This is a genomic window from Hahella sp. CR1, from assembly GCF_029813005.1.
In the GTDB taxonomy this organism is placed as follows: Bacteria; Pseudomonadota; Gammaproteobacteria; order Pseudomonadales; family Oleiphilaceae; genus Hahella.
The window spans coordinates 1,033,803-1,091,473 of record NZ_JAPELK010000001.1 but is presented as its reverse complement, the minus strand read 5'-3'; the positions used below and the strand labels follow the sequence as shown (position 1 = coordinate 1,091,473).

Sequence of the window (57,671 nt, the reverse complement as noted above, 5' to 3'; positions counted from 1 at the left end):
ATACAACCCTCTGTATCTCCCTCCATACAAACCAGTCAGCTTAATATCATTGAAACAGAGATGGGAGTTGCGATCCCTCAAGGTTCAAAGATTAAAGCTCATTCTGTGCTTGCAAAAGTAAACTTTGGTGCGACAAATGGGAACAATAACGCTCAAGCCGTACAGTGGTTTGCTACAGGTACTGCCGCTGAAGAGCTAGCTAGAAGCGATACAATTAGCGAAGCTCTAACAGGAGAAAATCTAGCTGAAAGGAAAAGGGTAAAATTAGATAACGCAGTAAATAGTAAGATATCTAACTTAGCTGTTCCTACTCAGCTCATAACAATATACAAACTATTAGAGGATCGTGCTAATAATGGCGGCAATAATGTAGAGGAAGCGCTAGAGATTAAAGAAAGTGTTGACAAAATAGACAGCGGAATATTTAAAACCCAATTCACAATATATGCATTTAGCATTGACTCACCGAATTCTCTCAAAGAAGAAAAAATGAAGTTAAATGTAGGAAATTATTTCCCTAACTCAATACGATTTATAACAAATCTAGAGAATTCATATAGAAATGCTGAACAAGCATTGACGACAAATGGAATTTTATTCAACAACGAGCCATTAACGCAAGAAAAGCGTATAGAGATTATGGAGTTTATGAAAAAATATCCCGCAATGCATAGCAAGGCAAAAAGTGAAATTGAGAATAATAAATCTCTAGCAGAAATGATACGCTTCGTATACAGCAACATACTAACATCAACAATGGAGATGTAATCATGTTCTATCCAGATGACAATATATATACCACTAACGAAGAAAAAAATATAAGATTATCCGAAATACTAACTGGAATTATTGGGGATGCTGCAGTACACGAAATTCGCAGAGTTGAGGATGGAACTCGCAATGGTTGGGAAGTCAGCTAACGAAGAGAGATTATGGTGATCAATTAGTAAATTATATCAACCATTTATTGAAATGGTTGATATAACCATATCTTTCCCATAAGTAAAACCATTTCACCCCTTAACCTTTAATACATAGATTTTAGATTGCATCACTTTGTGCATTATCTTCAACCCTACAAATTATATAGACAAAAATTTCTAACATCTGCAGAAAAACTCTAAATTCGCTATTTTTTTGCATAAAAATAACTACCAGAGTACGTACTGATAAACTCCAAAAAACCATGTAATAGAACTGAAAAAGACTACTGCTATTACTTCTCAGTGTTCTTCTGGATAATGAACAAGGAGATGGATATGAGCGGATATGATGACAATTTTCTTACAGGCATTAACTTGCCATTACCAACCTATAGTGTCTACCTAAGCAGTCATGTACTGGGTAACCAGCCATCACTAAGAAATGGGCAGATTGCGGACTATATTCACTACTCACTAGTCATAAACAGCGAGACGAATAAACGCTCGCCACTATTTGTGGCCCTCAACATAGATCAGAACTTATATAAAAAAACTGGTCGTAGTAACAAATGGAGGATCGATCCACGCATAGGCTTTGAAAACCAGTTAGATAATGCATACTACCGTTCGAACCCTTGGGATCGCGGACATATGGCCCGGCGAACCAGCGCAGCATGGGGAGTTAATAAACAGGAAGCTCAACACGCGTCTGATGAGACATTCTATTACTCAAATAGCTGTCTGCAACATGAGAACCTGAATCAGGACGAGTGGTTAGGTCTAGAAGATTGGGTATACGCCCTTAACCTAGACGATGACGGCAAAATTACCGTTTTCTCTGGTCCTTTCTATGCCGACTTCGATAGAAGTATCACCCCTAGCGGCAGAGACTTGGCTCTAATACCTGCTGGATTTTTCAAAGTTGTTTGCTTCAAAAATAAGGACTCAAAGGCTTTAGATGTGCGCGCTTTTGTTATGTACCAAGACACAGAGGCCTTACGGGATAAGGAGGGACGGACCCGGTACAACAACCAAACATACCAGTCCACCATAACAGAAATTGAGCGATTAACTGGCCTAGTATTTGACGCCAGTATCTACCACGCAAACCCTCTGTACTTTACCCCGGAAAACGCAGCCCCTTCCGAAAACGTAACCGAAACACCAGAGCGAATTGAAGTCGGACAACCTTCTGAAATCGTCAACACCGGAGACAGACGGCAAACTATCAAAGATGACATCGTAGACATCTTTATCTCAGCCGCAATGGTTGACCCTACAGGTGCGGATCAAGGAAATGAGTGGATTTCTCTGACTAATCTGGGAAATCAAGATATTAATATAGCGGACTGGGTTTTAAATGATAACGCTGCGTCACTGACCATTGGTACGGTACTAAGTGATACGTTAGTTAAACCTGGAGAATCTAGAGTTATTAAGCCTATAGACCCGATAAAGCTTGCCAACAATGGCGATATAATTAGATTATTTGATGGTGTAGGAAATAGAATTGACTGGGTAAACTATATAAAGCCAATGCTGAAAACTGGAGTCCCTGTGGTATTTCTTTCTCCAAGAGATACATTAGATCAGTAGACCATGCACCACCATATGAGCTTGCTAATTTCTGACTAGATATTAACAAGCTTTACTCTAACTTTTAATCATAAGGAAAAATTCTCGCGGATTACAATTTACGCCTTGACAACATATCAGCGCAAACACCACATATAATACATCCTCAAAAAAAGAAAAAACCCTATAAATAATATTCATATACAGCCCACCTATATGAGTAAAACAGCATCAAATAATTTTCAAGCTTTAAGCCGATTCAATCTCACCAACATAAAAACCAACCACCCCGAATACAATTACTTCGTTTGTGGAATAGCAGAGTTATCTTATATTTTGATAAATTCTTTTTTCGTATACTCATCTAAACATTTATCGATTATTAAATCTATCATTTCATCCAACTCTGAGAAATCAATATCATTGGTAGTCGAGTAGCTATTATCGATACAATATTTAGAATTCCGCAAGTCTCGACGACCACAGTATCTGGCAAGCCGCAGAATATCTGAATCAAAATTTAAAGCTAATTTTGATATAGTGCTGTTACTTACTTCTTTGGCCTCATTTTCAAGCAAATCTACCATCCAGTCATAAAGGTCACCTTTAGGTAGATTTTCCCTAATTGAGTCTGTATAGCGATTTACGTGAAAACCTATATCATCAAACTTATCTTTTCCTCGTAATTGATATGCTAGTACTGGATTTACCGCAGCCAATTCCATAAGCGCATTATCATATGGTGTAAGAAGCCTTTTCTCAATATCAACCTTCAACGAGTTCGACATATCAGTGAAATATTTAATAATAAGAGGCATAATTGATTTTTTAGCAACGTCAAGATCAAACTGTAGCCCTCTCTCTTCCATTCTCTTGGAGTAATGAATCATAAATTTTTCTGCCGAAGCGCTAGGACTAAACAGTGATATGTTGATAGCGTACCTAATTTCAAGAAGTAAATAGAGCACCTTACGTGCGCTTCTCTTACTCTCCGTCCAGTTCTTATAAAAGTATCCGGCGCTACTTATTATGGCAGCAAGCAATATTCCAACCAAGCTAACCAATGCAGCAATGAACTTCACATCAGAAAAAACGTCCATTTACTTACCCTTTATTTCGAATGATTTTTATCTTGTATTAAACTCTGGCCTTTGACTACCGTTGACAAATTTTTTATAGATTGAGAAGGCCTCATACTCCATATAACAGACGCCCCCCATTAAGCGTAAGTCTTTTTCAGTAGGTGCTAGCACGTTGCATACAACAGGCATAGCACATACGTATAGATCTAGCCCTCCCTTCCATGTTTGGTAATTGCCTAGTTTTTTAAATATTGAATTTCCTCCACTATGTCCAGCTTTCCCATGAATGGATCTATTTAATTGTTCCCACCTTCCTATCAAGCCAGCTTGGGCATTAGTCATACCGATATAGGAGACTTTATCGTAACTTACAGGTTTACCGGATAGATCAATAGGTGATATGGCCAACATGTATACGCCAGGATATCGTATATTACCTATCTCGGCTCTTCTTTCCCACCAACACCAATCGCTAAAAGTAAGTTCCGGTATTTCTACTTTCCTCATTAATATCACTCCTTCGTCCCTATCATTTTATATATTTAAGCTACATGCGTTTCACAGCGGGTGCCACCTATGTATTCATTTAGAATACCAAGCCTCCCCGTGGGGTCGATCAGGATTGAGAGCAAATCGATCATCAACAGCAATAACATTCCAATCAGGGAGCTGACGAAGCGTTTCGCTAATTAAGGTCTTGAATGCACGGTGGAGCCCGCCTTCTTTTATTTCCTTATAGACTAACGCTCGGTTAGCGTTACCAGATTTCCATTGACAATGCTGACCACAACCGCGCCGATGCTTAAAAAAGTAGAGATGTGAATTCATTGCGTACAGAGGTATGCCAGCTACACCATCCTGCTTCTTTAAGCGTGCGGTAAGCTGTACTGGCTCGTCACAAAAATAGCACCGGAAGCGATTGCGTGCGCTCACCCGCATTTGGGCAATTACATCAAGGCCATAATATTCAGTGATGAGTACTGCCGGCACCGCATCCAGTACTGGCCGTTCAAGATCTTTAACAAGGGGGATTTGGAGTTTTGATTCTGGAAAGTCAAATTGATCGAAGGAGTACATCTTCGTCACTACTGTACCTCGCTACAAATTCCGTTAGCTTAAACTCTCCATCGAACTTTAATATTCAGGCAAGCACAGCAATACTCGCGTATTTTTCTTACTAAATCAAACTTTATACGCTTGGCTCACTTACAGTTCTAAACAATGCACTTCATTATTCAAGATCTGACTTATTAAATCTGCCCATATCTTTTTCGTTTAATACGATGGCCACACTGTATTTCGCTCTAGTCAAAGCCACATATAGTTTTGATCGAGGAGCTTGGCCTAATGTAGAATCGAAATCCTTAAACCAGTTGATCATAGGTTTAGTCGGATATATAACAACTCTGTCAAATGTCAGCCCTTTAGATTTACCAAATGTAATAACATCAAATCTATCGTCTACCTCTTTAAGTACATTTTCGCGAAGCTGTATTATCCGACATTCACGATGCTCTTCAAGATATTCACCAACATATCCTTCTGACACTAAGAAGACTCCGTCATGCCCCGTTTTCTCGGTATTTCCTGAAGTGGTTGCTGACATTCCAGGATAAAGAGCATTCGATATAGCGCATATTTGTTCACAGCACCTGTAGTTTACTATCAAAGATGATGTATCAGTCTCTATGTCCAGCTTACTGTCTTCAAAAAAATTAACTATCTCAGATTTTTTATACTTCTTATGCTTACTTGAGTTAGCTGTAGAATAAGTAGCCTGTCTTGGGTCTCCCACCAAGATCACATCCGAGCTTGATTTAAATAGTAAGTCGAGAATTTCTAAATCATATCCAGCTAAATCTTGCACCTCATCAATATAAATACATTCAAAGCAATGAGATATTCGTTTTACAACCTTGCCCTCTACCGCCTTATTACATTGAAAGACTAGCTTTGCCAATTTATCTGAATAGATCCTCATATCGTTCGTAAAGTAGTACTTAAAAAAGTCTTTCTCTCCCCAGTAGACTGGAAATCCTGCCTTGCTCTTATAACGAAGCCCCGATTTTCCCTCAACTAGGATCATTCCATTTATATCATCTTCAAACAAAGATCCTTGATATGGTTTAACACCATGATTTATTAAAAAAGAAAACCAAGTAACAATAGTAATATTCGGTGGTATACAGCCATGCTCTTCAATTATTCTACTTGCAATTTCTTTCTCACAAGCTTCTGTGAAAGTTGTAATTAAGACACTGACGCCTCCTTCAGCCTTTTTGATAGCGTCACTCACCACAAAAGTTGTTTTTCCTGAACCAGCAGCCGCTATAATTAACTTATTCATTTTATAGCTTCCAAAATATATTCTGGATAGTTAACTTTCTCAGTGGTTGAATAAATTTTTAGAGCACAATCCGTCTTGTTTCTTCGCATATATTTATGCATATCATCAACATCTTTATAGTCAACTTCAAATATCTTATTAAACTTCTCCAAGCTATTGACTTTTAATATCTTTGGTTCAAGAGTGTTGTAGTTGAAGGATTTGGTTCCAATTAAAAGTTCACCTCCATCGACCTTTTCGTCAAAACATATGTCAATATGCTCTCTCTTATTCTCTCCAATATATCTCTCATATTTTTCATTAAGAGCATTTACATCGCCGTCATTATCAGTGAGTACACTTACGGCTTTACCAAGTTTTTCAGCAACCTCCAGAAAGCGTAGGAAAGAAGTTCCAACTGAAATAACCTCTACACAGTTTTCTATGGGTAATGCGCCTCCATTGTTATCCTTGTATGCTCTTTGAACTACAAGCTCATCAGAATCACCTTCAACCAGTATTGCCTTCTTACATAAAATAAGCCTGAGAGTGTCATACCCAGATATTTTTTCAAAAAATAACCTAGTATCATCGGATAGCTCATCCAACTTAAATGTCTTCTCATCATTCAGAAGTATTAAGTCATCTAACCCAAGCTTGTTAGCAACAAAGCTACTATGAGTGGTAACAATTACTTGTTTATCCGCATGATTATCTTTTATTATTTTTACTAGGGAGTTTAATTTAGTGTGTGACAAATGGTTTTCTGGCTCTTCAACAAGTATTACATTCGCTTCCTTCGCCTTATTGTGAGCTAATGCCAAATTAGTCTTAATAATACTCTGCTCACCCTTCCCTATAAAATGAAATGGAATATTATCTAGGCACGTAATCAAGCTATTTTCCCAGGCATTCCTCGTCGATAAGTCGACAGATAATTTTACAGATTTTTCTGTAATCTTAGCCGCCTCTGATATTTTTTTATTTATAGCCTCTATTGACTCATCCTCCATAAAGTATTCCCTCATCCCCCTATGGGATTGAGATATATTAACGATATCTCCTGGACTCAACATCCCTTTCACGATTCTTCCTATATAGACATCAGATCCGTTTTGATAGCGTGTGGAAGACGAGTCTATCAACGCGGATTTCAAAGGAATGCTTCTACTCGTAATAGAAGCTCTCGCAAAATTTTTCCAATCAACATGATAATATTCAATTGGAATTGTTTTCACATCTCCGCTCGAAATTAAAGCCTCATATTCAGACTTATATTCATCATTAAACTTTATTTTAAATGAAATTCCACTATAACTAACTTTGTCACTATTCCCATCGCCCTCTGACAACGCAGTTTCCGTAATATCCTCACCACTCAAAAATAACTCTATATGTATTTCCGGGGGTGGTAAAGCATGTCCTGTTCGTAAGCTGTCCAAGAACTCATTTACCGTAGATTCGTTAAATAAGTATTGTGACAGTTCCATACTGATATGCCGACCACAATAATACCCTGTCAATGCAAGATTGATAGCTTCAAGAATCGTCGACTTTCCAGCCTCATTATCGCCCACGATTATATTTACCCCGGCATTTAGCTCTAAAGAAAACCTACCCTTGAATCTTTTAAAATTCTTGATAACAACTTTATCTATTTTCATAAACATTATTATCCCAATAGTCCCGTTTAAATATCAGTTTACTACAATATCAAAATTTTGGAATTTAACGTGCATCAATTAGATTCTTTGTGGTAGGAATTAAACTGGATGAGGGGACGTGGGGACGTTGTATCACATCTCTCTATACTTCTCCTCTTCCCGCTCACACTCCTCCTTTCCCATCAGTACCGCACGAGCAACTGCGTGCGCACGCTCCTTTGACCAGATGATCTTTTCTGTATTGCTTTGAGGAATCTTGCAGTTACAACCGGACTCATGACTGGTGAATGTTCGACATTGGCCCTTGTGTGCCCCGCTGTAAAGGAAATTAGGGACTGAGAAGATAGTTCTCACAGGAAAATCCCAAGTAATTTCAATGCATTTACCGTACACGGAGATGTTCGAAATTGCCCGTTTTAGAAGATTCCGGATTTCATCTGGAATCTTCAAATTGGGCAGTTTTTTCAGACTCTCTATAAGCTGATAAAATTCTTGCGCTCTTTGATCATAGAGGGAGTTTTCCTGTATTCCTTGCATCTGTTCCTCAATTTCAATCTGCTCATTGAGTAATGACTCCTTGCGGGCCATATAGGTTTCTCGATCTATTACACGGTCGAGATATGCATCGGTTAATCGTTCCTCGCGGTCTTTTAACTTCTTGAGAGAAAACGTCAGACTCTTTGTCATATCTTCAACGCTTTGTTGCAAGTCAGTTTTCATAATCTCAAGCATTTCGGAAATGAGCTTTAAGATTGGGTTATCTATAGATGCTGTCTGGAAAAAGTTCACAACGGCTTGGAGGATCGTATCTTCTCGAAATGAAGTTCCATGGCATGAGCGAGAATGGCATCGGTAGTATTTTTTTCGCTTTTGGGTTTCTCCAGTGAGTACTCTCTCGCACCTCAAGCACCGCATCATTCGCTGAAGCACATATGAACATCGTTTAGCTGTCTTAACTTTTATTGGTTTCCTTCTAACTTCCTGGACACGTTCAAAAAGCGCTTTGGATACTAATGGGTCATGATTCCCCAGAAACGTCTCACCGGTCTTTTTTACGTGAATGAGCCCGTAATAAAAGGGATTATGCAACATAACAGCGACATTGCTTACCGTTATAGGTCTATCACTACGGGTTGATAATCCAAGTTCTGTTAAGGCATCTCTCAATGATTCTAGAGAGTAGTTACCAGTTGCATATAGTTCAAATGCCGTTCGAACTAACGGCCCTCGATATGGACAAATTGTCTTTCGTTGTCCTGGCCCGTTATCGAGGTATCCAAGCGGCGCACGTCGTGGATAAAAGCCCTGTTTAAGCCGTCCATATAATCCCTTAAGTACTTCTTCTCTAAGGTTTCGAATGTAATCAGCTGCAACAACTGCCTGGATATCCGCAGACAAACGTCCACCACGGGAATTGAGATCAAGATTTTCATTGGCAAAATGCATTTCTATACCTTGATCGATGAGCATCCCGAGATCTGACCAGTCGCGGAGATTACGGGCACCTCGGTCAATCTTGTGCATGATGACGCCATGGGCTCGACCTCTCTTAAGTGCGCGGAACATCTTCTGAAACAATGTTCGACCTTGTTTTGCAGCCGTCTCTCGCTCTTCAAACCATTCAACAATGTTCAGCTTCTCTCGCTTTGCAAACGTCTCAATAGCCGCTCGTTGTTCTTGGAGCGATGAACCTTTCTCTCCTTGCCTCTGGGTTGAAACCCGTATATATGCGTAGTATTTCCTCATAGATATGGTGGTTGTTATAGATACAGACTATCAAATTATGGGGTATTGTCATGCTTCCTCCCCACGTCCCCTTGTCCATCAAGATCTGCTCGCTCGTTTTCCAATACACGTGAATGTATGTGAATAAGCGCCTCTAAGAACACCCACAACTTCTCCTGCGCGGCTTGCTTATCTTCTAATGATGCGTTTGGCATCTGCATTTCGACCAACGGTGAAATGTATGTATCTCGTTTTCTTTGCATGGGGGCATGTTGCATGTGAATAGGTGGTCTCAAAAGCGGAATGTAGGTGCAGCACGCGCACCTTTACCCGTCTATTTGTTTTCGCCTCAAGCGATACCATCTGGCGCATGCGTGAAAATCAAAAGAAGAAGTCAGAGCCAACTGTCTCTCGTCGGCTAAGCGATGGGGGTATTGTTGAGATGGTGTACCGATCAAGCGAGCGACGCACCGAGCTTGCAATATGGGACGGCAACCAGGTTACCTATCAAGAATCTCTATCCCTGCCGAATGGCGAGACGCTGGTTCCGATCAAGGGAAGCAATAACCTTATCCGCCACAAGGCTATATTGCTGCCTGAGCGAGCAAAGGAGTACGGAACAACTAAACAGCTACTAGACGCAATCCGGTCATACATAGACCGATATGTGCATCTTTCTGATCAATTCCGCTCTATTGCACCTATCTACGTGCTTCTTTCGTGGGTGAGTGACGCATTCAATGAAGTCCCGTATCTGCGTTTTCGCGGTGACTTTGGAAGTGGGAAAACCCGAGCGCTTCAAGTCCTAGGAAGCATCCTATACAAACCTTTTTTCGCCAGCGGCGCTTCTACGCTTTCCCCGCTTTTTCACACTCTGGATCTCTTTCGCGGCTCGCTAGTTTTCGACGAAACAGACTTTCGCTATTCAGATGAGCGCAGCGATATAGTGAAGATATTTAACAACGGCACGTCACGTGGACTGCCAGTGCTGCGAACAATCGTGAACAAGGATAATGAATACAATCCCCGTGCGTTCTCTGTCTTTGGTCCGAAAATCGTAGCTATGCGGCGCAATTTTAGCGATGAAGCGCTTGAGTCTCGTTTTATCACTGAAGAAATGGGCACACGCCCGCTTCGGCTCGATATCCCTATTAGTCTCCCCAACACATACAAAGATGAGGCCAAAGAACTTCGCAACATGTTGCTAATGTATCGGTTCCGGAACATGCAGGCCGCAACTTCCGGCCATACTGCCGCATACAGCACATCACATCCAACACTCTCTGCTCGAACACAGCAGATGCTATTGCCACTGCTTTCGCTTGCCCAGGATGAGGAAGCGAAGGATCACATTCTCGACGTTGGCCGCGTAATGGACGAGCGCATTCAAAGTCTTCGCTCACGGTCACATGAAGCAATGCTCTTACCTATCCTGGCTTCATTCATGTACACAGAACAGGACATCCCGATCCAGCAACTTACCGCAGCCTTCATCGAAAAGCATGACGCGGATATCGACCGCCCTATCACCTCTCGATATGTGGGGAGCTTGGTGCGTACTCGCCTATACCTGCCGACATACAAGCGGCATGGCGTGTTTGTGATACCGGTTACTGAAAAGGTAAAGGAGCAGGTGCATGGACTTTGTGTGCGGTATGGGGTTGGGAAAGATAGCGCCGCCTCAGACCGTTCATGAGCCCGAAAATAGCCAGCACACAACCATTAAGATCAAAATTTAATCTACACTTCTAATGGGTATATTACCCGTACTTATATCGCACCCATGGAGGCATAACTATGACCAAAATCGTCGGCAATAATGACGGTCCTGGCGGACGAAACGAGACATACAAAATTGGCAATAGACCTAACGTGCCAAGAGATCAGGCTGTTAAAGAGGTTGAGCAAGGGAAGCATCCCGGAGCTCATGTTGTTAAAATTAACAACGAGAAATATGTTCGAGATAATCCCGACCACTCAAAGAAAGACAACGTAAACAGAAATAAATAGTTCATGTTTGCCCGAAAAAACATGAGGAAGGTCCTGTGAAGGCGCAGTGCGTTCTTTGGTCTTGCGCCTTCATACTCTCGCTAGTCTCCCCAGAATTGTCTGCCGATGCGGACGAGGATATAAAAAGGAAAATAATTGAGTCGTCTATACAAAACTATCCGGGAAATTGTCCTTGCCCGTATAACCGAGATCGAGCCGGAAGGAAGTGCGGGAAACGGAGTGCGTATAGCAAGCCGGGAGGGTATTCCCCTATCTGTTATACATCTGATGTAACAGATGAGATGATAGAAAAATACAAGAAGAACGGTAAGTAGGTCTTTGCCTAAGCTTTAACAGCGTTTTAAATACTGATAGTCCATCTGAGCAGATGATGCCAGTTTCGTAATCGTGAGTAGCCTCGTGGCAGCAAGAACATAAATCCCTATGCACAAGAAACTTGATGTTGTCGCCATACCACTCAACTCGTCAGAATACCCCAGACACCTCAAAAGCATTGCGAACCCTCCGGCGACGCTATACGCCAGAGGGAATCTTGATCTGTTATACGTGGCACCAGGGGTAGCGATAGTCGGCACGAGAAACGCCACGGCAAACGGCTTGGAGATTACAAAGCGGATTGCGGCTTATGCGGTCAGCAAAGGCGCAATTGTTGTGAGCGGGTTAGCGCTTGGCATTGATGCTGCCGCCCATCAAGGCTGCTTGAACGCAGGAGGCCGTACTATTGCTGTTCTCGCGAGCGGATTGCACATAGCCACTCCACGGCAAAACGCAGGACTGGGCGACACTATTCTTGAGTCTGGCGGACTGTGGGTTTCAGAGCATCCTGAAGGCACTCCACCCGCACGACAGAATTTTGTGCCACGAAATAGAATTCAGGTAGGGCTTTCTGCCTGCTCAGTGATTGTTGAGTCGGATGTTAAGAGCGGTACAACGACGCACGCTAAATTCTGCGTTCAAGAGAAACATCCATTATTCGCCGTGGTTCCGCAGCCTGGGAACCCCTTAGGACTCAATAGTGCTGGCCCTGAAATGATGGTGAGAGATATGGGGGCAGCGCCGATAATGTCGAGAGTAGATTATGAACTTCTGGCACAGTCCTTCCCCACTCCTTATAGAGAACATCATAGCTACTCCTCCTTTTGAAGAAATTTTCTCCAGACAGAAGCCATCATTTAACGTAACTTATTTTCACCTTTGGTACGACACCAAAGTCGGAACATTTCCTTGCCCATGACTCCACTTTTTGCTTAAAAATTATCGACCCTATGTCACTTAACTTTTCTATTCGCGTCTTCCTTTCGAGAATCAGCCATAGACAGTATGATTTTAATGTAATTCTTAACTTTCTGAGATTTGATTTTTTATTAATCAATTCAAGTGTATTTATGGACTGATCACACACATATCCAATCTTCTGGGGTGTTCCCACTTTGACCGCGTAAACCACATCCCCCTTCTGCAAATCCCAAGCTTCAACTGGCGTGCCAGGCTCAACTTTTATCTTTGAAAAGTCTTTGTCTGCATTTTGATATCCATATGCTATGGCACCTTCATTAAACCTATCTTCTTCCATTTTTTTTACTTCACAGAGCTCATCTTCTGTGGGCTCTATTTCTATTCTATCTATGTACTCATCAAGTTGAACTAGATAGTCTTCATTGAACTCCATCCAGTTACCTTGAGAAAGAATCACATTATGATCTTCCACAATATAGTCCAGTGACTCCTTCACGTACCTCCTATAGCAAATGGATTCATCTTTCTCGACTAGAACCAAAACATTCAAGATATCTTCGGTAGGAATCTTCTCCGAAATGATAAACTCTCTCAAATTGTCTATTGTTAGTTCATCAAATATCTTAGACTCAACTCCATGGTATTTAAATCTATATACCTCTTGACCAGAAAAAACAAAATCCACACCCACTAGTTCATGGGAGTTGTTCGTAAAGTCAGTATTCTCTCCAACATTGCAAATTTCTTCGGAGAGTATTTTTTCAAACATTCTGCTTTTAGCTGTATTATTGATTATTGTCGTCCGGGGCAGTGAAAACTTCTCTGTTAAATCAATAGTGGAAATAAGGCTTTCAAAGAATTCTTCTAGTCCATCTTTATCAATATCCAAACAGAGCAGCATTGAAACTCCAAATTTGCCGCTTTTTCCAAAAGCTTCTCTATGGTCATCTATTATGGATGCTTGGATATAATCTACTGATTCTCCACTTTCAGTATCTAAACGACTATTTTTTGTATAGCTTTTAATCTCCTTCTTCTTTTTCCCTGCAAACTTTTTAGAAGACTTCTGCCTTATATCATTTTCGTTTGCGATCCGTTTCGCCATATGCGTACCAAAGTCATGATCGCAGAACTGCCTCAAATAGAAGTGACACTTGCCATAACTAAGTGCAAAACAATGACTTTCATTTTCCCAGAGATAACAGCCAAAATATATTAGATTTTCTGGAGCTCCGTTTTCAAAGTAATCGGAAAACGTTTCGGTCCAGGATATCGGTTTTTGAGCTGGATGGGTGGAGAAATAGAACGAGGATCTACTCCTATCAGTTTTCTCTCTCCCTATTATGTCAAGACCAAGACTGGGAGATTGAAATTTCTCCTTAATATCCGCAACTTTATCATTTGGAATTCTAAAAATATTTAATCTCATATCTTAGGTTATCCTTAACATACTGGCCTAACCAGCTTCAAGTTTAGTACAGTAATAGCATACTGCAAGGAAGCGCGAGAACTGGAGGTGAATCACTCAGTAAATTTACTATAAGCTACGATTAGCCCCTGAAACATCACATACTCTATTCATCTCGCTCCCGTTTCCTTTCAGGAGAGTATTGAGCTAATTCGACGCAGTTTGTTAATACACCAATAAGCAAAGGCATTTCATGGTAAAGAAAGTCCCTACACATGAGGATTTCAAAAGTTACACTGGCTTACACTGCCACATACTTTGGAAGCAAGTTGGCGATAACTGGGCCTGCCCTTCTTGCAAACGCACTAAATTTCAAATAATGAGATGGACAACGAGATTCCCCAACCGACCTCATAAGTTTAAGGGGTGGGTTGCTATCCTACATAAACACCATGACCATGCTGGTGGGCTTGAGAATCCTCAAAATGCACGCTTCCCTGAAATGGTAATATGCGACCAATGCAATTCCGCTGACGGGATAGCGAAGCGAAAGTTAAAGCTACCCACTAATTTTTCCTTTTCTCCCTTTGAGATAGGCAGCTTTGTACAAGCAGAACCACATGGCAAGCATAAAATAGATTTTGAGAAGGCAAGACAAATCTATGATTCATTATTACTCTTCTTGTGAATAAAAAGCGTTTATTAAAAGTAACCTATGATACTGTGAAGGTATCAAAGCACTCGCCAAACACACTCTCACAGCAATACGTAGCGCTTTGATCCAGAGACAGTAGGGCAAGACAACCCCGTCGACATATTCTGCTCATATACAGGCAGAATTTTCATGGTTTTCAAATGTGCGCCCACCGCACATTTTTGCGTCTCATAGAATCGTATCCTCCATGCCAAAATCTCCCCGTTCACTCGCACACAGCGACGAACAAGGCATTTATCAATAACTACCCATCCCCTATGCCAAAGAGAACCCCAAAAGACATGCTCCGGTACTACCGTCGCAGCAATGGCTTTACCCAAAAGGAATTTGCGAGCCTGCTTGGCTTTAGAAGCCGCTCACAACTCTCCCGAGTCGAGCGAGGAAAACGAATTCCCCGATTAGATCAGCTACTACGCTTCCGTATTTTGTTCGGCGTGCCAATGCAGAAACTCATTCCAACCACCTGGAGCCGCACACTCAACGGACTCTGGGAAGATATTGAACTCATGCGGACAACCTGCACAAAGAATAGCGACTGCAAACAAACAGAGAAGCACGCGTTCCTCATGCATGCCAAGGAGCAGGTTGAGACATTAGAAACAACTGACGCGTAGTTCCTATGACCAACCAGAAATCAGCAACACTCGCTCTATATATCACCCGGCGAGGAGTATCTTTCGTGTTCCTACTTGGAACTACCCCGCATGACTGGGGCACCAAAACAGTGCAAAAACGAGATACTGTAAAGATACGAAAAATCACTCGCACGCTTATAGCGCAGTACAAACCAGATACCCTCGTCACAGAACAAAAAGGGGCGCCACGTTCCAAATGGGTATGGGCTGCATACCAATCAGCTATACAGTTCGCGACGCGTCAAAGCATCCCAGCGCATCGATATGCACGCAAAGATATCCAGCAGACGTTTAGAGCTGCCAACGCGTCGAACAAACACCAGATGAACCATGTCATCGTGGCCACCTTCCCCGCTCTAAAGACCCGTATGCCCCGCAAACGCCTCGTATGGCATACCGAGCCATACGCACAAGGGCTTTTCGACGCAGCATCTCTCGCGCTCGTGTACCTCCATACAGAGCGCGGGCACACAATTAGGCTAGAAAACTAATCAGCTACACTTTCCAACAAACCTCATAGAAATAGCGGAGGTACATCATGCGGACAGCGCATAAGAGAGTAGGGATATGGATTCGCGTCTCTACCGAGGATCAGGTAAAAGGAGAAAGTCCAGAGCACCATGAGCGGCGCGGTCGTCTATACGCCGAGGCAAAGGAATGGGAGGTCGTTGAGGTGTATCGCCTCGACGCCCTTTCAGGAAAGACCGTTAAGGAGTACCCAGAGACAAAGCGGATGCTTGCCGATATCAAGACCGGACACATAACGGGCCTTATCTTCTCCAAGCTCGCTCGCCTCGCACGCAACACCCGCGAACTTCTTGAGTTTGCCGAGGTGTTTCGTGATTGTAGTGCAGATCTCATATCGCTTGCCGAATCCATAGACACCTCAACTCCCGCAGGCCGCCTCTTCTACACCATGATTGCCGCAATGGCTCAGTGGGAACGAGAGGAGATCGCAGAGCGCGTATCAGCATCCGTACCTATCCGCGCCAAGATGGGCAAGCCACTCGGCGGACAAGCGACATTTGGGTATCAATGGGAGGATGGCAAGCTCATCCCCCACCCTGACGAAGCTCCAGTTCGAAAGCTCATGTATGAACTGTTCCGGGAGCACAAGCGGAAGAAGACCGTTGCACGGATACTGAACGAACGCGGATACCGTACCCGAAAAGGAGCCAAATTCTCAGACACAACGGTAGGGCGTCTCATTGAAGACCCAACCGCAAAAGGCATGCGTCGCGCCAACTACACAAAATCCACAAACTCAACCAAAGCCTGGACACACAAGCCAGAGCATGAGTGGGTATTCCATGAAGTGCCCGCTATTGTGTCTGAAGAAGTATGGGAGGAGTGCAACGCAATACTCTCGACACGCAAAGGAACCAGACCTATCGCCAAACGAGTACGACACCTATTTGCAGGCCGCACCTATTGTGAATGCGGTTCAAAAATGTACGTTCCCTCAAACAGCCCGAAATACATCTGCGCCAATTGCAGGAACAAGATACCAACCGAAGACCTAGAGACCATCTTCCACGAACAGTTGCGTGACTTCTTCTGTTCACCGGATGAAATCGAGCACCATCTCACCTCATTCTCAAACAGTATTGCAACGAAAGAGGATACGCTTTCAATCCTCCAGAAAGAGCGTGAGAAAGTAGTATCTCGAACAGACAAGCTATACGAACTGTATCAAGAAGGAGGAATTGATAAGCGAGGGTTTGGAGAACGCTATAAGCCACTTCAAGAACGCCTGGAACAAATTGATGCAGAGCTGCCGCAACTCCAAGCAGAAGTCGATTTTCTGAAGATCACCCAAATCTCACAAAACGAGATTGTTGATCACGCGCAAGACTTATACGCCCACTGGGACAATCTCACCAGCGACGACAAACGACAGATTGTCGAAGCAATTACCGACCGCCTGATCATCGGCAAGGAGGAAGTTGAGATCGAGCTCTACTACGCCCCAACCCCCACCCCAAAGTGCAATAGCACTTCCCAAAACGCTGGCACTTTGGCAACGCATCAACAAGGATTCATCGCCGCAATGAGCTGAAAGCGGGCTGGAAAGGTGGTTTGCTGTGCAGCTCTGGAAATCACGATCTCTCCAGATTCCATGGGTTCTCGCAACACTTCCAGCACTTTTCGGTCAAATTCCGGCAATTCGTCGAGAAACAGCACACTATTGTGCGCCAATGAGATCTCTCCAGGTTTGGGATTAGAACCGCCTCCGACCAGCGCAACCGCAGATGCCGTATGATGAGGCGCGCGGAAACGCCGCTGTCGCCACTGCGTCATATCCAGACTAACGCCCGCCACGGAGTTGACCGCCGCTGTTTCCAGCGCTTCCATTTCCGTCAGCTCAGGCAAGATACCCACCAGACGCGACGCCAGCATGGTTTTCCCCGTTCCCGGTGGGCCGAACATCAACATATTGTGATTGCCCGCTGCGGCGATCTCCAACGCCCGCTTGGCTTGAAACTGGCCCTTGATATCCGCCATGTCCGGAGCTTTGCGCCCTGACGCTGGGCGCTCCTGCTGGCGTATCGGCGTCATGCGCTCATGTCCCAGCAGAAAGGCGGCCAGCTGTCCCAAAGTAGCGGGCGCATAAACTTCCAGCGCAGACACCAGACTGGCCTCTTGAGCGTTTTGTGGCGGCAGCATAATTTTAGCGCCAGCCTGGGCGCAGCGAAGCGCGGCGGGCAGCATACCAGCCACTGGCCGTAGCTCTCCAGAAAGCGCCAGTTCGCCATAAAATTCATATCCGGCAATCGCTTCATCCGGCAGCTGCCCTGACGCCGCCAGGACGCCAACGGCGATAGCAAGATCATAACGACCTCCCTCTTTAGGAAGATCTGCGGGGGCGAGATTAATGGTGATGCGGCGGGCGGGAAATTCAAATCCGCTGTTAAGTAAAGCGCTCCTGACCCGGTCTTTGCTTTCTTTGACTGCGGCTTCAGGAAGTCCAACGATAGAAAGGGCCGGCAAGCCGTTCGACAGATGGGCTTCGACTTTTACCAGCGGGGCTTCCACGCCAAGTTTGGCGCGCGTGTTGACGATTGCGAGTGACATACTCCCTCCTTGGATAAATTCAGCCTCGTTCCTGAGGCGCTAATGTGTGTAGGTATTAAAGCGAGACCGGCGATGTGGTTCTCATCGCCGGTTAATAAAAAAGTTCGTTAGGCTTGTTCGCCTTGCTCACTCTTGGTTTGCAAAGCCGCCTCCAGTTCAACCACGCGTTTTTCCAGACTATCCAGTTTCTCGCGGGTGCGGCGCAATACTTCCAATTGCACATCGAACTCTTCCCGGGTCACCAAGTCCAGCTTGGAGATAATGCTGGAGAAAGCCGCCTTGGCTTGTTGCTGCACATCTTCATGCGCGGATTTAGCGACATCCGGCACAAACTGACCAAAATGCTGGTTGAACGCGTTAAGCAAATCTACTGGTGATACCGACATGGAAAGTCCTCCGTTTTTCGGAGCGGCGATTGTACCACGGCGTTCCTGGTTTGTTTATGGAATCCTCCCCGTTTCCCGCCATTGGCTGTAGAACCGGAGTTAATGTGACAACAAATCCTGTTTATAACGTTATCATTCCGCTTTTTTGCACAAATTCTGTGCATTTTTATAAATGCGCACCAGCCACGGGCGCCAATTAACCTCAAACAGGGGCGTGCTGCGCTATAATTGTGCCCTGGTTTTTCCACAAGGTAAGAATTATTCATCTAGTTAACTGTTTTAAATAAATTTTTTATCATTGGCACAGCAGATGCTACATCACGCACAAATTCCGCACATATTTTTGTGCGTGGTTGAGCTTGCTGATTGTGCGATTTCTATAACAGGCGGGTAGATACAAAGGAGAAAAAAATGAAACTGGTAACTGCCATTATCAAGCCATTCAAGCTGGATGATGTGCGTGAAGCACTCTCCGAGATTGGCGTTCAGGGCGTGACCGTGACCGAAGTAAAAGGGTTCGGTCGTCAGAAGGGCCACACCGAGCTGTATCGTGGCGCAGAGTATGTCGTCGACTTTCTCCCCAAGGTGAAAATCGAAGTCGCTATCGGCGATGACTTGCTCGACCAAGTCGTAGAAGCCATCACTAAAGCCGCAAACACCGGCAAGATCGGTGACGGCAAAATTTTTGTGGTGGATCTGCAACAAGCCATCCGCATAAGGACCGGCGAGACTGGTACAGACGCGATTTAACCAAAACTAACAACAACTGGTAACTGACAAGCCTAGTGCGGAGGGCTTTTCATGGAAAACAATGTTTTTCACTTACAATATGCATTAGATACCTTCTATTTTCTTGTGATGGGCGCATTGGTCATGTGGATGGCCGCGGGTTTCGCCATGTTGGAATCCGGCTTAGTGCGCGCCAAGAACACCACTGAAATTCTTACCAAAAACGTCGCTCTCTACGCCATCGCCTGCATCATGTACCTGATCTGCGGCTATGAAATCATGTATGGCAGCGGCGGATATTTCCTAAGCGCCATCATGCCTGGCGAGACCTATGTCGACGACACTTTGAAGTCATTCGCTGAGCGCGATGGCGGCTTCACTGGAGGCGCTATCTATTCCGGCGCATCTGACTTCTTCTTCCAGGTCGTATTTGTGGCGACCGCCATGTCCATCGTATCCGGCGCCGTCGCCGAACGTATGAAGCTGTGGGCGTTCCTGGCCTTCGCTGTGGTGATGACTGCATTTATCTATCCGATGGAAGGCTCTTGGACCTGGGGCGGTAATGCTGTATTCGGTCTATACAGCCTGGGCGATATGGGCTTCAAAGACTTCGCGGGTTCCGGCATTGTTCACTTGGCCGGCGCAGCGGCGGCTCTGGCAGGCGTATTGCTGCTTGGCCCACGTAAAGGCAAATACGGCCCTAACGGACAAGTTAACGCTATCCCTGGCGCTAACCTGCCTTTAGCGACACTGGGCACTTTCATTCTGTGGATGGGCTGGTTCGGCTTCAACGGCGGCTCAGTATTGAAACTGGGTGATATCGGCAACGCCAACTCCGTGGCGATTGTTTTCCTGAACACGAACGCAGCAGCGGCCACTGGCGCGATCGCAGCGCTGATCACCGCTCGCCTGCTGTTCGGCAAAGCTGACCTGACCATGCTTCTTAACGGCGCCCTGGCAGGCCTGGTGGCGATCACTGCTAACCCTGACGCTCCCTCCCCCGTGGCCTCCTCTCTGATTGGCGTAGTGGCTGGCGTGCTAGTCGTATTCTCCATCGTGACCCTGGACAAACTGAAAATCGACGATCCTGTTGGCGCGATCTCTGTACACGGCGCTTGCGGTCTGCTGGGTCTTCTGGTGGTTCCCTTCACAACTGACGTTAGCTTCATGGCTCAGCTGGCTGGCGCGCTCACCATCTTCGTATGGGTATTCGCAACCAGCTTGGTGGTATGGGGCCTGATTAAAGTGATCATGGGCATCCGCGTCAGCGAAGAAGAAGAGTACGAAGGCGTGGATCTGGCGGAATGCGGGATGGAAGCCTATCCTGAATTCACCCGCGACTGATCTCTCAAATCGACTTCAAAGAGGGCTGCCATTTGGCGGCCCTTTTTCGTGTGAGCAGGATACGGTGTTATTAGAAGTCTGCGCCCCCAGCCATAACGACGGGGCGTACATATTTTCCCCTAGTTACGCTGCCGGACAGCGTGATTAAAATGCGCGCAATTCTATAGGGTTAATAAGATGTTAGCATCCATCATCGGCACACTGGCGGCGCTGCTCACCACACTGGCGTTCCTGCCCCAGGTCAGACAAACGTTGAAAACGAAAAACACATCCGGCATCTCGCTCGGCATGTATAGCATTTTCACGTTGGGCGTCTTTCTGTGGCTGCTTTATGGGATCATGATGGTCGCGTGGCCAATTATTATCGCTAATACTCTGACATTAGCGCTGGCGTCCACTGTGTTAGCGTTGAAGCTGAAGCACGGTTAGGCCGTGCGCTGACCTACGGCAGAATTTCAATAGGCGTGCCGTCCGGCACCAAAGACCAGATCTCATCCATCGCCTGATTGTTGACGGCGATACATCCATCCGTCCAATCAAACTCGTAAAGCCAGATACTGTCACGGTCATGATTAAAACCATTGGGCCAGCCATGGATCATAATCATCCCGCCCGGCTCGCGTCCCTGGCTCTTCGCGAATTCAACGTCCTGATCATTAGGGTAAGAGACGTGAATGGACTTGTGAAAAGCGCTGTTAGGGTTACGCCAATCAAGTGAGTAAGTGCCTTCAGGCGTTCGCTCATCCCCTTCGAACTGTTTATGTCCCAGCGGCTTATCGCCCAAAGCGATCGGATACACCCGCAAAGGCTTCCCTTCTTTCAATAGAATCAAAAGTCTGGACGCTTTCTTTACCTGAACTTTATCCACCAGGGGAGCCATATATGCGGATTCAGACAACGCCAGCGAAGTTTGCGCCTGTTCCGCGCCGACACCGCAAGCAAAAAGAACACCCGCCAGAAATAGAAAACCTTTCCGCATGAGACCCTTTAGAAATTGAATGGATGACGCTTAACTATCAGCATAGCAAACATAAGAATCCTGCACAGATTCGAACTGTGACCAACATCTTCTATTTGTATCTCAGCTATGCGCGTGATGTTTTTTACATCACAATCAAGGAGATGCCAACCGGGTTAGATGAAAATACCAGAAAACAGGCATAAAAAAGCCCGCGCTAGGCGCAGGCTTTTTATTCTTTCGCTGTCCCGTCCTGAATATAGTTGAAACCTATTTCAGGACTAGATCAGCCTTTGTATTTGCTGAAAGCCAGACAGGCGTTGGTGCCACCGAAACCAAAGCTGTTGCTCAGAACGGTATTCAGTTCCGCATCGGTAGGCTCGGTCACGATCGGGAAGCCAGCGGCTCTCTCGTCCAGCGCCTCGATGTGACGAGATGGCGCGATGAAACCGCCTTCCATCATCAACAAGCAGTAGATTGCTTCGTGTACGCCAGCAACGCCCAAAGAGTGGCCGGACAGTGATTTAGTAGAACTGATGCGCGGCAGATTGTCGCCAAAGGCTTCTTTTACTGCTTTCAGCTCAATAATATCGCCGACAGGCGTACTGGTGCCGTGAGTATTGACGTAATCTACTGGCGTGTTTACGGTAGACAGCGCCTGATGGATACAGCGTACAGCGCCTTCTCCAGATGGAGCCACCATGTCTTCGCCATCGGAAGTGGCGCCGTAGCCCACCAACTCAGCGTAGATCGGCGCGCCGCGACGCAGCGCATGCTCCAGCTCTTCTACGACGACAACCGCGCCGCCGCCAGCGATGACAAAGCCATCACGGGTGGAGCAGTATGGACGTGAAGCACGGGAAGGATCGTCGTTGTACTTGCTGGACAACGCGCCCATAGCGTCGAATAGAACCGCCAGGCTCCAATGCTCTTCTTCACCGCCGCCAGCGAATACGACGTCTTGCTTGCCCAACTGAATTTGTTCCCAGGCGTGACCGATACAGTGAGCGGCGGTCGCGCAAGCGGAAGTTATGGAGTAGTTAACGCCGCGAATTTTGAACGCGGTGGACAAACAGGCGTTTACAGAACTGTTCATGGTGCGGGGTACGCGATAAGGTCCCACACGTTTGACGCCTTTCTCACGCAGGATATCGACGGATTCGACGACGTTACTGGTGGAGGCTCCGCCAGAGCCCATCACGATGCCGGTGCGAGTGCTGCTCAACAGCTCTTCGTCTATCTTGGCGTCTGTGATGGCCTGATTCATAGCGATATAGGCGTACGCTGCCGCGTCGCCCATGAAGCGCAGATGCTTGCGGTCGATGTGTTCAGCGAAATCGATCTGGACGCTGCCACTGACCTGACTTCTCAAGCCCGCTTCTTTGTAGCTTTCGTTAAACCGAATGCCTGAGCGGCCAGCTTTCAGTGACTCAGCCACCTCCTCTTTGGAGTTGCCCAAGCAGGATACGATTCCCATTCCGGTTATGACGGCGCGTTTCATTCAGAAACCTCTTACATTTGCAAAGGATAACTTATTTGATTTCCGCACCGCTCATAGCGGCGGGGTCAAACAAGCCCACTCGTAAATCCTTGGCAGTATAAATGGCTTTACCGTCGACATACACGGTTCCATCAGCCAAGGCCATAATTAACTTACGAGCGATTACTCTTTTGATATCGAGAACATACTCGACGGATTTTGCGGACGGCAACACCTGACCGGTGAACTTAACTTCGCCGACCCCCAGCGCCCGGCCCAATCCCTTGTGACCTTTCCACGCCAGGAAAAAGCCTACCAGCTGCCACATGGCGTCCAGTCCGAGGCAACCCGGCATGACCGGATCGCCAACGAAATGACACTTAAAAAACCACAGATCCGGATTGATATCCAACTGCGCACGCACGATCCCGTGACCGTATGCTCCGCCTTCTGCGGAGATTTGAGACACCCGGTCGACCATCAACATCTGGTCTACAGGAAGTTTCGCAGCGCCTTCGCCAAATAACCGTCCCTGTCCGCAGGCTTGAAGTTCTTCTTTCGTATATGAAGCTTTCACTCCATGGTTTTCTGCTATTGCGTGCACGCAGTTAACTCCGATTTCTATATCACGTCCAATAGCCTGCCAACCATATACCGGCTGTATTGCCGTTTCTTGACAGGAGTTATGGTTTGCATGTTAGTGCGCCCGAAAAAAGAACGTCTATTGGACAAAGGTAGGTTCGCACCCTTTTCGGAAGGCCGGATTCCCTTATGGTACCTGGCCTTAAGCATTAAAATACAGATGTATAGAAATAAACGTTCAGACTAATCTAAGTCAAGTTCATTCTTCATGAATTCAGGCAGAGCCAAGGCTGCTTTATGCACTTCCGCATTGTAATAGCGAGTGACGAAAGGACGCTCAGCCGCATCTTCTTCACGGAAGAATTCCAGCTTCTTACCTTTACCCGCCATGGTGCAGCTCCACCAGCCGGTAGGATACACAGGCTGCGGGAACGGCAGCGTTTTGACGCCGTCAAAGCCAGCCTGACGCATATCTTCATGCACTTTCTTGATGATGCTGGACGTATGCAATAAAGGGGATTCCGTCTGCTGCACGATCATGCCGCCCTCGCGCAACGCCATGAAACAGTTGCGGTAGAAGTCGACGGCGAATAGGCCTTCAGCTGGCCCGACCGGGTCGGTGGAGTCGACGATAATCAGGTCGATGGACTCCAGCGGCGCGTCAGCGATCCACTTGATGCCGTCGCCGAAGAAGAAGTTGGCGCGCGGGTCGTTGTTAGCGGTGCACAGATCAGGGAAATACTTCTCTGCAACGCGGGTGACGCGTTCGTCAATTTCAACCTGCCAGGCTTCTTCAACGCCAGGGTGTTTGAGCACTTCTTTCAATGTGCCGCAATCGCCGCCGCCAACAATTACGACTTTCTTCGGCGCCTGATGAGTGAACAGCGCGGGGTGGGTCATCATTTCGTGGTAGAGGAAATTGTCACGGTCAGTCAACATGACGCAACCGTCCAACACCATCAGATTACCGAAGGTTTCCGTCTCAAAGATTTCAATCTTTTGATACTGGCTCTGCTCTTCGTGCAGTTTACTTTTTACTTTGAGGGAAAACCCGGTGCCCTGGTCCTGAAAGATTTCGGTAAACCACCCGGGGATCTGCTCGCTCATTATGTTCTCCCAATGATTCGATTAATTATTGTCGGCGCGATGCGCCTGCGGCTAAAGCAGCATATTGTAGGCGTAAGGCGCGAAGATCACAGCATTATTTTGGGATTCGCCAGCGTTTCCAGGTAGCCAGGAAACATAGTGCAATACAAAGCCCATAACTTATTAACGCTAAGGATTCCGCTTGCTTTAAAATGCCGCCCCTTGACGATAACCTTAACACTTTATCCGGGGGCATATTGCCGAGGAGACGCATTGATGGAAGATTGGACCCGCGATCACGCACTGTCCACCTACAACATCCCTTTCTGGGGAGATGGTTATATAGATGTTGACGCCGATGGCGACGTTATCATCCGCCCCAAAGGTTCAGAACATAACGCCAGCGTCAGTTTGAAAGCGCTCGCCACACAAGTCCGCGCCGCCAATCTTGGGTTGCCGGTATTGGTGCGTTTTGCGGATATTCTGCATCACAGGGTCAACCATTTATGCGAGGCGTTTAACCGCGCCGCCGAACAGCTGGCCTATTCAGGTCGCTATACCGCGGTCTATCCGGTCAAAGTGAACCAACAGCGTCGCGTCATTGAAGAAATCGTCGCCGCGCAACCCGCCGCCGCCAATGGCCAGATCGGCCTGGAAGCTGGCAGCAAGCCGGAGCTGATCGCCGTCCTGGCCATGAGCAACCCCGGCGCCACTATTGTCTGTAATGGCTACAAAGACCGTGAGTTCATTCGTCTCGCCTTGTTGGGTCAGCAGATGGGCTACAAGGTCTACATCGTCGTTGAGAAACTGAACGAACTGACTTACGTGCTGGAAGAAAGCCGTAACATGGGTGTGACGCCGCGCATTGGCGTACGCGCCCGTCTGGCCTCTATCGGCAAGGGCAACTGGCAGAATACCGGCGGCGAGAAGTCGAAATTCGGCCTGTCTTCCGTGCAGATTCTGCAAGTGCTGGACACACTGAAACAAGCCAACGCACTGGAATCTCTCCAGCTGCTGCACTTCCACCTGGGTTCACAGATCGCCAATATCCGGGATATTCAGACAGGATTGCGCGAGTGCGCGCGTTTTTATGGCGAGCTCCGTCGCCAGGGCGCTGACGTAAAAATCGTTGACGTCGGTGGCGGTCTGGGTATCGACTACGAAGGCACTCGCTCCCGCAGTGCCTGTTCGGTTAACTACAGCGTGCATGAGTACGCCTTCCACGTTCTGCGTACGATCAAAGAAGAGTGCGACCGCGAAGGCATCCCTCATCCGAATGTGATTACCGAGTCAGGACGCGCAATCACCGCGCATCACGCGGTGTTGATCACCGATGTTATCGACAGAGAAAGCGTAGCGCAGCCGGATGCGGTCAAACAGCCGACGGCGGACTCTCCGCCTGTGGTTCGCGACTTATGGCAAGACTTCGAGGCGCTTAAAGATCGCAATAATCGCCGCTCCGTCATCGAGATTTACCATGACGCGGCGCATGCCCTGCAGGAAGCGCAAACGTTGTTTATCCATGGCGTGCTGAGCCTGGACGACCGGGCGCAGGCCGAGACGATTTATCAGGCGTTGTGCCTGTATATTCGCGAACATTTACAGCCGGAAATCCGCGCACACCGGGAAATTTATGACGAGCTGAACGAGAAACTGGCGGACAAACTGTTCGTGAACTTCTCTCTGTTCCAGTCTCTGCCGGATATCTGGGGCATTGACCAGATCTTCCCGATACTTCCGTTAAGCGGTCTGCATAAGCGCCCAACGCGACGAGGGGTGATTCAGGATATCACCTGCGACTCCGATGGGCGCATCGACCAGTACGTGGACAGTCACGGCATTGAAACCACACTGCCGATCCCTGAGCCGGAAAAAGATCAGCCTTTCCTTCTCGGATTTTTCCTGGTGGGCGCTTATCAGGAAATTCTCGGCGACATGCACAATTTGTTCGGTGATACCGACTCCGTAGATGTTTGCCTGAATGAGCAGGGCGATCTGTCTCTGCAGCACCCCATCAGCGGAGACACGGTCGACAAAGTGCTGCGCTACGTTAACTTCGAGCCGGAGCAACTATTGCGAGCCTTCGAAGACAAGATGGCGGCGTCTGATTTGCAGGAGCAGCAAAAGCGGGACTACCTGCAAGAGCTGAAGGCGGGCCTGACCGGCTACACCTACCTGGAAGAGTAAAGTCTCTGCTGGGTAAACCGGATCGCAATGCGCGCCGGTTTACCCTTCCATTCCTATAAAGACCAAGCCTTCATCGTTTAGAGCGTGGGCGCAGTCACCAGCATAAAGCGCGCACTGTAAGGCTCTACCGGGATACTGTGGTAACCGGACAAGAGTGCGATTTCCTCTGCGCTCATCAGATCTTTCAAGTTCCCATTACTGCCGACGTTCGTTCCTTCCAGCTCAACAGTGACGGGATCGCCGGTAATATTCAGTAGAAATAACACAACTTCACTACCTGCCTGCTTGCGATCGACATAGACTTTGCCGGACTGACCATGATTAACCGATGCCCGCGTCCCCGCGTACAGGGCTGGATGGGCGGCGCGCATCGCCATCAGGTCACGAATGTAGTCGCGTATTGCCGTTTGTTTGGCGTCAGCCGCGAATAACGCGCCATCTTCCCCGCTCGGCAAACCTTCCACCTTGGCGCTGGAGCGCGAAACATGATCATCGCACAAGCCTGCTTTAGCGCCTGCGCCATTATCGGACTCGCATGCGACGCGATCCGAGAAGCCGACCACTTCATCACCGATTTCGTCTCCGTAGTACAGCGTGATGGGACCCGTATATGCGGCGAGGAAGCTGTAGGCCGCTTTGTGTAGATCGGCATAACGATCCTCGCCCGGATTGGCGATTTTGCCCCGTTGCAGCAAGTCGCCAAAACGCACCAGATCATGATTGGTTAGAAAGCCGTTGGGGAGCGCGTGCGTCGGATAGGCCGCCTGGGTGGCGTATCCTTCCTGAAGCGTCGAAACGGCGGCGGAACGATGTCCGCTTTCCTCCACTCCCAACGCCTGAACAAGTCGATAGCGCATAGGGAAATCAAAAGAGGAGCATAAGCCAGGCTGCGCTGCCGAGCCGTACGCCTGCGCAGCGATTTCCGCCTCGCCTTTCCAGACTTCGCCCACCATATAGCCCAAAGGATTCACCTGCTCTCCATTCATGGTGTAGGTCACGCTTTTGGAGGCGTCCTCCACCGACTTGCGGATCTCTCCCCAGGCGCCAGTTGGAACCTGGTAAGCCTGATCCAAGCGCCACCCGTCAATCTTCAACTCTTTCACCCAATAGGCAGCGACTTCCTTGAAGAAATCCAGATCATTGGGATAAACAGCTTCTCTCCCCGTCCCCGCTTGGGCGACGCCATTAGCGCTAACCACACGTCCTTGCGGTGAAGGGAAGTCGCCGGTATTACTCTTAAAATGGCCAAAGACGCCGTCAAAGAAGACATAGATGCCTCGCGCGTGCGCTTGCTCCACCAGCTCCCGGGCTTGCGCCATCGTGCCAAAATTGGGATCTATGGAAAAGTAATCGCTGGTGAAATAGCCCGTCGCATCAAGGCGGTCCGCCCATTCATCCTGCCCAGAGATGGGAGAGCTGTGAAACACCGGAGTCAGCCAGATCGCGTTCATACCCATATTCTTGATGTAATCCAGAGAATCGGTGATTCCCTGCAAGTCTCCGCGATGATGACTGCTTCCATAACCCGCGCCGTAATTGGCGTTCAGATCGCCATCGATAAACGACTCCACCATCACCTGATAGATGCGTAATGCTTTGGCTTGATCGTAAATTTCCTGATTACAGGCGTATGGCTGATAACCTGGTTCGGCGGGCGTGGAGCCGCCAGAGCTGCTTCCGCCTCCGCCGCTGCATCCGGCCACTAAAACGCTGAACGACAATAACGCCGCCGCTTTGTTCAACTGCATGAGTGCTTCCCCGTTTTTATTCTCGACCTAAGGCGCGGGCTGACGTCCGCCAAGACGTGCTCAGCGCAAGACAGCCGCCCATGATATGGCGTTAAGTAATATCACCTATCAGACGAAAATATATCCTTCCGGGGGAACGAGAATGGGGCGTAGAAAGAGGGAGGGAAGCTCCTCCCTCTCTATTGCAGAGAGAGGAGCTGAGCGATCAAACCATGCTGCGCAACATCCAGGCAGTCTTCTCATGCACGCTCAAGCGATCTGAAAGCAGCGACGCAGAGCTTTCGTCCGTCGCCTCCTGAGCTGCTGGCAACGCCTCGCGGATATTCCGGGCGATCTGCTCGTGGTCTTTCGCCAGCACCGCCAGCATCTCATTCGCCGCAGGCACGCCGGCCTCTTCCTTCAATGTCGCCAGCTTCAGGTAGCTGGAGTAACTGCCAGGGGCGAATTCTCCCAGTGCGCGAATACGTTCGGCGATAGCGTCAATGGCCGTAGCCAAATCCGTGTAGTGCATTTCCGTCAGGGCGTGTACTTCCTGAAACCGGGGACCGGTGACGTTCCAATGGAAGTTCTGTGTTTTCAGGTACAGGGTGTAGCTGTCCGCCAGCAACCTGGACAATGAGTGCGCGATATTCTGACGGGCGTTTTCAGTTAATCCGATATTGATATCCGACATGGTCGTCTCCTTTCCTGGTTACTTAAAGTGGTTGAAGAGATGATAAGCTCAACCCGATAAGCAATAAATTTTATTAAAACTAAAATCCTGATTGATTCTAGCTATACAACCATTAATTATTCCGTTTACGCCGCCATGTTATAGCCGATCAACGTCTCAGCTAACAACCCGTCCGGGCATAATGATTTCAATCGTCACGCCATCGCTGACGCCCGAAGCCAGCTTCAGTTCGCCACGATAGCTTTCCACCAGTTCGCGCACGACGGAAAGTCCAATGCCCTGACCAATCGGGCGACTGTCCAGGCGCACGCCGCGCTGTAGCGCTTTGTCCCAGTCTTGCGCGGGAATGCCGGGACCATCATTGCTGATCGACAGCGTCACGAAACCGTCCACTTCGCCAGAAGCATGAATAGACACTTCCGCATCGCCGTATTTAAAAGCGTTATCGATCAAATTGCCCAGCATTTCCATCAAGTCTGCTTCGTCTGCGAGAAACGCCACCTCTTCAGGCACATTGACTTCACAATACATGCCTCGGTCAGCATAGACTTTCTGCAAAACGGAGGTGACGCGATTGACCAAAGGCAGGATGGGCGTCGGTTTATGCCAGACCCCCTCTCCTCCGGCGCTGGCGCGCTTGAGCTGGTAGGTCACGACGTCGTCCATACGCGCCACCTGCTCACCCAGAGTGCGCCGACGCTCTTCCTCATTCATCTCGATGGCGCCACGCAGCACCGCCAGGGGCGTCTTCAGACTATGCGCCAGATCTCCGAGACTGTTGCGATAACGTTCCCGCTGGCGTCGCTCCACATCCAGGACGGTATTCAACGCGTGAGTCAAGGCAGCGATTTCTTTGGGATAATTTTCCGACAGGGTGTCCATTTCACCTTTTTCAATCGCCCCCAGTTCTCTGGTCACATTCTGCAAAGGCCGCAACGCCCAGCCCAGAAACAAAGCCACAATGGCGCACAAGGCGATGGTGACAATCACCAGACCGATTGAAAGCGTGGTGGTGAAAGAACGGGATTCCTGCTCCAGCAAAGACGCTTGCTGCCAAACCTCAAACACATAACGACGCAAGCCGTTTTCAACGAGGCCACTATCCACGGCGAACAACGCAGGCAGTTGCACCTGCAGATAGCCCGGCTTGGCGTCTACGCGACGATGGGAAATCCGACCCGGCTCAGTTTCCGGCGCCAGCCAGGGCAACGTCTGCGGGAGGCCTAAACTAGAGCGGGACTGCCAGACGATAAAGCCGTCGCTGTTACGCACAACGGCGACCAGGCCCGACTGGGCCTGATTAAAACGACTCTCCTGAAGTTCCTCCGGCAGTTGCAGACTATCGCCAGAAGGCTCCGCCGCCGCCAGTAACAAATAAAGGTGGGCGCTAAGCCGGTCGATATGCGCCCGCTCCAGACTTTCCTGATAAGCGACATAGACCACCCACCCCGCTGATACCACGAAAAAGGGAATAACCAGGGTGAGCAGCCAGAAGCGGGTGCGAAGTGAGAGCCGCCGCACAGTGATCAGGCGGTCTTCTGTGGCGACCAGTTAAACCGGTAGCCCTGGCCGCGCAAGGTGGTAATCGGTTTGTTGACCCCATCCGGGTCCAGCTTTTTGCGTAAGCGACCGATAAAAACCTCTATGACATTGCTGTCACGATCAAAATCCTGCGCGTACAAATGCTCCGTCAATTCAGTTTTGGACACAGCCTGACCGGCGCGATGCACCAGATATTCAAGCGTGTTGTATTCGTAGGCGGTCAGCTCCAGAGCGGAGCCGTCGATTTGCACCAGCTTGGCGCGAGTATCCAGGGTCATGGGACCGGCTTGAATCACGGGACTGCTGAACCCGGAAGAGCGTCTCAGTAAAGCGCCCAACCGCGCCATCAATTCAGCGACATGAAAAGGCTTCACCAGATAGTCGTCAGCGCCGGCTTCCAGGCCACTGACTTTATCCTGCCAGTGGCCTCGCGCGGTAAGGATGAGAATGGGGAACTCTTTGCCCATGCCGCGCCACTCCTGGATCACCTCCAGGCCGGTGCGTTTGGGCAGGCCCAGGTCTACGACGGCAAGGTCATAAGGGTTTTCTTTACCCAGATAAGCGGCGACCTCGCCGTCTTCCGCCGTGTCTACGGCGTAGCCATGTTTAACCAGTTCGTCCCGTAATTGGCCACGTAACAACGCTTCGTCTTCGACCAATAGTATTCGCATGCTTGATTCCCGCTAACTTCCTAAACCCTGTCGCTTTATCGGAGCAGACGCTCCATCAGCTGACTCTTCCCGAGCTGCGCTCAACTACGTAGGTTTTCACCACTCCGTTGGGAAGCAAAACTTTCACCCGATAGACATCGCCCTGGGACTCGACTTTCAGCACGCGTCCCCCACTTACCTGACGCACCAGACTGGCGGCGTCCTGCTCACTCACGTCCGCCAGCAACAAGGTGTCCGCTTGCGAGGGTGAATAACCGAAGGCCGGGGCGGCCAACGCAGCCGGCGTATGCAGCCAGGCTGTCAGTAAAATGGATGTTAAGAGCAATGTTCTGGTCATGGTTCAGCTTCTCGTAGAGGGCCGCCCGCCAAACAATCAGGCGGGCTCCACAGTCACTCTGATACGAATGCGATCACCCGGGTGTTGGTCCATGCGGGTGCGGTATTCGCGTCCCTGATACTTATAGGTCACCCAGTATCCCATAGTCTCCTGCACATATTCCACGTCGTAGGTGGTTTCACAACGTCTTTCATTAGAGTAGTAAGACTCTGAATAAGACGTTGAACCCCGATTGGATATGTCATGCCCGATAGACGCGCCCAATATCGCGCCCACTGCGGTGCCAACCTGCTTATTGCGCTTCTTGTGTCCCACTGCGTTACCGATGGCTCCGCCGATGACGCCGCCAAGGATAGTACCGGTATAAGAGTCAGAAGACTGACGCGGCGCTTCGTGGCGCACCTGCTCGGTCCAGCAGGACTCGCGAGGCGTGCGATGCTCTACGGATTTAGTGATAGGCTCCACGTCCACCACTTTGGCGTAATCGAATTCAGAACCGCCGCGGTGGTGGCGACCGCCGGCGAATGCCGGTGTGGCCAGGGTAACTGAAAGAACGGCGACTGCCAGTGTTTTGATTTTCATGAGTGAATCTCCTTGCGCTTATCTGATGGGTTCAGATTAATGCAGTCAACCTGAATGCTAACTGAACTTGCGCCAACAAATTTCACCCGCCGCTTACCTCATGAACAGGCGTTCAATTATTAACCGCCCTAAGCGGCGCTATGCCGCCCATCCTCTTACTTCCTGCATCAGGAATTTGAATGCGTTCTCCACCCGACACTGCCTGCTACAGGTCCGGCGCAATGCAATAAGCCCTTGTGTGACGCTGACCAGATAACAGGCGGCGGCTTCCACATCAATGTCCCCACGCAAGCCGTTATTATCCTGCGCGCGAATCAAAGCCTGAGCTAATAACATCTCCAGTTGGCGCAGCCAGTCATCTACTTTTCTCTGCACTAGTTCGTCTACGCCGCCCATCTCAGAGCCCGCATTTTGAACATAACAGCCTACCCGGCCGCCCTCGCTGCACAGCCCAGCGCTCAGCCCCGCCAAATACTCCACAACCGCATCCAGTTCAGCGTCGTCATGCAACAACGGCGCGGCGATTCGTCGGATGACCGTATTCAAGTAGTGATCGAGCGTTAAATGAAACAGGGCGCGCTTATCGCCAAAGGTGTTGTAAATGCTGAAGCGGTTCAATTCCAGCTCATCACATAACTGCTGTAACGAAGTGGCTTCGAAACCCTGCCGCCAGAACAGTTTCATGGCGATATGCAGTTTTTCTTGTGGGTCAAATGCGGTAGGTCTTCCCATTAATCTCTTCTGATATCTCAGGCTCTTATGCGGATGAGTAAACAAAGGTCGTCTATATTATAAACAGTTCTTGACTGAACATTTAGAAAAAATCTATATTTCTAAACGATCAGTCAAAAATAAAAGGCGAAACAATGAAAATATATCAGGCACGGATCGCGCCCAATCCTCGTAGAGTAAGAATTTTCCTCGCGGAAAAAGACATTGCGATGGAGTATGTCGAAGTCGACATTCAGAAAGGAGAACAACACAGCCCTGAGTTCAAACAAAAGAATGCGCTTGGACTACTTCCAGTGCTGGAGCTGGACGACGGTTCCCATTTGTCGGAATCCATCGCCATCTGCCGCTACTTCGAAGAGACTCAACCTGAACCGCCTCTGTTTGGACGAGACGCCAAAGAAAAAGCGCTCGTCGAAATGTGGATCAGGCGCTGCGACTTTTATTTCATGTTTCCCACCGGCATGTGTTTCCAAAACACGTCCGACTATTTCAAAGGACTCAAGCGTCAGGTTCCCGAGTGGGGCGAGCTATGTCGCGAAAAGTCAGGCAAATTTTTCAATCTCTTGAACAACCATTTTGAGCATAACGCCTACCTGGCCGGCGATTACTTCAGCATCGCCGATATCAGCGCGTTCTGCACGGTGGACTTCGCCAAAGTGATTCAGCAGCGGATTCAACCGGAACATACTCATTTGCAACGCTGGTATGACTCAGTCGCGGCGCGGCCGTCCAGCAAAGCTTAAATAGCGAACGTCGCCGCATGTGCGGCGCATAAGGAGCAATCTCATGATAGACCTGTATACCGCAGCCACACCCAACGGGCATAAGATCAGCATCGCCCTGGAAGAGATGGCCCTTCCCTACAATGTGATCGCAATAGATTTGAGCTCCGGCGTGCAGAAACAGCCGGAATACCTGAAGCTGAATCCCAACGGGCGTATCCCTACTATCGTTGACCGGGATAACGATGACTTTGTCGTCTTTGAGTCCGGCGCCATCCTGGTTTATCTGGGCGAAAAGTCCGGCAAGTTTTACCCTACGGAAGCGAAAAAACAGTCTCAGGTGCTACAGTGGCTGATGTTTCAGATGGGGGGCATTGGCCCCATGATGGGGCAGGCCAACGTATTCTTCCGCTATTTCCCGGAAAAACTGCAGCCCGCCATTGATCGCTACCAGAATGAAGTAAAGCGTCTTTTCGGCGTGCTGGATGGGCATTTGGCGGATAACCAGTTTCTGGCGGGCGACTACTCCATCGCCGATATCGCCAACTGGGCCTGGGTGCGCACGCATAACTGGTCTGGCGTTGATATCGCTGATTTTCCCCACCTTACTCGTTGGGTGCAGGAAATCGCCGCACGGCCCGCTGCGCAAAAGGGTATCGAGATTCCCAAGCGGGCTGAGCCGGAGGATGTGGTAAAGGGCGTTCAATCTATCCTTGTGAGGTGATCCGCCTAGAGCTTAAACCGCTCCAGCATGCCGTCGGACGTTATGGCGATCACCTCTCCGTTAGCGGCGAACGCCATGTCCAACACCGCCCCGCTACTGGCGGGGCCCCAAATGCGTCGGGCTTTAGCGGACCAGTATCCGATTTCATTGCCGTTCACGACGTCTACGAGATAGATATCGCCACGGAAGGTGCCTAGCAACAAGCGACGTCCGTCTGCGGAAAATCGGGCGCTGGTGAAGTTCTCATAGCGGTAGGACAGCTTGGCTTTGGCGTCGCCGCTGATGGCGTCCCAGATAACAGCGTCCTCTCTCTGCGCAGCGGAAAACGCCAATGCGCCGTCATTGGAAAGCGCGACAGTCTTTACCTGATTGGAGTGAGAAAAGGTATGCACCAACGCGCCCGTGTCCAATCGCCATAAACGCGCGCTCTGGTCGTCCGATCCTGTAATCGCCCAGCGGTTGTCGCCGGATATATCCACTGACGTCACTTCCGCTTTGTGGGGAAACTCATAGCGGGACTGGCCTTTTTGCAGGTCAAAATACACCGCCTGATTGCTGCGCATGCCAAGTAACGCGTATTTATCATTCGGGCCGATGGCGATGTTGGAAATTTTATCCGACGCGCGCCAGAAATTGAGCGAGTGGCCGTCCGACACATTCCATACCACCAGGTCCGCATCCACAGCAGTAATCGCCAGCTTGGCGTCGTCCGCCATCGCCACCGCACGGATGGTGCTGAACTCTCCAGATTTATGATTCCAGTTGTAGAGCCGTTCATTCTTGCCCAACACCCACAAACTGCCGCCATGCTGCACCGAACCGATCAGCGCATAGCCTGCGTCAGCCGAGAGTCCCGCGCTGAGCAGCCCTTGTTGCGCCACCTTCAGTGAACTTTCAGGCCCTTTGCCGCCACAGCCGGAAAGCAGCGAACAGACTGATAAAATCAGCGACAGGGATTTCCACAGGTAAGTCCTTGGGGCGCGCATACTGAGTCAGATGGTCGAGACTGAATTCAAGGTTGATTAAGGAAGTTTAGACAACCTTATGAGATAGGCAAAATTATTTGTGGAAAATTAACAGGTTAGAACAAGCCGACCGCCTGTGGCGACCGGCTTTCATGACTTGGCCCGGATCAGGCGACTTGATCAGCGTGCGCGTTATGCAGCTTTTCGATCAGCATATCTTCCAGTTCGAAGCGCTCTTCCAGGCGTTCACCCAGTTTGGAGAGCTCAGGCAACAGCGCATTCAGCTCCGACAATTCTTCCGGCGTCTTATCAAACCGGTCGTTATAGTCCAGCGCCGCTTCAGTGGTGGACTGAATCTTCGGAAACAGTTCCTTCACCAGCTCCATACCGCCGTCGTTAAACTCGCGGGCTTCTTCGATTAATTGCTCGTACACCTCAAAGTGGCCTGCGGAAACATAGTCCAACAGCACCTGACAGAACGTCTTAAAGTTCTTAACCGCCGATTCCACATCGTCAAACTTGCTCTTGCCGACCAGATCGCAGTAACGCACGATCAGGTCTTGCCTTTCCTTAAGCCAGCGGTCGATTATTTCACTGACGCCACCCCATCGCTCTTTGGCGTTTTGGCAATTTTCCAGCATGACCTCACCCTTATCTCTATCTATCTGTGCTAGCCGTTAGTGTTATAAGTATTTTTAATAGTGGCTTCCAACTATACGCGATCACTCGTTTGCTAAACAAGCGTACCGAATTCCTTTTTCAATGTTTTACCAAACCGCAATCAGCGCGCCCTGCGCACCCAGGTAAAGGCCCAGGCGGCGGTAAAACCGATGAAGGCGATCAGCGTCCAACCGGGAATGCTCAAGCCCAAAAACGTCCACTGCACCTCAGCGCATTCGCCAGTGCCGGTCAGCATCATCGTCAATACTTCTGAGAACGGAAAAGCCTGCAACATATACTCTAAACCGGGTCCGCAAGCAGGCACCTGATCCGCCGGCAGGCTCTGCAGCCATAACTGACGCGTCGCCAGCGCAGCGCCGCCCAACGTCGTCACCCAGCCCAGCAGCGTGTAAACCGTGGTCCCCATATTTTTCGGGTTATGCAGCGCCGCCGCTAAAAACACCAATCCCGCCAGCACAAATGCGATGCGCTGCGCCATACACAATGGACAAGGCTCGAGATCTTCCACGTACTGCAGGTAAAAAGCGAATCCCATTAATCCGGCGATCGCCAGAAAACACAGGAAGTAAATCGTTCGGTTAGTGAGCCATGCGGGCATGAGATCTCCTGTTCTCCCGGTAGGGTAGCTTGTCAAAACGGCTTTCGATTTTGCTGAGAATAAACTTTGCTTGCAAGACGCGAAAACCATTTGACGCTCTCCAAGGCCTTGTCTAGGCTCGAAATAACCAAAGTTTAATCAAGAGGACGCCTTCCATGGTACTTAAGCACGCGTTTCTGCGCGATTTCCGTCTGCTTGCTCTGCTGGCGATCATCGCCCTGGCGACGGCGTCCGGCGCGTACGCGGAAGGTCAGGATGACCTGGTGCAATATATCGATCTGAGCCCGTCGTTCGTGCTTAATTACGACGGTCCCAGCAGTAAGCTCAAATTCGCGAAAATAGACGTGTCTGTACGGGTCAACACTCGTACAGCGGCGGCGGCGGTGGAACACCACATGCCAGCGCTACGCAACCTGCTGGTGTTGATGTTCAGTCGTCAAACGGAAAAGGTGATGGGCTCGAATGATGGCCGGGAACAGTTGCGAGCCGAAGCGCTACAATCGCTGCAGGATTTTCTGCAGGAAGAGTCCGGAGGCAAAATGGTAGAGGACCTGCTGTTCACCAACTTCGTAGTGCAACGCTGATCGCTTCAACACCGGACTCCGACGTCGCCATCACTAGCAACGTCGGCGCGCCCCTTCGGATCGACAGGTTCAGGCCGTTCTAGCCTTCCCTTTTTTATCGCCGGCTTGGGCGCCGTCTTCCCAGCCCGCTTCCCAGGCTGCGATCACGACTTCACCACGGTACGGGCATTTCACCCGCTCCATACCCAAGACGCCCGCCATGTATCCTTGCTGATAAGCCTTGTTAAGCGTTTCCAGATTCCAATTCAGAGATAGATCTGCGGCCATACCGGCCTCCCAATTCGCATGCCAAATTAAGTTGATGGTTCAGATTTGCTTTTATCGTTATATCGCCGCCAGTGTTGTGGATGACTCATCGAGTTACCCCCACAGCAGGCTGCGAGCTTATTCATTGGCTACTTTGCGACTCAGGATTAGGCCAATAGGCTTAGTCGCATTACAACAATAATCCAACACACCAATAACAAAAAGCTTCTGATGCCTAAAAAGTGTAGCAAATTGTAAACTTATGTTACAGCAGGCAAAAAGTAGCACGCCAAAAGGAGTAGAACAAGTTGAATGGCGCGGAATTGTGCGCTGGTTGACGCGATATCTGGTCGGACAATTTCAGTGAGGATAAACAAGAGACGCGGGACCTGGAGAGATTAATCAGGCCGGGACCTGCACGGCCCCGGCCTGCTTGAAGTAGATCAGATATGGTTAGACGTAGGTCAGATACTGTTTCAAATAGGCGTCGAAAGGCAGATTATCCGCTTCCCGCAGCGCTCTTTCGTCAGCCCAGGATTGCTCGCCAGCGCGAACATAGTGCTGCATACGCTCCGGAGACAACGGATTTGCGGTCAATGTCTGATGATGCGCTTGCGACATCGCCAGGGTCCAGTCAACGTAGCCCTGACCGTTGGCCACCGCCGCATAGGTGCGCGCAGATGGCGTCAGGCTGGGGTCATTCACTTTCGCCCTGGCGTCCCGTATGGCCGCGGCGTAGCTATCGCCGCCTTTGATGGCGTCCAGCTCTCTGGCGCATAACTCAACCTGCTCCAGAATACGCAATGCCCATTCCTGAAGCCCCCCCTGAACGTAATCACTCTGCTGCAAACGCACCAGTTCAACGTCCGCATCGCGTCCGCGGGAAACCGCAGTCAGGAAGTTTTCTTCAATGATAGAGCATTCTTCATCCACGATTTTGGCGCTGTCAGACAGCAGACAGGTCAACAGGAAAGCGTCTAGGAAGCGGATTTGCGACTCGCTCACGCCGATAGGCGAAAACGGGTCCAGATCAAGGCAGCGCACTTCAATGTATTCGATCCCGCGTCGCTTGAGCGCCTGAATCGGTTTCTCGCCACTCTGAGCCACACGCTTGGGCCTGATAGTGTTGTAGTACTCGTTTTCGATCTGTAACAGGTTGGCGTTAAGCTGAATGTATTCGCCATCCCGCTGCAAGCCAATCGCCTCATACCGGGGGAACGGCGTGTGCGTGGCGTCATATAAGGTTTTGACGTAAGTGTTGAGGTGATTAAAACAGATCTTCAGCGACGACTGCGCATTATTCTGATACCCCAGATCGCTCATCCGCAAAGAGGTCGCATGAGGCAGACCCAGAGTATCCGTCCCGAACTGATCGAGCTTATGATCGCGACCGCTCAGGAAACTGCGGTCCAACGCCGGCGAGGCGCCGAACAGGTACATCAATAGCCAGGACCAACGGCGGAAATTGCGAATCAATGAGAAATAGCTCTCTGATTTGAATTCCTGCAGCGGCGCGCTTTGCGCCAGGACTTCCTGGTAAGCGCGCCAGAAATCATCTCCCAGAGAGAAATTGAAATGCACGCCGGCGATGCTCTGCATAATGCGGCCGTAACGATAGGCCAGCCCACGTCGGTAGACGTGCTTGATTTTGCCCAGATTGGATTCGCCGTATTCCGCAATACGGATGCTTTCATCCCCATCCAGAAGGCTGGGCATACTGCCCGCCCACAAGGATTCGCCCGCAGGCAGATTGGCGTGTACGAACTGATGTATTTCCTGCAGAGAGGTCAGCAGTTCATCCACCTCGCGGGTCACCGGAGTGATCAACTCCAGCAGCGCTTCAGAATAATCCGTGGTGATGTTCGGGTGGGTCAATGCGGAGCCCAGCGCCTGCGGATGGTCGGACTGGGCGATAAAGCCCTTGCTGTCGACGCGCAGACCTTCCTTTTCTATTCCGCGATAGATATCCGCCAGCGCTTGGGGGTGACGACGTCTCAACTTTTCCAGTCGCGCCGCTAACTTCTCACTCATGCACGATTCCTTGCTCCAGGAACTAATATTGGAGGAGAGAACACTCTCCCCGCCTTCGCCGCCGCGCCGCTCCCGGCGGAACCCGCAGAGAGCGCGCAAAAATCCCCGCAGATGCGACCGTCCCTGGAATCACGGCAGTTATATTTAAATACTAGCCTTTCTTTCCTGGTTGCTGCTTCTGCGCTTTCAACAACAAGGTGCCGAACGAGCCCATGCCTCCCGCAGCGGATTCGTTACCGGCATTCCTCTTTTGTTTTTGAGGCTGCCGCCCAGCGTCACGAGCGCCTGCGCTGGCGCCGCTTTGCACTTCATCGTCCAGACGCATGGTCAAAGCGATCCGCTTACGCGCCGCGTCCACTTCAATCACCTTCACCTTCACTATGTCGCCCGCTTTGACCACTTCCCTGGGGTCTTTGACAAACTTGTGCGACAGAGCGGAGATATGCACCAAGCCATCCTGATGCACGCCGATATCCACAAACGCGCCGAAATTGGTCACGTTGGTGACAGCGCCTTCAAGCACCATGCCGGGCTTAAGGTCCTTAATGTCCTCAACGCCTTCCTGGTATTGCGCGAACTTGAATTCAGGGCGCGGATCGCGGCCCGGTTTATCCAGCTCGGCCAGAATATCTTTGACAGTGGGAACGCCAAAATGTTCATCCACGTAATCATTCGCTTTCAGGCTGCGTAAGAATGTGGTGTCGCCAACCAGGGATCGCAAGTCCCGTGCATTTTTTTCTGCGATTTTATTTACTACGACATAGGCTTCCGGGTGCACTGCCGAGGCGTCCAGCGGGTTGTCCCCGTTCATGATGCGCAGAAAGCCGGCGGCCTGTTCGTAGGTCTTGTCTCCCAAACGGGGCACTTTGAGCAGTTGCTGACGATTCAGAAACGCGCCCTTGGCGTCGCGATAAGCCACAATGTTGCCCGCCAGCGTCTGGTTCAGACCCGCCACTCGCGCCAACAAAGGCGCAGAAGCGGTATTGACGTCCACGCCCACCGCGTTAACACAGTCCTCCACCACCGCATCCAGCGTACGCGCCAGCTGCGTCTGGCTGACGTCATGCTGATACTGGCCCACACCGATGGATTTGGGATCGATTTTCACCAGTTCGGCCAGCGGGTCCTGCAAGCGGCGAGCGATAGACACCGCGCCACGGATGGTGACGTCCAAGTCCGGGAATTCTTTCGCGGCGTATTCAGAAGCGGAATAAATAGAAGCGCCGGATTCATTGACCATAATTTTGGTCAGCTTCAATTGCGGGAACTGCTTGATCAGATCGGCGACCAGCTTGTCGGTTTCTCTGGAAGCCGTACCGTTGCCGATACTGACCAGCTCCACTTTGTGTTTGGCGCAAAGAGCCGCCAATTGCGCGATGGATTGCGACCACTGATTTTTCGGCGCATGGGGATAGATCGTCGCGTGATCGACAAACTTGCCCGTGGCGTCGATCACCGCCACTTTGACGCCGGTGCGCAGACCAGGGTCCAGTCCCATGGTGGCCTTGGCGCCCGCTGGAGCCGCCAGCAGCAGATCCTTGAGGTTGCTGCCGAATACGTTGATGGCCTCTTCTTCCGCACGCTCGCGAATTCTGCCCATCAAGTCCGTCTCCAACTGCGTCAGCAGCTTGACGCGCCAAGTCCAGCGCACCACGTCTTTTAACCAGCCGTCGGCGGCGCGGCCTTTGTCACTGATGCGCCAGTGCGCGGCGACGATGTTCTCACAGGGATGCGGTTCCAGCCGCGATTCTGGTTCGTCCGGCAACACGATCTGGAAGCTCAGCACGCCTTCATTGCGGCCACGGAATACGGCCAGCGCGCGATGGGAGGGAACGCCTTTCAGCGGCTCCTGATGTTCGAAGTAATCGCGGAATTTGGCGCCGTCCTGTTCTTTGCCCTCAACAACGGCCACTTTCAGCACGCCCTGTCCCCAGAGGTGTTCGCGCAGACGGCCGATCAATTCGGCGTCTTCCGCAAAGCGCTCCATCAGGATGTAACGCGCGCCTTCCAACGCGGCTTTCACGTCAGCGACGCCTTTGTCCGCATCGACAAAGCCTTCCGCCAGAGTTTCAGGAACCAGGGAAGGATCGGCCAGCAACTGCTCGGCCAGAGGCTCCAATCCAGCCTCTTTGGCAATCTGCGCCTTGGTGCGGCGTTTCGGTTTATATGGGAGATACAAATCCTCCAGGCGGTTCTTGGTGTCCGCATCGATGATCTGCGCGCGCAACTCGTCGGAGAGTTTGCCCTGTTCCTCAATGCTGCTCAGGATGGTCTGCCGCCGATCTTCCATTTCACGCAGATAGCGTAAGCGATCTTCCAAATGACGCATCTGGGTGTCGTCAAGACCACCAGTGACTTCCTTACGATAGCGGGAGATAAATGGAACGGTGGCCCCTTCATCTAGCAGCGTGACGGCCGCCGCAACCTGTTCGGTTTTGGCGTTGAGTTCTTGGGCGATAACGCGATAAATCTTTTCCATTAAAAACCTGTTTACTCAGTTCTTTGCATAATATCTGCTGAATTTCGCCAGCTCACTCCCCTATTGCCTGTCGGTGTCGAAGTTTTGCGCAGCCCCGTCCTTTCACTCAATAAATTCCTTATCAATCAACGGCCATTGCAGTTACAACAGGCCTTGGGCGACGCCTCCGACACAGGGGAAAGGGCCGACGGTCTTATATTCCGGGCGTCCCATTATATAGATCAGGCCTCAAACAAGAAGAGCCAAAATAGACAGGGGGAGTGCGGTTTGGAAAGACCCGCCCTTACTCATTACTGCTTGCGCAGGCGGCGCAGGTCGCCGGCCACCTGTAGAAAATCGCAGAATTCATTGAACGGCAGCGGTCGCGCAAACCAATAGCCCTGGGCCTGATCGCAATTGTGCTGACGCAGAAACTCCAACTGCTCAGGCTTCTCAACGCCCTCGGCGACAACGGTCATGGAGAGGCTATGGGCCAGCGAGATCATCCCACTGACCAGCGTGGCGTCTTCGGCGATCGTGCAGACGTTTTCGATAAAGGACTTATCTATCTTCACGGTGGAAATAGGCAGGTTGCGCAAGTTGGTAAACGAGGAATATCCCGTTCCGAAGTCATCCAGCGCGAAATGCAGGCCCAGATGAGTCAGTTCTTTCAGGCATTTGAGCGTGTAATCCCGATCAAACATCATGGCGGACTCAGTCAGCTCAAACTCGAACTTGGTGGTGTCGATATTGGCGTTATAGATGATGCGAAATACCGTTTCCGACAAACGCCGATCGAAAAACTGGCGAAATGACAGGTTCACCGCACAGACCAAGTCGTCATAGCCCATGGTCTGCAACATGTTGAGATCCCGGCAGGCGCGCTCCAGCACCCAATATCCCATAGGAATAATCAGACTGCTGCGCTCCGCCGCGGCGATAAAGGCCGCCGGGGTCAATACGCCCAGGCGCGGATGCGGCCAGCGCACCAGCGCCTCCATGCCCACCACCTCGCCACTGCGCACATCGATCTTGGGCTGGTAATAGAGGTCCAGCTTATCGCCCCGCAGCGCCTGGCGGAATTCAGTCTCCAGCTCCAGGCGCATATCCAGCTCGCGATTCATGCGGTCATTAAAGAAGCGGTAACTGACGCCATGTTCTTTCTTGGCGTCGAACATCGCCTGATTGGCGCGACGCAATAACAAGTCCGCACTGTCGCCGGACTCCGGGAACACCGCCATGCCCATGGAAGCGGTCAAATTCACCGGGTGCTGATTCACCACAAAGGCCTGCTCGAAGACTTTGGCCATTTTCTTGGCCACATTGATCAGGCTGAAGCTTTCCTGGCCATCTTCAAGGATCACGGCGAACTCGTCGCCCCCTACCCGGGCCAGACAATCCGAGCGCCGCAATACCTGACGCAGGCGCGCCGCCATCATTTTGATGAGGATGTCTCCCGCCCGATATCCCAGAGTCTGATTCACCGTACGGAACTCATCCACATTCACGAAGATCAGGCCGACCCGATGCTTAACCCGTTCCGCGCGCAAAATCGCCTGATGCAGGCGATCGTAAAACCGGGCCCGATCCAGGATGCCGGTCAGGCTGTCCAGTTGCTCCCGCATCTCAAAATCCAGTCGGAACAGCTCGCGATACCAGGCTCTACGCAGAGCCCGCACCAGCAATGACGCATCCAGGGAGGATTTGCACAGGTAATCCGCTGCCCCCGCCAGAATCAGGCCACGGGCGTGGCGCTCCTCGGCGAAAGGCCCCAGCGCCACCACCGGGGCGTCGGCATGGTGGGAAAGAATGCGCAGAAAACTGTCTTTGTCGCCGTCAAACTGGTTTTCCTCCCAGAGCACCATGTCAAACTTGCGTTTACGCAATATATCCATGGCCATGGGAATGCTGTTGCACCAGTGCAGTTGAATATCCGACTCAGCGGCGGTCAGGTGTTGCAGCCAGAGAAAGTCGCAATGCGACTTCACCACCGCCAGCACATCCACAGTGTCTTCAGTGCAGGAGACAGCCCGAACGCCAGATTGATCCGGATTCATAAGAGATTGCCCGACATGCTCGCTCATGCAGTAAATCCCCTCGACCGCGATTTAACGCAGTGTGGTGACAGAACTAGTTCATGGCGGCGGTTAACGTTTGCATCTAACGCCATCTTCTACGGCTATTTAGCCATGGCGTTATTGCAGCTTATATAGATTGTTAGAATTTCAGAGACAACACTTAACATTTAGACCATTTTCGTTAATTTTTCCTGTCAGCCTCGGAAATTATTGTGCGGGCGCGCCTCCCCGTTATAAGCATTCGTTATCAACCGCGCCGTGAATGTCTGATAAAATGCCGCCCAGTTTTTTCCAGCCATGAGCAGACCGTGTCGCAACTCAACCCCCGTCAACGTGAAGCCGTCAAATACATCGACGGCCCCCTACTGGTGCTCGCCGGCGCAGGCAGCGGCAAAACCAGCGTAATTACACGAAAAATCGCCTATCTGATCGAAGAATGCGGCGTCAAAGCCAAACATATCGCTGCGGTGACGTTCACCAACAAAGCCGCGCGGGAAATGAAAGAGCGGGTCAGTGCGCTGGTCTCGGGGCCCGCCGCCCGGGGATTAACGGTCTCCACCTTCCATAACCTGGGAATGAACATCATTCGCCTGGAGCACAAAGCCGTGGGACTAAAGCCCGGCTTCTCCATTTTTGATCAGCAGGACTGTAAAGCCATCATCAAAGACTTGCTGTTCAAAGAGTTCGATGAGGCGGAAGAGGATGTCGACCAGTTGCAGGCGCACTTCTCCAACTGGAAAAACGACATGTTGACGCCGGCGCAGGCGATCAAGCAGGCGATTACCCCCGAAGACCTCACCGCCGCGCGCCTGTACGAGCGTTACGACCATTATCTGCGCGCCTACAATGCGGTGGACTTCGACGACCTCATCCTGATGCCGGTGATGCTGTTCCGCAATCATCCGGAAATTCTCTCCGCATGGCGCCTGCGCATCCGCTATCTGCTGGTGGACGAATACCAGGACACCAACCTCAGCCAGTACGAGCTGGTGCAGCAACTGGTGGCGGGGCGACAGGCTTTCACGGTGGTGGGCGACGACGACCAGTCTATTTACGCCTGGCGCGGCGCCCGACCGGAGAATCTGGCGCGTCTGCAAAAGGACTTCCCCACGCTGAAGCTGGTCAAGCTGGAACAGAACTACCGCTCTACCGCGCGGATTTTGAAAGCCGCCAACGTCCTTATCGCCAATAATCCTCACGTTTACGAAAAAGCGCTGTGGAGCCAGCTGGGCATGGGGGATGAAATCCGCATCATCCGCGTGCGCAACGAAGAAGCGGAAGCGGAGCGCATCGCCTCGGAAATCATTGATATGCGTCTGAAAAAGCGGGCTCAATTCAAGGATTTCTCCGTACTGTATCGAGGCAATCACCAGTCCCGTCTGCTGGAGCTTAAGCTGCAGGCGTACCAAATTCCCTACCGCATCAGCGGCGGAACCTCCTTTTTCTCCCGCAACGAGATCAAGGACGCCATGTCTTACCTGCGTCTGCTGGCCAACCCGGATGACGACGCCGCTTTCCTGCGGGTGGTCAACGTACCGCGACGGGAAATTGGGCCAGTGACCCTGGAAAAGCTGTCTGCTTATGCGGAATCCCGCAAGATCAGTCTGTTTTCCGCTATCTCCGAGTTCGGATTGGAGAGCGTGCTGACCGGTAAAACGCTGGATCACCTGCGCGAGTTCTCAGAGATCATTCTGCATACCGGTCAGAAGTGCGAAGAGGAGCACGACGCGGTCCCCGTACTGAAACAGCTCTTTACTCGCATCGATTACGAAGAGTGGCTGCTGCAGAACAGCACCTCGCCGCAACAGGCGGAGCGGCGCATGGCCAACGTATGGATATTACTGGATCAAGTAGCGCGCATGCTGGAGTACGACGCCGCGGCGGAAGAGCAGATGACGCTTAAAGACGCCATCGGCAAACTGCTGTTGCGTGACATCATGGATCAGCAGAAGGAAGAAGAGGACGAGGACAAGGTCCATTTGCTGACTCTGCATGCGTCCAAAGGTCTGGAGTTCCCCCATGTCTTCATCATGGGATTGGAGGAAGACATCCTGCCTCACCGCAACAGTATCGAGACCAACCAGATCGAGGAAGAGCGCCGCCTGATGTACGTAGGCATCACCCGCGCCCAGCGCAGTTTGTGTCTGACATTCTGCTCCGAACGCAAGCAGTTCGGCGAGAAAATAGAGACCATTCCCAGCCGCTTCCTCGACGAAATGCCTCAAGAGGATCTGGTGTGGGAAGGCCTGGGCCAACGTAATGAAGAGCGCAATCAGGCGCGCGGCCGCGCCACTCTGGATGCGCTATTGCGGGATTTGGGAGACTAAACCTCGAAGACCACCGGCGCATTCTCCGGTTGAAAGCGGTGGTTGGCGATGCTGGCGTTGATATAGGTGCAGCCGCCTTTTTCAACGACGCCATAGCTTTCATGGATGTGCCCGCACACGTGGAAGCGGGGGCGAATGCGCGTGATGGCGTGGGCCAGTTCCTCGCAGCCCACGCTCAGGCCGCCGACGGTCTGATCATGAACGCCGAAAGCCGGGCCGTGGGTAATCAACACATCGGTGTCTGCGTCTATCAGATCCCACTTGGCTTTTAATTCCCGCCCCCGTTGCAGATTAAACGCCCAGTTGTGAAAAAAGGGTTGCCAGGGAGCCCCATAAAACTTGACGCCATCAATGGTGACCGCCTCGTCCTGCAAATACACCGCATTGGTCAACAAGGCGCGACAGGCTTCTTCTTCCCGCGCGAAGCACCAGTCATGATTGCCTGCAATGACGATCTTCACCCGATGGGGCAAGGCGCCGAGAAAGGCGTTGAACGCCGCCACTTCTCTTAATTTGCCCTGCCCGAATATATCTCCTGCATGAATCAACACATCCCCATCGGGAATGTCGATCTTGTCATACATGCCATGGGTATCGCTGATGGCGACGCACTTCATCTGAATCATCCTTCTCCGATTGACACTGCCAGTCAGGCATCATACCCAAAGACTCTGGATGAAAACGACCGCTTTGTCGCAGTTCGCGATTCACCTCAATCGTTATAGGGAAGCGGCGGCTCTGGCGGCCTGATCGTAGACGCCGGTCAGGGTGCGCAATACCCGCGCGACTTCGCCGATTTCCTCATTGCTGATGCCGGTGGTGAGCAGTGTGTCCACCAGACAGTCATTGCGCACTTCCCGGTACTTGAGACAGAGTTCCGCGCCGCTTTCCGTGGCGGAATAGAAGGTTTCCTTGCCGACTTTCTCACTGGTCACCAGGCCCATTTTCGCCAGCTTGCGCAGGGAGTAAGACACGGTGTGGGTGTCGTCGATATGCAGAATGAAACAGATGTCGGCGATGCGCTTGGGACGCTCGCGGTGATACACGTTGTGCAGCACCAGTATATCGATGGTGCTGAGCTCTTTATTGCCCGCCGCGGACATGCAGTGCACCAACCAACGCTGGAATGTGTTTTCAGCCATTATCAAAGCGTACTCGAACTCACTGAGCTCAACGCTGCGCTCATTAAGCAGGTGGCTGGAGGAGACGATTCTTGATTTTGTCATGGTGTGTGTTGTTTCCTTCTTGGTCGCGCCAATGTGGGCAGAGCATACTTTCGGCGCCGGGCAATGTCTAATCCCGCCGCCGAAAGCCGCTCCGTCAGGCGTTGTCTAATCCTTTTGCGACTCGCCGAAACCGCCGCCTCCGGGGGTTTCGATCTGCAGGCGGTCCCCCGCTTCCAGTTGCAGGCTGACCTGGGCGCCCAGAGACTGGACGTCGCCAGCGCGGCGAATCACCCGGTTCACGCCCACTTGCCCAGGCTTGCCGCCGGATGCGCCATAAGGCGCCACTTCCCGCCGGTTGGACAGAATGCTCACCTGCATCGGCTTGAGGAATCGCAGACTGCGACATACGCCGTCGCCGCCGCGATGCTGGCCATCGCCGCCAGATCCGCGCCGCACCTTGAACTCCTCCAGCAATACCGGGAAACGCCACTCCAGCACTTCCGGGTCGGTCAGACGCGAGTTAGTCATGTGCGTATGCACTGGCCCGGCGCCGTCAGCGTTGGCCGTAGCGCCGTCGCCGCCGCAGATGGTTTCGTAATACTGGAACTCATCGTCGCCCCAGGTCAGGTTGTTCATCGTGCCCTGGGCTGCGCCTTTCACGCCCAAAGCGCCAAACAGCGCGTCCACCACCAGCTGGGAAACCTCTACATTGCCCGCCACGACGGCTGCGGGATAACAAGGATTCAGCATGGAGCCTTCCGGAACAATGATCTGCAATGGCCGCAGGCAGCCTCCGTTGAGGGGAATCTGGTCATTGACCAGACAGCGGAACACATACAGCACCGCCGCATGCACCACCGCCAGTGGCGCATTGTAGTTGCGCGGATGCTGCGGGCTGGAACCGGTGAAGTCCACCGTCGCCGTGCGCTGGTTACGATCCACTTGAATCTTCACCTGCACTTTATGGCCGTCGTCCATGGCGTACTCGAATTCGCCATCAGACAGCACGTCGATGACCCGACGCACGCACTCTTCCGCATTTTCCTGCACATGCTTCATGTAAGCCTGCACCACTTCCAGGCCGTACTGGGACACGACTTTCTGCAGCGCCTGCACCCCCGCCTCGCAGGCCGCCACCTGGGCGCGCAGATCTGCGATAGTGAACTCGATATTACGCGCCGGATGAGGACCGGACAGGAACAGCTCCCTAGTCATTTTCTCCTGGAAGACGCCCGCATCCACCAGTTTGACGTTATCCAGCAGAATGCCTTCTTCATCTATATGACTGGAATCCGACGGCATGGAGCCCGGCGCCACGCCGCCCACATCCGCATGATGTCCTCGCGACGCCACATAAAAGCAGATGTTTTCCCCTGCGCTGTCGAACACAGGCTTGATCACGGTAATATCAGGCAAGTGAGTGCCGCCGTTATAGGGATCATTCAGCATGAACACGTCGCCGGGGCGCATGATTCCAGCATTGCGCTCCATCACCGTCTTGATGCTGTGACTCATGGAGCCAAGGTGCACCGGCATGTGCGGCGCGTTGGCCACCAGCTCGCCCTCTGCGTCAAAAATCGCACAGGAGAAATCCAGTCGCTCTTTGATGTTCACCGACACTGCAGTGTTTTGCAGCACCAGTCCCATCTGCTCCGCGATGAACATGTACAGGTTATTGAAGATCTCCAGCATCACCGGATCGGCGTCAGTGCCTATGGAATGACGCTGCGGACGCGCGGCGACGCGCTCCAGCACCACGTCATTGCGATCCGTCAGTTGCGCACGCCAGCCCGGCTCCACCACGATCGCACCGATTTTCTCCACAATCACCGCAGGACCATCAATGGCGCGTCCCTGGGGAATATTCTCACGCACATAGAAAGGCGCCTGATACTGCTCGCCGCCCGTCGTCAGCGGCAGCACTTTATCCGGAGTCAGCCCACCGCCCTGACAAGGCGCGGTGGCCGCCACTTGGGCATCGCCGCGACCGGAGACTTCCACTTGCACCGCCTCCACCATGAGCGTTTTATCGGCGACGACAAACCCGAAGCGCTTTTCATGTTCGATAGAAAACGCCTGACGCACGGCATCCACTGCGTCCAGCGCCACCAGAATGGAGGTGTCGGAACCTTGATACTTAATATGCAGCCGCGCGGAGGACTCAATACGCTCCACCGGCACCCGCTGTTCCGTCAGTTTGGCGGCGGCGTCCTGGGTCATGCGCTCGACCAGCGGAATCAGCTCCGCAATCAACGCGTCAGACAGAGGCTTCTCCACCGTGGTTTCCGCCATTTCCCGCACATCCGCCAGTCCCATGCCAAAGGCGGACAACACGCCAGCGTAGGGATGCAGGAATACCCGTTTCATTCCCAACGCGTCCGCCACCAGACAGGCATGCTGGCCGCCAGCGCCGCCAAAGCAACAGAGGGTGTAGTCCTGCACATCGTAGCCACGCTGAGTGGAAATATGCTTGATGGCGTGGGCCATGTTATCCACCGCAATCGCCAGGAATCCTTCCGCCACCTGTTCCGGCGTACGGTTGTCGCCCGTCTGTTCCTGGATCTGCTGGGCCAGCGCGGTAAATTTTTCCCGCACGCACTCTGCGTCCAGGGACTGATTCGCTTCAGGTCCAAACACTTTCGGGAAATAATCCGCCTGCAGTTTGCCCAGCATGACGTTGCAGTCGGTCACCGTCAGAGGGCCGCCATTGCGATAACAGGCCGGTCCCGGATAGGCGCCGGCGGACTCCGGCCCCACGCGATAGCGCGAGCCGTCAAACTTAAGCACCGAGCCGCCGCCCGCCGCCACCGTATGAATCGACATCATCGGCGTTTGCAGGCGGAATCCGGCCACTTCCGTTTCGAAGCTGCGTTCATATTCGCCGCGATAATGGCACACATCCGTGGACGTACCGCCCATGTCGAAACCGATCAACTGCTCAAACCCCGCCGCTTCAGCGGTTTTCACCATACCCACCACACCGCCGGCGGGGCCGGACAAGATAGCGTCTTTGCCGTTGAATACGCGGGCGTCGGTCAACCCACCGTTGGACTGCATGAACATCAGCCGTCCCGGCTCGCTGGCCATAGAGCCCAGTTGCCCTGACACCTGATTGACGTAACGCTTGAGGATCGGCGACAGGTACGCATCCACCACCGTGGTGTCACCCCGGCTGACGATTTTCATCAGCGGGCTTAATTCACTGCTCACCGACACCTGGGTGAAACCGATATCCCGCGCCAGTTGCGCGACTTTGCTTTCATGATCACGGAACGCGTAACTGTGCATGAACACGATAGCGCAGGAGCGCAAACCGCGTTCGTAGGCTGCGCGCAACGATTTTTCCGCGCCCGCCAGGTCAAGCGGCGTCAGCACTTCGCCTTGCGCATTGATGCGTTCGTTCACTTCCGCCACTTCGGCGTAGATCATGTCCGGCAAACGAATATCCAGGGCGAACAGGTCCGGGCGCGTTTGATACCCGATGCGCAGTACGTCGGCGAAACCTTTGCTCACTACCAGCAAAGCCGGCTCGCCTTTGTGCTCCAGCAAGGCATTGGTGGCCACCGTGGTGCCCATTTTAATTTCTTCGATATCCTGCTCAGGAACCTGCGCGCCACGAGGAACGCCCATGAGTACGCGCACGCCTTCCAGCACCGCATCAGGGTATTGCGCCGGGTTCTCGGAAAGCAGTTTATGGGTGATCAATTCTCCCGTCGGATTCCGCGCCACAATATCTGTAAACGTGCCGCCCCGGTCCACCCAGAAACGCCATTTTCCCGCACCCGCCGTGTTTGTATTTTGTGTTGTCATTATGTCTGTCACCTCGAAAAATCTCTTAACCCGCTCAACCGCGACTGCTCAGCGTCTGCGGCAGCCACAACGCAATTTCCGGATACTTGCTGAGCAGCGCCACCGCCGCCACCAGGATCAGGAAAAACGGCGTCGCATAGCGGGCCACCCTGAAAATATCCCTGCCGGTCAGGGATTGGATAACAAACAGATTGAAGCCGACCGGCGGCGTGATCTGCGACATTTCCACCACCAGCACCAGATAGATGCCGAACCAGACCAAATCGAATCCGGCCTTTTCCGCCAACGGCAGAATGACCGACGTCGTCAGCACCACGACGGAAATTCCATCGAGAAAGCAGCCGAGCAAAATGAAGAAGAATGTCAGCGCGACGATCAGCAGCGCTGGCGATAATTGCAGTCCGCCGATGAATTCAGCCAGCTCCCGTGGAATGCCGGTGAACGCCATGGCGACAGTAAGAAAAGAAGCGCCAGCGAGAATAAAAGTGATCATGCAGGAGGTGCATACCGCGCCAATCAGGCTGCGTTTGAACATCTCCCAACTCAGCGATCCAGTTAGCGCCGTCAGCGCCAGCGACCCGAGCACGCCGAGAGTGGCCGCTTCCGTGGCGGTGGCGACGCCCGCGTAGATAGAGCCGATAACGAATCCAATCAGCAAGGTGACCGGCAGCAATCGCTTCAACGCGATCAGCTTGGTTTTCATATCGGTCCCGCCTTCCGCCGCGGGTACCTTGCTGCGGTTCAACAACGACCAGATCACCGTATAGCCCATAAACAGGCAGATCAGCATCAGGCCGGGAATCGCTCCCGCCATGAACAGGCGGTCAATGGACACTTCCGCCGCGACGCCGTAGACGATCAAAATAATCGAGGGGGGAATCAGTAATCCCAAAGTGCCGGAGCCGGCCAGCGTGCCGATGGCCATGGTCTCGTCATAGCCACGCTTTTTCAGCTCCGGCAGACTCATCTTCCCGACCGTGGCGGTGGTGGCGGCGGAGGAACCGGACACCGCAGCGAATATGCCGCATCCCAGAATATTCACATGCAGCAGCCCGCCAGGCAGACGCCGCAGCCAGGGCGCGAGGCCTTCGAACAGATCCTCCGACAACCGGGTTCGGAACAGGATTTCCCCCATCCAAACGAAGAGAGGCAGGGCGGACAATGTCCAATTGGAAGAAGCGCCCCAGGTGGTATTCGCCATAATGGCGCCAATCTGCGCGTTGTCGTTAAACAGCATGGCGATAAACGCCACTGTGAACAGGGTTGCGCCAACCCAGAAGCCAAACGCCAGGAAGGTGAATAACACCCCCATCAGCACAAGCGTTAATTGCAAGGTATCCATCAACACTTACTCCGCCGCCGCTTCGCCGGCTTCCTGAGCCGCTACGTAGCTGGGTTTACGTTTGAGCAGGGCGGTGATCCAGTCGTCCAGCACAGCGATAAAGAAAAGAGCCAGCCCCGCCAGCATCACGCTTTGCGGCATCCACAAAGGAACTGCGATGTAGCCCGAGCTGACGTCGTTGAATTCATAGGTTTCCAGCACAAAGGCGCCAACCGCATAGGTGATAAAGCCGACCAGGATCAGCAACGCAGTCAGGTTAAAAAGCTCCACGTAACGTTGCGCGGCGCCCTTTACTTGCCGGGTGAGAAACGTCACGCGGATATGGCTGTTATGGCGAAAGCTGTACGCCAGGGCGAAAAAGGTGGCCGAGGCCAGGAAGTAACCGACGAAATCTTCAACGGAAGGAACAATCAGACCAAACCAGCGTCCCACTATCTGCATCGTCATCAACAGACAGATCAGCACCATACTAACGGACGCCAGGACGAGGCCGGACTTGTACAGGCAGTCGAGCGTATATCTCAGCATTTTCATCATCCCACAGCGTTTATGGGTTTTATTTTTATTGGGTGCGGCGGACTCTGGTGAGCCCGCCTAAAGAACAGGCGCTAAAAGTCTTAGCCGCCGTTGAGTCCTTTCACGATTTCAACGCCTTCAGCGCCGACTTCGTCTTGCCATTCCTTCGCCATGGTCTGGCCGACTTTGCTGAACTCGCTGATAAAAGCCTGCGTGGGTTCAGTCACATTCATGCCGTGCTTGGCCAGATCAGCCGTTTTCTCGGAAGTTTCCTGCTCAGCCATTTTCCAGCCGCGCTCTTCCGCCACTTTGGCCGCTTGCAGCACCGCATCCTGTTGTTCCTTGCTCAGACGTTTGAAGGAACGCAGATTCACGAACACCATGTTCTTGGGAATCCAGGCGCGGCTATCCATGTAATAACGGGAAAAGTCCCAGGCCTGACTGGATACGCCAGTCGTAGGAGAAGTCACCATGGCGTCGATAATGCCGGTGCTGAACGCCTGGGGAATTTCCGGAGTCTGCACGGTGGTGGGCGTCGCGCCCAACAGTACTGATAAGCGAGAAGTAGATGGACTATATGCCCGCATCTTCAGACCTTTCAGATCGTCGATAGCGGCCAGCTTGTCCTTGGTGTAAATGCCCTGGGGCGGCCAGGGTACGCTGAAGAGCAGCTTAAGCCCCTGCTTCTCCAGTTTCTTTTCAATGTGTGGACGACTCGCGTCATAGAGTTTCTTGGCGCCGTCGAAGCTGGTCACCAGAAATGGAATGTTATCGACTTTATAGATGGGATCGTCATTGCCCAGCAGCCCCATGAAAACTTCGCCAATGGGAGCCTGACCGGTTCGCACGGCGCGGAAAATTTCAGGATGCTTAAACAGGGAAGCGCCGGAGTGCACCACGATTTTCAGATCGCCGCCAGTGGCTTTTTCAATGTCCGCTGCAAATTCACGAATATTCTGCGTGTGATGAGTCCCGTCCGCATAAGGGGTAGGCATATCCCACTTGGTGGCGGCGAAGCCAGTGGATGCGGATAACGAAAGCAGAAAGGATAAACAGAGTCTTCTTATTTTCATTGGGTTTGCACCTCTTGTTGGTTCAGGGAGACCTGAATTGCTATCGAAGGATCATATTTACACAAAAAATCCTTTTTGAATACATTTTGTATTCATTTTACATTCAATAGAATTTTATTTGCCGCAATGAGATTGCTTAACCCATTGACGGAAATAAAAACTTCAGCGGGAAGACCGCAAAAATAAACGCGGGCGCAAGACAAGGGAAAAACGGCAGGCGAAAAAAAACCGCCTGGCGGCGGTTTCTTTTGCTACGGAGGAGCGCTTACTGGCTTTGGCTCACAATAAACTCAACCGTGGCTTTAATCTCATCGTCTGTACAATCGTTACAGGTGCCGCGCGGAGGCATGCTTCTAATGCCGTTGATCGCGTGGTTCACCAGAGTATCGATGCCCTGCTCGATACGTGGAGCCCATGCAGCCACGTCGCCTTTCTTAGGCGCGCCGGCGACGCCGGTGTCGTGACAGGCGAAACACTTACCGCCATAAATATCAGCCGGTTCACGTGGGCCGGACGGCGCAGCGGCGGCTACAGCGGATTGAGCGGCTTTACATTCCTGGCCTTCAACGCACACTTCGCCTACAGGTTTGATGCGCTCTGCAATCTTCTCTTCAGCTGGAGTTAATGACCACACAGTGCCCGCAAACACCATCGCCAACATTGCGGTAATCGCTTTCACGGTTGTCTTCACGACCCATCCTCATCAGCAGCTTAAAATTATTAATGGCGCATTATAACGGCATCGCCGCAGAAATAAAGCAGAGGCTCCGGGTTATCAAGGGACCTGCGGCGCGCTTTTTGATCCATGACAGTTCCCCGGCGAAAGCCTGAAAATGCGCCTATCGCCCGCCCCTGTGCGCTTTCCTGACTACATTTTACGACTCGGGACGAAAAGTGGATTCGCCATGACGGCCCCGCTATAATGCCCGACGCGCTTAACCGAGCGCACTTGTTCGCGCTCACAAGGCTCGAGCCTACCCCGACGCCAAAAGCGGAGGGGCCGCGCTTATTATCCTCAGCGCAGACTCCAATCCAGCAACGTCATGGTAACGCTGATGCGCCTCGCTCCTTATAGACGCCACCTCATCATCACCGAATTTGTCGCCCTCGCCGCCTTGATCGGCTCTATGTATCTGTTTGCCCAGATGGCGAAACAAGGCGAAGTGGTCTCCCCCGGACTTTGGCTGATACCGATTACTTCCAGCTTTCTGGTGATTTCAGGTTTTTGCGGCAACCTTTATATTCGCTGGGTGGAGAGCGTTGGTCAGACGGAAGAGCAAGCATCTGGCAGGAAGCCTGTTCAGCGAGTGTTCATATATCTGCTGATAGCCTCCTTATATATCATCTGGTTTATGGCGGTGGTTCAAGCATGGTCCTCTCATCAGGCGTTAAGCGCCTCTTCCTAGCACTTATACTCTGTTCTGTGTCCGCTTCCAGCTGGGCGCTGCGATGCGGCAAAGATCTGGTCTCAGAGTCAGATCTGGATTACGAAGTTCAGGCCAAATGCGGCCAGCCGGACGATGTCAGTCTGATCGGCTATGGGCTGACGGACGATAAAACCCGTGAGTTTAAAATCGAGCGCTGGATTTATCTGCAGCCGAACAAAACGCTGTTCATCCTGCGCTTTGAAGCCGGCAAGCTGGTGGATATTTCCTGGAAACGCGCTCCCTGATCGATTCAGCGCATAAAATAAAAGGCCGGCGCTCCGAAGAACGCCGGCCTTTTCTGTATCTGGCTTTTTACCGATAGCTCAGCCGAATCAGATGCTGTCGATTTTCGCCAGCAGTTCCGCCGTCTTCGCTTCCATCAACGCCTGATCCCCACGAGACTCCACATTCAAGCGCACCAAAGGCTCGGTGTTGGACATACGCAGGTTAAAACGCCAGTCATCAAACTCCACGCTCAGGCCATCTACGAAGTTCACGGATTTCGCGTTAGGCGCGTACTCATCTTCGATTGCTTTCAGTACTTTGCCTGCGTCTTCCAGAGTACGGTTGATTTCGCCACTGGCCGGATACTTTTTCATGCGATCGTCAATCAGACTAGACAGAGACTGCCCAGTAGCGCTGATCAGGTCCGCCACCATCAACCAGGGAATCATCCCGGAGTCACAGTAAGCGAAATCACGGAAGTAATGGTGCGCGCTCATCTCGCCGCCGTATACCGCGTCTTCATCACGCATACGTTGCTTGATGAAGGCATGCCCGGTTTTGCTCTGGATGGCTTTACCGCCCGCCGCTTCGACCACGTCGATGGTGTTCCAGACCAGACGCGGATCGTGAATGATGCCTGCGCCAGGATGCTTGCGCAGCAGTTGCTCCGCCAGCAAACCTACGATGTAGTAGCCTTCGATGAAGCGTCCGGTCTCATCAAACAGGAAGCAGCGGTCATAGTCGCCGTCCCAGGCCACGCCAAAATCAGCGCCGGATTCCAGCAACGCAGAACGGGTGCTGTCGCGGTTTTCCATCAACAGAGGGTTAGGCACTCCATGCGGGAAGTGGCCGTCTGGCTCGTGATGCACTTTGACGAAGGTGAACGGCAGGTGCTTTTCCAGCTCGTCAATCACTAAACCTGCGCCGCCGTTGCCGGCGTTGACCACGACCTTCATCGGCTTCAACGCAGAAGCGTCGACATAGGTCAGCAGATGCTGGATATAAGCTTCCAGAGTGTCCAGTTTGTGATAGGAGCCTGGCTTCTCGGCGTCTTTGAATTCGCCTGGCACTTTGCCTTTGATGTCCAGCAGGCCGGTATCGGAGCTGATTGGGCGGGAGTCCACGCCAACCAGCTTCATGCCGTTGTAATCCTGGGGATTGTGGCTGGCGGTCACCATGATGCCGCCGTCCATTTTGTGATAGAAAGTCGCGAAGTACACCTGCTCTGTACCGCACAGTCCGATGTCGTAAACATCAGCGCCGGCCGCCATCAAACCTTTGCTCAGG

Annotated in this window: 52 protein-coding genes (2 of these 52 cut by a window edge); 17 read left to right on the top strand and 35 right to left on the bottom strand. The window is 51.3% G+C overall.

Annotated features, from left to right (window positions below; all coding sequences use genetic code 11):
* The 3 genes from ONV78_RS04930 to ONV78_RS04920 all read left to right on the top strand — a co-directional run.
* Window positions 1–768: the 3' portion of a hypothetical protein gene (locus ONV78_RS04930; RefSeq protein ID WP_279501555.1), read on the top strand. Its footprint begins 351 nt before the window's first position; only the last 768 of its 1,119 coding nucleotides appear in the window; its start codon lies off the left edge, out of view; it ends in the stop codon at window positions 766–768.
* A gap of 2 nt (window positions 769–770) precedes the next feature.
* Window positions 771–920, top strand: a complete 150-nt coding sequence (locus ONV78_RS04925; RefSeq protein WP_279501554.1) for a hypothetical protein — start codon at window positions 771–773, stop codon at window positions 918–920.
* Between the two features lie 339 nt (window positions 921–1,259).
* A complete protein-coding gene (locus ONV78_RS04920) occupies window positions 1,260–2,519 on the top strand; it encodes a DNA/RNA non-specific endonuclease (RefSeq protein ID WP_279501552.1) in 1,260 nt (419 codons plus the stop codon).
* A gap of 308 nt (window positions 2,520–2,827) precedes the next feature.
* On the opposite strand, the gene ONV78_RS04915 is transcribed toward ONV78_RS04920, so the two are convergent.
* The 6 genes from ONV78_RS04915 to ONV78_RS04890 all read right to left on the bottom strand — a co-directional run bounded on the left by ONV78_RS04915 (window position 2,828) and on the right by ONV78_RS04890 (window position 9,316).
* Entirely contained in the window at window positions 2,828–3,598 is a 771-nt protein-coding gene (locus ONV78_RS04915) for a hypothetical protein (protein ID WP_279501548.1), read from the bottom strand.
* Between the two features lie 27 nt (window positions 3,599–3,625).
* Window positions 3,626–4,087 (bottom strand): hypothetical protein, encoded by a 462-nt coding sequence (locus ONV78_RS04910; protein ID WP_279501547.1) that lies wholly within the window; start codon window positions 4,085–4,087, stop codon window positions 3,626–3,628.
* A gap of 75 nt (window positions 4,088–4,162) precedes the next feature.
* Complete coding sequence (locus ONV78_RS04905) at window positions 4,163–4,666, bottom strand: hypothetical protein (protein ID WP_279501545.1); 504 nt, start codon at window positions 4,664–4,666, stop codon at window positions 4,163–4,165.
* 145 nt (window positions 4,667–4,811) lie between these two features.
* Window positions 4,812–5,927: a UvrD-helicase domain-containing protein gene (locus tag ONV78_RS04900; RefSeq protein ID WP_279501543.1), complete on the bottom strand. Its 1,116-nt coding sequence runs from the start codon at window positions 5,925–5,927 to the stop codon at window positions 4,812–4,814.
* Window positions 5,924–7,570 carry an AAA family ATPase gene (locus ONV78_RS04895; RefSeq protein WP_279501541.1) on the bottom strand — a complete coding sequence of 549 codons (1,647 nt, stop codon included), beginning with the start codon at window positions 7,568–7,570 and terminating at the stop codon, window positions 5,924–5,926. The genes ONV78_RS04900 and ONV78_RS04895 overlap by 4 nt, the downstream gene beginning before the upstream one ends.
* A 132-nt stretch (window positions 7,571–7,702) precedes the next feature.
* A complete protein-coding gene (locus ONV78_RS04890) occupies window positions 7,703–9,316 on the bottom strand; it encodes a recombinase family protein (protein ID WP_279501540.1) in 1,614 nt (537 codons plus the stop codon).
* 349 nt (window positions 9,317–9,665) lie between these two features.
* Between ONV78_RS04890 and ONV78_RS04885 the strand changes: the two genes are divergently transcribed.
* The 3 genes from ONV78_RS04885 to ONV78_RS04875 all read left to right on the top strand — a co-directional run bounded on the left by ONV78_RS04885 (window position 9,666) and on the right by ONV78_RS04875 (window position 12,448).
* Window positions 9,666–10,991: a hypothetical protein gene (locus tag ONV78_RS04885; protein ID WP_279501538.1), complete on the top strand. Its 1,326-nt coding sequence runs from the start codon at window positions 9,666–9,668 to the stop codon at window positions 10,989–10,991.
* 101 nt (window positions 10,992–11,092) lie between these two features.
* On the top strand, window positions 11,093–11,305 hold the full coding sequence (locus ONV78_RS04880; RefSeq protein ID WP_279501536.1) for a DUF3892 domain-containing protein: 213 nt from the start codon (window positions 11,093–11,095) through the stop codon (window positions 11,303–11,305).
* Between the two features lie 423 nt (window positions 11,306–11,728).
* Window positions 11,729–12,448, top strand: a complete 720-nt coding sequence (locus ONV78_RS04875) for a DNA-protecting protein DprA (protein WP_279501535.1) — start codon at window positions 11,729–11,731, stop codon at window positions 12,446–12,448.
* Between the two features lie 25 nt (window positions 12,449–12,473).
* Here the strand turns inward: ONV78_RS04875 and ONV78_RS04870 are convergent, their stop codons facing one another.
* Window positions 12,474–13,970 (bottom strand): DUF6119 family protein, encoded by a 1,497-nt coding sequence (locus ONV78_RS04870; RefSeq protein WP_279501534.1) that lies wholly within the window; start codon window positions 13,968–13,970, stop codon window positions 12,474–12,476.
* A gap of 1,867 nt (window positions 13,971–15,837) precedes the next feature.
* Between ONV78_RS04870 and ONV78_RS04865 the strand changes: the two genes are divergently transcribed.
* Window positions 15,838–17,358 carry a recombinase family protein gene (locus tag ONV78_RS04865; protein WP_279501533.1) on the top strand — a complete coding sequence of 507 codons (1,521 nt, stop codon included), beginning with the start codon at window positions 15,838–15,840 and terminating at the stop codon, window positions 17,356–17,358.
* On the opposite strand, the gene ONV78_RS04860 is transcribed toward ONV78_RS04865, so the two are convergent.
* Together ONV78_RS04860 and ONV78_RS04855 are read right to left on the bottom strand one after the other, a co-directional pair.
* Window positions 17,328–18,374 carry a YifB family Mg chelatase-like AAA ATPase gene (locus tag ONV78_RS04860; protein ID WP_347815406.1) on the bottom strand — a complete coding sequence of 349 codons (1,047 nt, stop codon included), beginning with the start codon at window positions 18,372–18,374 and terminating at the stop codon, window positions 17,328–17,330. The genes ONV78_RS04865 and ONV78_RS04860 overlap by 31 nt on opposite strands.
* 107 nt (window positions 18,375–18,481) lie before the next feature.
* Window positions 18,482–18,760 (bottom strand): accessory factor UbiK family protein, encoded by a 279-nt coding sequence (locus ONV78_RS04855; protein ID WP_279501531.1) that lies wholly within the window; start codon window positions 18,758–18,760, stop codon window positions 18,482–18,484.
* A 411-nt stretch (window positions 18,761–19,171) separates the two neighbouring features.
* Here ONV78_RS04855 and glnK point away from each other — a divergent pair, with 411 nt between their 5' ends.
* The 3 genes from glnK (at window position 19,172) to ONV78_RS04840 (ending at window position 21,262) form a co-directional block, all read left to right on the top strand.
* Window positions 19,172–19,510 (top strand): P-II family nitrogen regulator, encoded by a 339-nt coding sequence (glnK, locus tag ONV78_RS04850; protein ID WP_011400096.1) that lies wholly within the window; start codon window positions 19,172–19,174, stop codon window positions 19,508–19,510.
* 51 nt (window positions 19,511–19,561) lie between these two features.
* Window positions 19,562–20,833: an ammonium transporter gene (locus tag ONV78_RS04845; RefSeq protein WP_216737548.1), complete on the top strand. Its 1,272-nt coding sequence runs from the start codon at window positions 19,562–19,564 to the stop codon at window positions 20,831–20,833.
* A gap of 177 nt (window positions 20,834–21,010) precedes the next feature.
* On the top strand, window positions 21,011–21,262 hold the full coding sequence (locus ONV78_RS04840) for a SemiSWEET transporter (RefSeq protein ID WP_127973844.1): 252 nt from the start codon (window positions 21,011–21,013) through the stop codon (window positions 21,260–21,262).
* Between the two features lie 13 nt (window positions 21,263–21,275).
* On the opposite strand, the gene ONV78_RS04835 is transcribed toward ONV78_RS04840, so the two are convergent.
* The 4 genes from ONV78_RS04835 to speE all read right to left on the bottom strand — a co-directional run bounded on the left by ONV78_RS04835 (window position 21,276) and on the right by speE (window position 24,960).
* Window positions 21,276–21,812: a L,D-transpeptidase family protein gene (locus ONV78_RS04835; RefSeq protein ID WP_279501526.1), complete on the bottom strand. Its 537-nt coding sequence runs from the start codon at window positions 21,810–21,812 to the stop codon at window positions 21,276–21,278.
* A gap of 265 nt (window positions 21,813–22,077) precedes the next feature.
* Window positions 22,078–23,292: a beta-ketoacyl-ACP synthase I gene (fabB, locus tag ONV78_RS04830; RefSeq protein ID WP_127973846.1), complete on the bottom strand. Its 1,215-nt coding sequence runs from the start codon at window positions 23,290–23,292 to the stop codon at window positions 22,078–22,080.
* 31 nt (window positions 23,293–23,323) lie between these two features.
* Window positions 23,324–23,875: a bifunctional 3-hydroxydecanoyl-ACP dehydratase/trans-2-decenoyl-ACP isomerase gene (gene fabA / locus ONV78_RS04825; RefSeq protein ID WP_011400101.1), complete on the bottom strand. Its 552-nt coding sequence runs from the start codon at window positions 23,873–23,875 to the stop codon at window positions 23,324–23,326.
* A 221-nt stretch (window positions 23,876–24,096) separates the two neighbouring features.
* Window positions 24,097–24,960, bottom strand: a complete 864-nt coding sequence (gene speE / locus ONV78_RS04820; protein WP_279501525.1) for a polyamine aminopropyltransferase — start codon at window positions 24,958–24,960, stop codon at window positions 24,097–24,099.
* A 255-nt stretch (window positions 24,961–25,215) separates the two neighbouring features.
* Between speE and speA the strand changes: the two genes are divergently transcribed.
* On the top strand, window positions 25,216–27,126 hold the full coding sequence (gene speA, locus ONV78_RS04815) for a biosynthetic arginine decarboxylase (protein ID WP_279501523.1): 1,911 nt from the start codon (window positions 25,216–25,218) through the stop codon (window positions 27,124–27,126).
* A 77-nt stretch (window positions 27,127–27,203) separates the two neighbouring features.
* On the opposite strand, the gene ONV78_RS04810 is transcribed toward speA, so the two are convergent.
* The 7 genes from ONV78_RS04810 to ONV78_RS04780 all read right to left on the bottom strand — a co-directional run bounded on the left by ONV78_RS04810 (window position 27,204) and on the right by ONV78_RS04780 (window position 33,411).
* Window positions 27,204–28,874, bottom strand: a complete 1,671-nt coding sequence (locus ONV78_RS04810) for an alpha-amylase family glycosyl hydrolase (protein WP_279501521.1) — start codon at window positions 28,872–28,874, stop codon at window positions 27,204–27,206.
* 205 nt (window positions 28,875–29,079) lie between these two features.
* Window positions 29,080–29,547 (bottom strand): DNA starvation/stationary phase protection protein, encoded by a 468-nt coding sequence (locus ONV78_RS04805; protein WP_279501520.1) that lies wholly within the window; start codon window positions 29,545–29,547, stop codon window positions 29,080–29,082.
* Window positions 29,548–29,703: 156 nt separating this feature from the next.
* Window positions 29,704–31,068, bottom strand: coding sequence for an ATP-binding protein (locus ONV78_RS04800; RefSeq protein WP_279501518.1), 1,365 nt, complete (start codon window positions 31,066–31,068; stop codon window positions 29,704–29,706).
* 5 nt (window positions 31,069–31,073) lie between these two features.
* A complete protein-coding gene (locus ONV78_RS04795; protein WP_011400107.1) occupies window positions 31,074–31,760 on the bottom strand; it encodes a response regulator transcription factor in 687 nt (228 codons plus the stop codon).
* Window positions 31,761–31,815: 55 nt separating this feature from the next.
* Window positions 31,816–32,097: a hypothetical protein gene (locus tag ONV78_RS04790; protein WP_011400108.1), complete on the bottom strand. Its 282-nt coding sequence runs from the start codon at window positions 32,095–32,097 to the stop codon at window positions 31,816–31,818.
* A 36-nt stretch (window positions 32,098–32,133) separates the two neighbouring features.
* Window positions 32,134–32,679 carry a glycine zipper 2TM domain-containing protein gene (locus tag ONV78_RS04785; RefSeq protein WP_279501517.1) on the bottom strand — a complete coding sequence of 182 codons (546 nt, stop codon included), beginning with the start codon at window positions 32,677–32,679 and terminating at the stop codon, window positions 32,134–32,136.
* Window positions 32,680–32,817: 138 nt separating this feature from the next.
* Window positions 32,818–33,411 carry a TetR/AcrR family transcriptional regulator gene (locus ONV78_RS04780; protein ID WP_279501515.1) on the bottom strand — a complete coding sequence of 198 codons (594 nt, stop codon included), beginning with the start codon at window positions 33,409–33,411 and terminating at the stop codon, window positions 32,818–32,820.
* A 134-nt stretch (window positions 33,412–33,545) separates the two neighbouring features.
* Here ONV78_RS04780 and ONV78_RS04775 point away from each other — a divergent pair, with 134 nt between their 5' ends.
* Both ONV78_RS04775 and ONV78_RS04770 read left to right on the top strand, forming a co-directional pair.
* Window positions 33,546–34,154, top strand: a complete 609-nt coding sequence (locus ONV78_RS04775; protein WP_279501513.1) for a glutathione S-transferase family protein — start codon at window positions 33,546–33,548, stop codon at window positions 34,152–34,154.
* Between the two features lie 43 nt (window positions 34,155–34,197).
* Window positions 34,198–34,857: a glutathione binding-like protein gene (locus ONV78_RS04770; protein ID WP_279501512.1), complete on the top strand. Its 660-nt coding sequence runs from the start codon at window positions 34,198–34,200 to the stop codon at window positions 34,855–34,857.
* A gap of 5 nt (window positions 34,858–34,862) precedes the next feature.
* Here ONV78_RS04770 and ONV78_RS04765 read toward each other — a convergent pair whose 3' ends face one another.
* The 3 genes from ONV78_RS04765 to ONV78_RS04755 all read right to left on the bottom strand — a co-directional run bounded on the left by ONV78_RS04765 (window position 34,863) and on the right by ONV78_RS04755 (window position 37,101).
* Window positions 34,863–35,843, bottom strand: coding sequence for a hypothetical protein (locus ONV78_RS04765; protein WP_279501511.1), 981 nt, complete (start codon window positions 35,841–35,843; stop codon window positions 34,863–34,865).
* A 146-nt stretch (window positions 35,844–35,989) separates the two neighbouring features.
* Window positions 35,990–36,463: a sigma D regulator gene (rsd, locus tag ONV78_RS04760; RefSeq protein ID WP_127973859.1), complete on the bottom strand. Its 474-nt coding sequence runs from the start codon at window positions 36,461–36,463 to the stop codon at window positions 35,990–35,992.
* 140 nt (window positions 36,464–36,603) lie between these two features.
* Complete coding sequence (locus tag ONV78_RS04755) at window positions 36,604–37,101, bottom strand: disulfide bond formation protein B (RefSeq protein ID WP_279501509.1); 498 nt, start codon at window positions 37,099–37,101, stop codon at window positions 36,604–36,606.
* A gap of 155 nt (window positions 37,102–37,256) precedes the next feature.
* Here ONV78_RS04755 and ONV78_RS04750 point away from each other — a divergent pair, with 155 nt between their 5' ends.
* Entirely contained in the window at window positions 37,257–37,685 is a 429-nt protein-coding gene (locus ONV78_RS04750; protein ID WP_216737560.1) for a flagellar basal body-associated FliL family protein, read from the top strand.
* Between the two features lie 69 nt (window positions 37,686–37,754).
* Here ONV78_RS04750 and ONV78_RS04745 read toward each other — a convergent pair whose 3' ends face one another.
* The 4 genes from ONV78_RS04745 to ONV78_RS04730 form a co-directional block, all read right to left on the bottom strand.
* Window positions 37,755–37,952 (bottom strand): ribosome modulation factor, encoded by a 198-nt coding sequence (locus ONV78_RS04745; protein WP_011400118.1) that lies wholly within the window; start codon window positions 37,950–37,952, stop codon window positions 37,755–37,757.
* A gap of 432 nt (window positions 37,953–38,384) precedes the next feature.
* On the bottom strand, window positions 38,385–39,962 hold the full coding sequence (gene gshA / locus ONV78_RS04740; RefSeq protein ID WP_279501508.1) for a glutamate--cysteine ligase: 1,578 nt from the start codon (window positions 39,960–39,962) through the stop codon (window positions 38,385–38,387).
* Between the two features lie 151 nt (window positions 39,963–40,113).
* Window positions 40,114–42,441 (bottom strand): Tex family protein, encoded by a 2,328-nt coding sequence (locus ONV78_RS04735; protein ID WP_279501507.1) that lies wholly within the window; start codon window positions 42,439–42,441, stop codon window positions 40,114–40,116.
* Window positions 42,442–42,731: 290 nt separating this feature from the next.
* A complete protein-coding gene (locus ONV78_RS04730) occupies window positions 42,732–44,504 on the bottom strand; it encodes an EAL domain-containing protein (protein WP_279501506.1) in 1,773 nt (590 codons plus the stop codon).
* A 302-nt stretch (window positions 44,505–44,806) separates the two neighbouring features.
* Between ONV78_RS04730 and rep the strand changes: the two genes are divergently transcribed.
* A complete protein-coding gene (rep, locus tag ONV78_RS04725) occupies window positions 44,807–46,825 on the top strand; it encodes a DNA helicase Rep (RefSeq protein WP_279501504.1) in 2,019 nt (672 codons plus the stop codon).
* Here the strand turns inward: rep and ONV78_RS04720 are convergent.
* The 7 genes from ONV78_RS04720 to ONV78_RS04690 form a co-directional block, all read right to left on the bottom strand.
* Window positions 46,822–47,442 carry a metallophosphatase domain-containing protein gene (locus ONV78_RS04720; RefSeq protein WP_279501503.1) on the bottom strand — a complete coding sequence of 207 codons (621 nt, stop codon included), beginning with the start codon at window positions 47,440–47,442 and terminating at the stop codon, window positions 46,822–46,824. The genes rep and ONV78_RS04720 overlap by 4 nt on opposite strands.
* A 102-nt stretch (window positions 47,443–47,544) precedes the next feature.
* Window positions 47,545–48,051 (bottom strand): winged helix DNA-binding protein, encoded by a 507-nt coding sequence (locus ONV78_RS04715; RefSeq protein ID WP_011400127.1) that lies wholly within the window; start codon window positions 48,049–48,051, stop codon window positions 47,545–47,547.
* Window positions 48,052–48,156: 105 nt separating this feature from the next.
* Window positions 48,157–51,801, bottom strand: coding sequence for a hydantoinase B/oxoprolinase family protein (locus tag ONV78_RS04710; RefSeq protein WP_279501499.1), 3,645 nt, complete (start codon window positions 51,799–51,801; stop codon window positions 48,157–48,159).
* 34 nt (window positions 51,802–51,835) lie between these two features.
* Complete coding sequence (locus ONV78_RS04705) at window positions 51,836–53,143, bottom strand: TRAP transporter large permease subunit (protein WP_216737566.1); 1,308 nt, start codon at window positions 53,141–53,143, stop codon at window positions 51,836–51,838.
* Window positions 53,144–53,149: 6 nt separating this feature from the next.
* On the bottom strand, window positions 53,150–53,671 hold the full coding sequence (locus ONV78_RS04700; RefSeq protein ID WP_279501498.1) for a TRAP transporter small permease: 522 nt from the start codon (window positions 53,669–53,671) through the stop codon (window positions 53,150–53,152).
* 89 nt (window positions 53,672–53,760) lie between these two features.
* Entirely contained in the window at window positions 53,761–54,732 is a 972-nt protein-coding gene (locus ONV78_RS04695; RefSeq protein ID WP_279501496.1) for a TRAP transporter substrate-binding protein, read from the bottom strand.
* Window positions 54,733–54,997: 265 nt separating this feature from the next.
* Window positions 54,998–55,423, bottom strand: coding sequence for a cytochrome c5 family protein (locus ONV78_RS04690; protein WP_127973872.1), 426 nt, complete (start codon window positions 55,421–55,423; stop codon window positions 54,998–55,000).
* 364 nt (window positions 55,424–55,787) lie between these two features.
* On the opposite strand from ONV78_RS04690, the gene ONV78_RS04685 reads away from it, so the two are divergent.
* Both ONV78_RS04685 and ONV78_RS04680 read left to right on the top strand, forming a co-directional pair.
* Entirely contained in the window at window positions 55,788–56,138 is a 351-nt protein-coding gene (locus tag ONV78_RS04685) for a hypothetical protein (RefSeq protein WP_279501495.1), read from the top strand.
* Window positions 56,139–56,155: 17 nt separating this feature from the next.
* Window positions 56,156–56,404: a DUF2845 domain-containing protein gene (locus tag ONV78_RS04680; protein WP_279501494.1), complete on the top strand. Its 249-nt coding sequence runs from the start codon at window positions 56,156–56,158 to the stop codon at window positions 56,402–56,404.
* An 87-nt stretch (window positions 56,405–56,491) separates the two neighbouring features.
* Here ONV78_RS04680 and ONV78_RS04675 read toward each other — a convergent pair whose 3' ends face one another.
* Window positions 56,492–57,671: the 3' portion of a phosphomannomutase gene (locus ONV78_RS04675; RefSeq protein ID WP_279501492.1), read on the bottom strand. The gene runs 167 nt beyond the window's last position; the window shows 1,180 of its 1,347 coding nt (coding positions 168–1,347); its start codon lies beyond the right edge, outside the window — the gene reads right to left on this strand; the stop codon is at window positions 56,492–56,494.

Excerpts from the sequence above, each read along its gene's own strand:
- ONV78_RS04925 (WP_279501554.1), top strand. The coding sequence starts at position 771 with ATGTTCTATCCAGATGACAATATATATACCACTAACGAAGAAAAAAAT.
- ONV78_RS04920 (WP_279501552.1), top strand. The coding sequence starts at position 1,260 with ATGAGCGGATATGATGACAATTTTCTTACAGGCATTAACTTGCCATTA.
- ONV78_RS04915 (WP_279501548.1), bottom strand. The coding sequence starts at position 3,598 with ATGGACGTTTTTTCTGATGTGAAGTTCATTGCTGCATTGGTTAGCTTG.
- ONV78_RS04910 (WP_279501547.1), bottom strand. The coding sequence starts at position 4,087 with ATGAGGAAAGTAGAAATACCGGAACTTACTTTTAGCGATTGGTGTTGG.
- ONV78_RS04900 (WP_279501543.1), bottom strand. The coding sequence starts at position 5,927 with ATGAATAAGTTAATTATAGCGGCTGCTGGTTCAGGAAAAACAACTTTT.
- ONV78_RS04895 (WP_279501541.1), bottom strand. The coding sequence starts at position 7,570 with ATGAAAATAGATAAAGTTGTTATCAAGAATTTTAAAAGATTCAAGGGT.
- ONV78_RS04890 (WP_279501540.1), bottom strand. The coding sequence starts at position 9,316 with ATGAGGAAATACTACGCATATATACGGGTTTCAACCCAGAGGCAAGGA.
- ONV78_RS04885 (WP_279501538.1), top strand. The coding sequence starts at position 9,666 with ATGCGTGAAAATCAAAAGAAGAAGTCAGAGCCAACTGTCTCTCGTCGG.
- ONV78_RS04880 (WP_279501536.1), top strand. The coding sequence starts at position 11,093 with ATGACCAAAATCGTCGGCAATAATGACGGTCCTGGCGGACGAAACGAG.
- ONV78_RS04875 (WP_279501535.1), top strand. The coding sequence starts at position 11,729 with ATGCACAAGAAACTTGATGTTGTCGCCATACCACTCAACTCGTCAGAA.
- ONV78_RS04870 (WP_279501534.1), bottom strand. The coding sequence starts at position 13,970 with ATGAGATTAAATATTTTTAGAATTCCAAATGATAAAGTTGCGGATATT.
- ONV78_RS04865 (WP_279501533.1), top strand. The coding sequence starts at position 15,838 with ATGCGGACAGCGCATAAGAGAGTAGGGATATGGATTCGCGTCTCTACC.
- ONV78_RS04860 (WP_347815406.1), bottom strand. The coding sequence starts at position 18,374 with ATGTCACTCGCAATCGTCAACACGCGCGCCAAACTTGGCGTGGAAGCC.
- ONV78_RS04855 (WP_279501531.1), bottom strand. The coding sequence starts at position 18,760 with ATGTCGGTATCACCAGTAGATTTGCTTAACGCGTTCAACCAGCATTTT.
- glnK (WP_011400096.1), top strand. The coding sequence starts at position 19,172 with ATGAAACTGGTAACTGCCATTATCAAGCCATTCAAGCTGGATGATGTG.
- ONV78_RS04845 (WP_216737548.1), top strand. The coding sequence starts at position 19,562 with ATGGAAAACAATGTTTTTCACTTACAATATGCATTAGATACCTTCTAT.
- ONV78_RS04840 (WP_127973844.1), top strand. The coding sequence starts at position 21,011 with ATGTTAGCATCCATCATCGGCACACTGGCGGCGCTGCTCACCACACTG.
- ONV78_RS04835 (WP_279501526.1), bottom strand. The coding sequence starts at position 21,812 with ATGCGGAAAGGTTTTCTATTTCTGGCGGGTGTTCTTTTTGCTTGCGGT.
- fabB (WP_127973846.1), bottom strand. The coding sequence starts at position 23,292 with ATGAAACGCGCCGTCATAACCGGAATGGGAATCGTATCCTGCTTGGGC.
- speE (WP_279501525.1), bottom strand. The coding sequence starts at position 24,960 with ATGAGCGAGCAGATCCCCGGGTGGTTTACCGAAATCTTTCAGGACCAG.
- speA (WP_279501523.1), top strand. The coding sequence starts at position 25,216 with ATGGAAGATTGGACCCGCGATCACGCACTGTCCACCTACAACATCCCT.
- ONV78_RS04810 (WP_279501521.1), bottom strand. The coding sequence starts at position 28,874 with ATGCAGTTGAACAAAGCGGCGGCGTTATTGTCGTTCAGCGTTTTAGTG.
- ONV78_RS04805 (WP_279501520.1), bottom strand. The coding sequence starts at position 29,547 with ATGTCGGATATCAATATCGGATTAACTGAAAACGCCCGTCAGAATATC.
- ONV78_RS04795 (WP_011400107.1), bottom strand. The coding sequence starts at position 31,760 with ATGCGAATACTATTGGTCGAAGACGAAGCGTTGTTACGTGGCCAATTA.
- ONV78_RS04790 (WP_011400108.1), bottom strand. The coding sequence starts at position 32,097 with ATGACCAGAACATTGCTCTTAACATCCATTTTACTGACAGCCTGGCTG.
- ONV78_RS04785 (WP_279501517.1), bottom strand. The coding sequence starts at position 32,679 with ATGAAAATCAAAACACTGGCAGTCGCCGTTCTTTCAGTTACCCTGGCC.
- ONV78_RS04780 (WP_279501515.1), bottom strand. The coding sequence starts at position 33,411 with ATGGGAAGACCTACCGCATTTGACCCACAAGAAAAACTGCATATCGCC.
- ONV78_RS04775 (WP_279501513.1), top strand. The coding sequence starts at position 33,546 with ATGAAAATATATCAGGCACGGATCGCGCCCAATCCTCGTAGAGTAAGA.
- ONV78_RS04770 (WP_279501512.1), top strand. The coding sequence starts at position 34,198 with ATGATAGACCTGTATACCGCAGCCACACCCAACGGGCATAAGATCAGC.
- ONV78_RS04765 (WP_279501511.1), bottom strand. The coding sequence starts at position 35,843 with ATGCGCGCCCCAAGGACTTACCTGTGGAAATCCCTGTCGCTGATTTTA.
- rsd (WP_127973859.1), bottom strand. The coding sequence starts at position 36,463 with ATGCTGGAAAATTGCCAAAACGCCAAAGAGCGATGGGGTGGCGTCAGT.
- ONV78_RS04755 (WP_279501509.1), bottom strand. The coding sequence starts at position 37,101 with ATGCCCGCATGGCTCACTAACCGAACGATTTACTTCCTGTGTTTTCTG.
- ONV78_RS04750 (WP_216737560.1), top strand. The coding sequence starts at position 37,257 with ATGGTACTTAAGCACGCGTTTCTGCGCGATTTCCGTCTGCTTGCTCTG.
- ONV78_RS04745 (WP_011400118.1), bottom strand. The coding sequence starts at position 37,952 with ATGGCCGCAGATCTATCTCTGAATTGGAATCTGGAAACGCTTAACAAG.
- gshA (WP_279501508.1), bottom strand. The coding sequence starts at position 39,962 with ATGAGTGAGAAGTTAGCGGCGCGACTGGAAAAGTTGAGACGTCGTCAC.
- ONV78_RS04735 (WP_279501507.1), bottom strand. The coding sequence starts at position 42,441 with ATGGAAAAGATTTATCGCGTTATCGCCCAAGAACTCAACGCCAAAACC.
- ONV78_RS04730 (WP_279501506.1), bottom strand. The coding sequence starts at position 44,504 with ATGAGCGAGCATGTCGGGCAATCTCTTATGAATCCGGATCAATCTGGC.
- ONV78_RS04720 (WP_279501503.1), bottom strand. The coding sequence starts at position 47,442 with ATGAAGTGCGTCGCCATCAGCGATACCCATGGCATGTATGACAAGATC.
- ONV78_RS04715 (WP_011400127.1), bottom strand. The coding sequence starts at position 48,051 with ATGACAAAATCAAGAATCGTCTCCTCCAGCCACCTGCTTAATGAGCGC.
- ONV78_RS04710 (WP_279501499.1), bottom strand. The coding sequence starts at position 51,801 with ATGACAACACAAAATACAAACACGGCGGGTGCGGGAAAATGGCGTTTC.
- ONV78_RS04705 (WP_216737566.1), bottom strand. The coding sequence starts at position 53,143 with ATGGATACCTTGCAATTAACGCTTGTGCTGATGGGGGTGTTATTCACC.
- ONV78_RS04700 (WP_279501498.1), bottom strand. The coding sequence starts at position 53,671 with ATGCTGAGATATACGCTCGACTGCCTGTACAAGTCCGGCCTCGTCCTG.
- ONV78_RS04695 (WP_279501496.1), bottom strand. The coding sequence starts at position 54,732 with ATGAAAATAAGAAGACTCTGTTTATCCTTTCTGCTTTCGTTATCCGCA.
- ONV78_RS04685 (WP_279501495.1), top strand. The coding sequence starts at position 55,788 with ATGCGCCTCGCTCCTTATAGACGCCACCTCATCATCACCGAATTTGTC.